Source organism: Arenibacterium sp. CAU 1754 (assembly GCF_054482635.1).
On the sequence record NZ_JBTLRG010000006.1, the window covers coordinates 57672 to 115342 of the forward strand.

A 57671-nucleotide genomic window follows, 5' to 3' on the forward strand; every position below is an offset into this window, starting at 1 on the left:
CAGGATGATCAGGATCATGCAGAACAAAAGAAAGGCAATGGGCCGGTCGATGAAATCAAGCGGTTCCTTCACCCGGTTCATCGACGCGCGAAGTTTCACCTCCATGATATTGCCCAGCACCATGCCCAGAATGATCGGAACGATCGGCAGGTTCAGCCGCTTGAGCACATATCCCAGCAACCCGAAGACTGCGGCGATCCCGCAATCCACCGCCGAGTTTCGGATCGAATAGACGCCGACAAAGCTGAGAAGCAGGATGCACATTCCCAGAAACCGGTTCGGAATGCGTGTCAGATGAACAAGCCACCCGGTCGAAACCAGCAGAAAGATCACGACCAGCACGTTCAAAACCAGAAGCGCAAGGTACAGCGCAACGACGAAATCCATCTGGAACTGGAACAGTCCCGGGCCCGGCACGACGTTGTGGACATAAAAGACCGACAGCATCATCGCGGTCAGCGCCTCGCCGGGGATGCCCAAGGCCAGAAGCGGGATCATCGCAGCGGCGGGCACAGCGTTGTTCGCGGTTTCCGACGCGATCAGCCCCTCCGAGGAGCCGTGCCCGAACGCCTCGGGCGTCTTGGAAAGCCGGCGGGCGGACGTGTAGGACATGAATTGCGCGGTGAATTCTCCGACGCCGGGGACCATACCCATCACGACACCGAAGGACGCCGAAATCGCAGCGATGCGCGGGTGGCGAAGAAGTTCGCGAAAGCCTTGGAACAGGGACCCGCGCGATTTGGTTAGGCGGACCTTTTCGTCGTCCATCGTCAGCAGCATCAACGCCTGGCTCAGCGCAAAGAGACCGAGGACGACGACGATCAGATCAATGCCGCCGGCAAGCCACGACTGCTCAAACGTATAGCGGCGGGTGTACTTCACCGGCTCAAGCCCGACGGTATTGAGGAATATGCCGAACCCGGCAAGTGCGGCAGCGATCAGCATCTGGCCCCGGTGCGCCACGACTACAAGCAGAATGCCCAGCCCCGCCGCAAGAAAGATTTCGCGCGACCCGAACATCGGTGCCACTTTGGCCAGAACGGGCGACAGAAGGATCAGGCAAATAACCGAAAAGATGCCGCCAAAGAAACTGGCCGAATAGGCAAGCGACAGCGCCCGGCGCCCTTCCCCGCGCAGGGTCATCGGAAACCCGTCATAGGTGGTCAGCGCATTGACCGCTGTGCCGGGTGTGTTGATCAGGATCGCCGGGATCGCGCCGCCGTACATGGACGAGCCGTATATCCCCAGCAGCACGGTCAGCCCCACGATCGGGTCCATCGAGAATGTCGCGGGCAGGAGGATCGCGATTGCGACGGCGGGCCCGACGCCCGGGATCGCCCCGATGGCAACGCCGCCGACCGACCCAACAAGAAGCGCCAAGGCGACATCCCAGCGGGCGAGAGCCTCGATGGCTGCGGCTAGCACCTCCATCACAGGTACAGGATAAAGAAGCTGCGCAGACCGTCCGGCAGCAGCTCATAAAGCGCGGCGCCGGGGATCTTGACGCCAAGAAAGCCCTTGAAGAGGACCACGGTCGCGACTGCAAAGGCCAACGCCGCCAACTGATAGAATTTTTCCCGGTAGCCAAGCCGCCATGTCAGCGCGCAGGCGAAGGCGATGCTCATCGGAAGAAAGCCGATGATCGGCACGGCAAAGACGTAGACCATGAACCAGACGACGTATTCCAGCGGTTGCGCCCATCGCCGCACCTCGGCCCAATCCTGACGGTTGGGCCGTCGGCGGCGCATCAGCCAGGCATGAAGGGCAAGAGACGTCAGCATGGTGATCAGCGCGACGCCCGGCCAAAACCGCGGTTGTGCGGCAAAGGATTTGGCGTCTTCGACCCAGACGGTCTGTTGCGTGATCAGCGACAGCAGCAAAACGACGGTGCCCAGAGCGGCGAAGACGAAAACCGTCTGACCCACGCTGCGCGTTTTAATCTGAGTGTCGTGATCGTTGTTCAAGGATGCCACCAGCGCAGAATTGGGAGGGGCCGTGCGGCCCCTCCGGAGATGTTATTCAAGCAGACCGTTGATCGTGCCCAGTGTCGCCTTGTCGGCGTCGATTACCTTGGCGCTTTCATCCGCGTTCAACCAGTAGACAAGGGCCCCGGTCTCGGCGGCGACCTTCTGGGCGCGCTCGCTCATCACGGTTTTCTCTGCGACGGCTGCGATCTTGGCGCGCACGTCCGCAGGCGTGTCCTTGGTGACGAACAGACCGTTCCACAGCGAAATGTTCAGGGACGGAGCAACCTCGCCAATCGCGGGGGTGTCTGGCACTTTCGCGATGCGTTCGCCGGTGACGGACACAAGCACATTCACCTGATCGAGACAGGGCAGGATCAGCTGCAGCGTCGTGTTGATGACATCCGCGTCGCCCGAGGCCAGCGTGTTGCAGTCAAGCGCATCAAAGGCTGCGTCCGACGCCCATTCGAACCCCATGTTCTTGGCCAGCGCCTTGGTCACCTGCGTTGGCGTCAGCACATCGCCGAAGTGGCCAAGAACCACGTCGTTCTCTTTGGCATAGGAGGCGAGTTCCTCCATAGTGCCATAAGGCGCTTTGCCCGATGCAGCGATCACAAACGGGTAGGTGAGGAAAATGCCGACCGGATCGAACTTTTCAGGTGCCAGTTCCGGAATGTCGATCTCATGACCGATCAGCGCAACGGCCGGCACAAACGATCCGATCGTATAACCGTCCGCCGGGGCCGTGGCGACCTCGATCGCGCCGGGGAAGGGTCCGCCGCCGCCGCCGGGCTTGTTCACCACAGCCGCCGCAACGCCGTATTCGGCCTGGAAATCCTCGGCGATCATCCGGGTCAGAACATCCTCAAGATCGCCCGGAGGCCAGGGAACGATGAAGCTGACAGGTTTCTCGGGGTATTCCGCAAGGGCGGGCCCGGCGAGCGCAAGCGCAAATGTCGTGGCGGTGGCTTTCAGGATGGATTTCATGGTGGTCTCCCAGGTTGATGCTTTTTGTTATGGCTTCGTTTTTCTTTACCCGATGATTGACAGATGAATATCGCCTGTCAATAATTATGATGCCGGTGGTTCATATAGTGAACCATAAGATGGGAGACACCATGGACCTCGCCAAGCTTGCTTCACTGCGGCACGCCTCCGTTCCGGCAGCGCAGCATTTGATAGACGGTGCGCAATGTGCCGCTTCGGACGGCGCAACGCTGAATGTGATTTCGCCCATCGACGGAACGCGGATCACCACCATGGCGGCGGGAACGCCCGACGATGCCAACGCCGCGATCAGCGCCGCACGCAGGGCCTTCGACGATGGCCGCTGGAGCGGTCTTGCGCCGAAGGAGCGAAAGGCGGTCCTGCTGAAATGGGCCGACCTGATTGAGGCGCATGCTTTGGAAATCGCTGTGCTGGGTGTGCGTGAAAACGGCACCGAAATCGGAATGGCCTTGAAGGCCGAGCCCCTGTCTGCGGCTGCGACGATCCGCTATTACAGCGAGGCCATCGACAAGCTGAACGGCGAAATCGCCCCGACCGACCCCGGTATCCTGGGGCTGGTGCACCGTGCCCCCGCCGGTGTCGTCGGCGCCATTATTCCTTGGAACTTCCCTTTGATGATCGGCGCCTGGAAGCTGGGGCCGGCGCTGGCAGCGGGTTGTTCGGTCGTGCTGAAACCTGCGGAAACGGCATCGCTCTCACTGTTGCGCATCGGCGCCCTGGCACTGGAAGCGGGGTTGCCACCGGGCGTTCTCAACATCGTCACGGGGGAGGGCGCCGTCGTCGGAGCAACCATCGCCGAATCCATGGACGTTGATGTTCTGGTCTTCACCGGGTCTGGCGCCACGGGTCGGCGCCTGCTGGAGGCATCGGCGCGTTCAAACCTCAAACGTGTCTATCTGGAACTGGGGGGCAAGTCGCCCAACATCGTTTTCGCCGATGCCCCCGATCTGGACGAGGCCGCGAAAGTTTCGGCGGCAGGCATCTTTCGCAATTCCGGGCAAGTGTGCGTCGCAGGGTCTCGGCTGCTCATGGAACGGTCGGTGCATGACGCCTTTGTCGAAAAGCTGGCCGATCATGCGCGTGCGATGACGGTTGGTGATCCGCTGGATCCCGCCACGTCGGCCGGTGCGGTCAACTCGCTGCGTCAACTCGAACAGAACCTTGCATTCGTTGACGAGGCCCACGCGCAGGGGCGCGCCATCGTCACCGGCGGCACGCGTATTCTGGAAGAGACCGGCGGGTATTACATGGCGCCAACGATTGTCACAGGCGTGCACCCGGACGACCGGTTGGCGCAGCAAGAGGTGTTCGGACCCGTCCTGGCGGTGACGCCTTTCGATACCGAAGACGAAGCAGTCGCGCTTGCAAACGGGACCGACTATGGGCTCGCCGCTGCCGTATGGACCGCGAACTTGTCGCGCGCGCACCGTATGGTGCGCCGGATCAGGGCGGGTATTGTCCATGTGAACACCTATGGCGGCGCCGATCTGACCGTTCCTCTTGGCGGTGTCGGCCAATCGGGCAACGGGCATGACAAATCACTGCACGCCTTCGACAAATATCTCGACCTGAAAACAGCATGGATCAAGCTTTAGGGGGCTGCATCGTGACCGACCGAACGATCCTGATCGTGGGGACCTACGACACCAAGGACGAAGAACTGACCTACATGGCCCAGGTGATCCGGCAGCAAGGCGGACATGTCCTGACCATGGATGTGAGCGTTCTTGGCGACCCGTCCCAACCCACCGACGTTTCCAAGCATGACGTGGCCGCGGCGGGCGGTCATACCATCCAGGAGGCGATTGACGGAGAGGATGAAAATCTTGCCATGCAGATCATGGCAAAGGGGGCCTCGGCTCTGGCCGGTCGACTTTTTGGCGAGGGAAAGTTCGACGGGGCAATTGTCCTTGGTGGCACGATGGGCACGGATCTGGCACTGGACGTCTGTACGGCGCTGCCCTTGGGTGTGCCCAAGTACATCGTGTCCACAGTTTCCTTTTCGCCGCTGATCCCGCCCGAGCGGTTGCCCGCGGATATCCAGATGATCCTCTGGGCGGGGGGGCTTTATGGTTTGAATTCGGTGTGCAAGTCATCGCTCAGCCAGGCGGCAGGCGCCGTTCTGGGCGCGGCCCGCGCGGTGGAACCACCAAGACGGGACCGGCCGCTGATCGGGATGACCTCTTTCGGCAAAACGGTCCTGCGCTACATGGTCCCGCTCAAACCCGCGCTTGAGGCGCGGGGCTTCGAGGTCGCGGTCTTTCACGCGACCGGCATGGGTGGGCGCGCCTTTGAGAGCCTCGCCGCCGAAGGCGCCTTCGCGGCTGTGATGGACTTTGCCCCGCAGGAGGTCGGCAATCACCTCATGGGGTCTTCGATCAGCGCGGGCGGCGACCGGATGACACATGCCGGTCACGCAGGCATTCCGCAGATCGTTGCGCCGGGTTGTTATGATCTTGTTGATTTTGTCGGCTGGCAGGACGCCCCGGCAAAACTCGTCGGGCAAGAGGTGCACGCACACAACCGCCTTTTGTCATCGGTGATGATGACCGCGGATCAGCGCCGCGAGATGGCCCGCGAGATTTGCACCAAGCTGGCAACTGCGACAGGACCGGTGACGTTTCTTCTGCCGCTGCAAGGCTGCAATGAATGGGACCGGGAAGGCGGACCGCTGAGCGATCCCGAGGGCCTTGCCGCTTTTGTCGACGAAATGCGGGCCCGATGCCCGGCGAATGTCTCCTTGGTGGAACTGGACGCTCACATCAACGATTCGACGTTTTCGGACGCCGCGCTTAAAGTCGTGGATGCCTGGCTGGCCGAGGGCGTGATCAAAAGCGGCCCGATCTGAGCGCCGGGGACGGCAGTTTCGCTGTCATGACCTCCCGGTTTCGGCCGCGATGTCGATCACGACGATTCCGGTTTTTTGGCCGGTCTCGACATAGCGATAGGCCTGTTCGATGTCTTCGAGCGGGTAGTGCCGATCAATCACCGCGCGCAATTTCCCTGCCTGAATAAGGTCTTTCAGCGAGCGGACAAGACCTTGGTTCTGTTCGGGGAAAGGTATGTTCACCCGATTTCGACCGGTCACATTGGACCAGAAGGCCAGCAACAGGTTTTGCCAGTACGGTCCCAGATCGGTGCTCGCATATCTGGCCGTTGGTTTCATAAGTTTACGACACTGAAAGAACGTGGTCTTTCCGACAGCATCCAGCACGCCGTCAAACCGGTCCGTCAGTTGCGTGAAATCTTCCTGGGTATAGTCCACGATTTGATCCGCTCCAAGCGCACGTGCAAGGTCGAGATGCCGGGTTCCGACGACTGCGGTCACGGTGAAGCCGGACGCTGTGGCAAGCTGAACCGCCGCGGTTCCAACCGCCCCCGAGGCCCCATAGATCAGCAATTTATCGCCCGGGTTCAGGTCAAGCCATTTGAGGCAGGTCTGCGCATACCAGGCCCCTTCGCACAAAACGACCTCGTGAAAGGAAACACCGTCCGGCATGGTCGCGATCTGTCCGGTTTCGGCCACGCAGAGAAACCCGGCATGGGCGCCATAGGTCTCAGGTGACATCCCGAACACACGGTCGCCCGGTTCAAAGCGGGTCACATTCGGGCCAACCGCGTCGACCACCCCGGCGAAATCCATTCCCAGAATGGTGGTCTTTGGCGTCATGAGACCGGCCGACAGACGGATGAAAAACGGATGCGGCTCGCGCATGCCGCAATCGGTTCTTGAGACCGTGGTCGCGCGAACCTGAACCAGGACCTCGTCCGGCTTGGGGGTCGGTTTGGGCACATCGCGTATCCCAACGACGTCCGGTGGTCCGTATCTCTCGCTTAGCGCTGCCTTCATGGGCCTGTCCTTTGCGGGTCAGTCCGGCCAAACCGCCCAACTCTGCGTGGCCAGATGGTGCTGATCTGGATTTACCTTGCATTTCTAATGACACCGGTCTGTCCGCATGATGATTTCGATCAATGACAATCCGCCTTTTGTTGATCCACCATTCCGGCATGAAAGCGATTGTGTTCACCGAATATGGATCACCGGACAACTTGGAACTGAGGGATGTGGCCAAACCTGTACCTGGCCGGAACGACGTTCTGATCCGCGTCCATGCCTCCTCGGTCAATTCGTGGGACTGGGAGTTTCTGAATGGCGTGCCGTTCATCAACCGAATGTTGTTGGGATTGTTTCGACCAAAACAGGACCGGCGCATTCTGGGTGGCGATGTCGCGGGAACCGTTGAAAAGGTCGGCGCAGATGTGACCCGTTTCAAACCCGGAGACGCGGTATTTGGCGACCTGTGGGACAGGTTCGGGGGCTTTGCCGAATATGCCTGCGCGCCTGAAATCGCGCTGGAACGAAAACCCGGAAATATAAGTTTTGAGCAGGCGGCCTGCGTGCCTCAGGCGGGTGTTCTGGCGCTTCAGGGCGTTCTGAAGGCGGGTCAGCTTGGCCCCGGTCAGAAGGTTCTGATCAACGGCGCGGGCGGAGGTGTCGGGACCTTTGCGATCCAGCTGGCAAAACAAGCGGGGGCGAACGTGACGGCCGTGGACGCCGCGCACAAGCTTGACACCATGCGCGCCGTCGGGGCCGATGCCGTCCTTGATTATCGCTCTACCGATTTCACCAAAACCGGTGCGCGATATGACCTGATCATCGACTGTCAGTGCAGACGCTCGATGGTGAATATTCTTCGGGCGCTAGAACTGCGGGGCACCTACGCCTTTATCGGCGGGTCCATTCCGCGTGTGTACCAGATGTGGATGTTTGGCCTGTGGCTGAAGATCACGGGTCAAAGCCGGACATTGTGTCTGGTTGCCGAAGGCCCGAACAAGGGATTGGCACAGTTGCGGGACCTGATCGAAGCGGGAAAACTGGTGCCGGTGATCGACCGCACCTACGCGCTCAGCGATGTGCCCGAAGCGATGCGGTATTTTGGGCAGGGTCAGCACAAGGGCAAAATCGCAATCACCGTGGCCGGTGAAATGGCGCCAGATGGCTAGCGTTCCGCCGCAAGGCGCGCCATCCAACGTTCATTGCGCGCTGACATCGACCGGGAGCGGGTGGGATCGCCGGGATAGACCAGCGTTAAGGAGGGACCGCGGTTGGCGGCTTAGGGTTAGCGAATTCGTGCTATTGGTGTAATCTGGGCGTGGCCGCATTGGCGGCGGGGGCCTGGGGCTATTGCCGGTTCCCAATCTGAATATTGCAATAAGATTTCAAGGGGCAATCCGATGCCCGTGGTAAGACCGATACTTTGTCAATTTCTGCCTGATCCCCGTGCGGTTCGGCGGATCATCTGCGGCCTGTTCCTGGCGGTGTTTTTTCCGGCTGTCGCGCTGGCACAGACACTAACCGTCGAGATGTCGCGCGGCCCGCTGGAAGACGAGCGTCTGCGCGAGGCGGTCATGCTCTCGACCGACTGGATGCAGGCAGCCAAGCGCACCGGACTTGACGTTCGCAGTGTCATTCTTCGTCACGTGAACGAAACTGAGAACAGGCGGGAAACGCCGCAGGACATAAGGCGGGCCAAGTTCCTGCTGCGTGAAATGGGCAGTGTATCCGGGCAGACCCCATTGGTCGTTCTTTTTGATCCCGAACGGACAGAAAAGCTGGCCCAGCTTGCTGCGGAAAACCTGCGATCTCTGGGGTTGACGGTGCGACTGGTTGGGCAACCCGAGGGCGCCCGCGCGAACATCGAAAAGATGATGCGGTCGCGCACCGATATCTCCAGCCGCGAGCCGGGGCTTATCATGCTCACATGGAACTTTGCCCAGATCCTCAGGCCTGTGCGGCCCGCCCCTGAAATTGTGCGGCCAGAGCGTCCGAGACCCGAAGTCGTGGTTCCGACAAAGCTTTCGGATCTGATCGTGTCGGAATTCCAGGTTGAATATGATCCGGGGGCCAGGGTTTTGACGGCGCGGGCGTTGGTCAGAAATATCGGACCGGCTGAGACCAAATCGCGCTTTGCCGTATCCTTTCCCGAAAGCACTGGCGTGATTGGTGACCGGATGGGCCGCTACGCGGCTGGGCCATTGGCGCCCGGTGGGGCGCAATGGGTGGAAACCCGGTTTCGCGTTGATGATGCAATGCTGGGACGCACGGTGCGCCTGCGCTCGGTTGCCGATGTGTCATCCGCCATCCGCGAGACCAACGAACGCAACAATCAGAGCGTCGAGCGAGCCGTGTTCCTGGAACGGCCGGCACCGCCACCGCCAGATTTGGTCATTGCGGGGCTGCAGCCCTCCTATGACCCTCTGACGCGCCGCCTGACGATTCAGGTTTTCGTACAGAACGTGGGCAAGTCACAGGCCGGGCCGTCGCGGGTCCGGATTGTCGAATTGCAAAGGCTTTTTGGCCTGCCGGAGGTCACACTCCCTGCCATCGCACCGGGGCGTAGCGCGGGTGGCGTGGCCGAGGTCATCGTGCCCGAAACCGCATTGGGCCAGGTGGCACGGCTTCAGGCCACGGTCAACGCGGATAGAAACCTGCCCGAGGTGAATTTCGATAACAACAGCTTTGGCCCGGTCCGCGTGGCGCTGGTGCCGCCGCCCGAGCCGGACCGCCCTGATCTGACGATTTCCGAGTTGAAGGCGAGGTTCGATCCGGCATCAGGCAGGATCGCGGTGAGTTTTGCCGTCCGCAACCAGGGACGCGGAAAATCCGGGCCGTTCGAGGTGGGTATTTTTGACCAAACCGGGTTCGTCAAGACGACCACGCAGAGCTTTGCAGGCTTGGCGCCCGGGCAGACGGAAAGCCGCTCCTTGAGCATACCGGTGCAGGCCGTGACCACGCCCCGCACGATCGTGTTACAGGCCGAGGCCGATCCGGAGGCCCGCGTGAGGGAAAGCGAAGAGGGCAACAATCTGTCACCCCGACAAGCCGTGCAACTGGTGCCGCCGCCCGAGCCGGACCGCCCCGATCTGACGATTTCCGAGTTGAAGGCGAGGTTCGATCCGGCATCAGGCAGGATCGAGGTGAGTTTTGCCGTCCGCAACCAGGGACGCGGAAAATCCGGGCCGTTCGAGGTGGGTATTTTTGACCAAACCGGGTTCGTCAAGACGACCACGCAGAGCTTTGCAGGCTTGGCGCCCGGGCAGACGGAAAGCCGCTCCTTGAGCATACCGGTGCAGGCCGTGACCACGCCTCGCACGGTCGTGTTACAGGCCGAGGCTGATCCGGAGGCCCGCGTGAGGGAAAGCGAAGAGGGTAACAACCTATCGCCCCGGCAAACCGTGCAACTGGTGCCGCCGCCCGAGCCTGAGCCGCCGGAAAAACCGGATCTGCGGATCATCCGATTGTTTGCGGAACATGACGCGGCGCGGAACCATGTCGTGCTCCGGGGCGTGGTGGTGAATGACGGGCCGGTTCGGTCAAATGCGACGCGCGTCAGGTTTTCAGAACGGCGCAACCAGATGCCCGACGTGGACATGAGGCTTGAAGCCTTGGCGCCGGGGCAGCGGATCATCGTGCATTCCGAAACCCCGGTGGCGCCGTCGCCCGAGGACCGCGTGATGGAATTCGTGGCGCGGGTCGATGTCGATGCACGCGTGGAAGAAAGCCGCGAAGACAACAATGAAAGCCCGCTGGCGACCCTGCGCATTCCGGGAACCGCTTCTGTGTTGCCCGATCTTGCGATCACGTCGCTTGTGGCCAGTCATGCGCGGATGGGTGCACCGCTGGAAGTGACGGCCGAGATCGTGAACATGGGCAAGACCGCCAGCAGAGCGACCGAGGTGGCGCTGGGTTTTGGCGCGGTTGCACCTGTCGTGGAACCGCTGCCGGCCCTGCGCCCCGGCGAAGTCTACAAGCTGCGGATGGAGTTACCCGTGCCGGCGGCGCTGTTCGGCAAGACGGTCGAGGTGTCTCTTGCGGCCGATCCTGCCGGACAGATCGCCGAATTCACAACGGCGAACAACCAGCGCAAAAGGCAAGTTGCGTTACGCGCATCGCTTTGGCCCTGGGTTGCGGTTGCCGGGGTGGGGGGAGCGGCGCTGCTTTTACTTGTCCGCCTGATTTTTCGGAGCGCGCGCGGGGCGCCGGAACCGCAACCCAAGGTCCTGCCTCATCTCGTTCGCCTGCGGCCGCGCCCTGATGCCGGACGACAATTTGCCGATCCCGAGCCGGGCACCCCCGGGATCGAATACGAATTCTCACTCCGCCCGATACGCGATTCCGGCAGCGTGACGGTAGAGCCCCTGGCAGACGCGGGAGAACCAGACACATGACCGAGACCACAATAAACGATCCGGCCGCGGCAGAGATGCAGACCCTGGCCGACATGTACGCCGCCGACAGTGCCGAGTTTTCCGCACTCGACCTGGCCCAATCGTCGAAAGATGCGATGGAGCAGGATGTGGAGCAAGCGGGCACCGGCATGATCGAGGCGTTTACCTTCGCCGCCGCGCTCGCGGTTTTGTACGAGGCACTGGACGTCGCGCTTTTGGACATCCTGAAATCCGGCTGGCAAACCATGGGTGAGTTGCAGGCCTATCGTGACCCGGAGAAACACCCGCCTGAGGAAAAAAGCTGGGTCAAGATGGGGCGGCACAAGATCACGTCAGAGCATGCACCCAAGGTTGAGATGATTTTCAACGGCAAACGCGTGGGGCAGTTGGAGTTTGACGCCAAACTGACCCTGATCGTGACCGACGCAAAACTGCAGGTGCAGGGCGGGCGCATCTGGGAGGTGACCGGCCCTGTGTTCGAGGGCGAGGCATCGCTGTCCTACAAGGGCTTTGTCCTGATCAAGAAAAAGGTCGCGAAGTTCACGTTTCCCAGTGGCGTCACGTTTGAAGAGGGCGTGCCAATCCTGCCCATGCCGGTCGCGGTCGGTTGAACGCGCGATATTGCTGGCGCAACCCTTCCTGCTGTCAACGGCCGGTCCGTTCTCAGTGATTGTCGGGTTGCTTGCTGCGCGCTTCTGCGACCAGGCACTCAAGACCGGGTGAGGTCAGGCTTTGCAGAAATGCTTCGAGATCGGCCATGTCCGTTTCGCTCAGGCCAAGCGGGCGAATACGGGGATCCTGGCCGGGATGGTTTGGCCCGCCTGCGTTGTAGAACGTGATGACATCGCGGAGTGTGTGCAGCGCGCCATCATGCATGTAGGGTCGGGTCAGGGCCACGTTTCGCAAGGACGGCGTGCGGAATTTCCAGCGGTCGGCAGGGTCTTCCGTAACTTCGTAGCGGCCCAGATCGGCCTCGCGCTTCTGCCCGACAGAAGCCACCTTGGCAAAGTCGACATCATGGAACACACCCGGAGCGAGTTGGATCCGAGTGGTGGCGGGCGGCGTCTGGCGCGCCTGTTCGCGGCTCCGGCCATAGCCGGTATCGTGAAAGTCGAGATCGGTGAACAGCGCGGATTGATCGCCAATCAGATGACAGGAGGCGCAGTCCCCTCGACCGGAAAAAATTTCATATCCGCGTTTCTGGGCATCTGTCAAAGCGTCCTGCTGGCCGCCGAAATGCCAGCGGTCAAATGCAGAGCCACCCAAGGTGGTTGAGCGCTGATAGGCGGCAAGCGCCATGCCCACCCTGTCAAGCGACGCAGGGGCGCCAAAGGCGGCCTCGAACAGCGGGCGATAGTCGGGCAGATCTTTCAAATGCGCGATCACCCGACCGGCCGACGGGTTGGCCATTTCGTTGCGCGCCACCAGCGGGCCGATGAACTGCGTTTCAAGCGCCACATCGCGCCCGTCATGAAAGAGAGGGGTCAAAAAGCCGATGTTCACGATGGTGGGCGCGTTGCGCTTGACGCTGCGGCCTTCGACGCCTACGGCGGTTTGCAGTTCCCTGTTGGCAAAGGCCTGTTCGGGCACGTGGCACATGGCGCAGGACATGGTGTGGTTGATCGAAAGGCGCCGATCGAAGAAGAGTTTGCGCCCCAGTTCGATCTTTTCGGCGGTTGGCGGATTGTCGGCCGGGTGCGGGATCGCCGGCAGGCCAAGCTGGGGTGTTACGCTTCGCTTCAGGGCATGGGCGGCCCAATCGCCGCCTTGGTCTGGGCAGGTGGCCGGGTCGATCGGGGCGGGGACATCGGTATAGGATGACTGGGCGGCAAGGCCCGAGGGAAAGGCGAGCATTGCACCGGTCAAGGCGAACGTGGTGATAAGGGCCAAGCGCCGCACTCAGATCTTTCCTTCTTCCATCAAAAGCGTTTCGACATCGGTCATCAAAAGTCGTGGGTCGATCAGACCAAGGCCATAGATGTTCCGGATCTGGCCCTCGCGGTCGACGAGGTACATGCGCAATAGATGGTTGATCTGTTCCTGATCGGGCGAGCGGTCAACCACCTGGCCATAGCCGTCAAGAATGGGTTTCAGGGCCTCTTGGCCTGTGGTCGTCAGAACGTGCCACTCAAGTTTTTTACTGGCCGAAGCATCGCTGGTGATCGGATAGGCGAATGCGTCTATGGCTTCGACCGTGTCGCGCTCGGGATCAAAGCTGATGGTGACCAACTGAACCTCATCGCGCAGGCCGGGCAGTTTGATCGACGTGTCGTGAATGTCAAACAGCGTCGCCATTGCCAGGGGACACCCGTTGATGTCGCCACAGTTCAGATAGACGAAACTGACCAGCGAAATCTTGTCCTTGGTGATCTGGGACAGGGTTGTCGCATTGCCATGCCTGTCGAGCACCTGGCCATCCGTCGCCGCCTTGATGCGATGCAGGGCATAGCTGCCCGGGGCAGGCGGGTCGAACTGGAACTCTTCGCTGCTTTTGAACACCGATGCGATTGGCGGGCGGTCGCCGGACAAGTCCGCCGCGCCGCCGACCCAGAGGGCCAGCCCGCCAGCGCCGGCGATGGCCAGCGCGATGACAAGGGACGCCGTTTTCAAGGGCATGTCAGGGGCCTCGCTGAATGCCCGTGCCGCGGGGCAGGACGGGCAGGGATGGGCCCCGGGGCGGGGAAATGACCGGCCCCGGAGCAGGGAACATCAGCTATAGAGCGCGGCACTTCCAAAGCGCATGATATGCGCGCGACCCAGTTGCAATGCGTTGAAATCGATGGCGAAGTCATCGACCAACTCGTTGCCGTCCCATTTGTAGGCCTTGAGATACTGGGCGTTGTCATCCCCTTTCTTGTCCCAGTTGGCCAGAAGCGAACTGGTAAAATAGACGCGCTCACCATCCCAGCTTTGGCTGACCATGTTGACCTGCCGGTCGATGACCTTTTCGTAGATCTGCGACGGGTTGTGCGGGTCAGAAACATCGAAAAGCCGCGTTTTGCCGTCCATGAAGCTGTTGATCCACAGCGTCTGGTCGTCGGCCGCAATCGAAATGTCGACAGGCAGGGGAATATCCGCCGGGTTGCCGATATCGGCCACTGACTTGGCCTGCCATTCGCCTGCGTCATCCTCGTATATCAGCCACAATTGCGAGGTCAGCGCGGTGGTCGAAAATGCATAATTTGCATTCGCCCCCCATGGGAAACGGATTTCCAAGGGTGCGCCCGGCACGTTGAACACCTTTTTCGGCTGTCGGGTATGAAGATCCCACTGCACCATTGTGCCGCCAAAGCGTTTCATCGCTTCGCCGTCCTGCAACATCTGGCCGAAATCCATCATATAGTTCGACCAGCCGGTAAAGGACGAGGTCAGCATGACGTTTTTGCGGATCAGTGCGCGCACGTCATAGCCATAGCCATCCGCCACGGCGCCATCCACGGCGACGGCCCCCTGCATGTCGTCGGCTGTGGGCATCCAGTAGGTCGCTATGTGATCGCCGTCGTCATTGTATTCGACAAGCGCCGTGCGCCCGCCGTGATCGTCATCATTGGACAGCCCGGTGATCATCATCCGCCCCGGCAGGGCAAAGAAGGTGTGGGGACCAACGCAACCGCCAGAATCCTTGACGAATGTGTCGATGGTCTTGTGCAGACTGGGGGTCGACGGGTCGGAATGCACGTCAAATATGAAGATCCGGCTTGTATCGAGCCCGCCGGCCCAGAAATGGCGCCGGTCCGAACTGAACCCGCCATGGTGCGCCTCGTTTCGGCCTCCGACCGAGACCGAGTTGATCACCTCGCCGCGGGTGGCCGAGCCAGGGCGCACGTCGATGGTGACAAGCTTGTCCTGTTCGTCGCCCATGCCTTCGACGCCCAGCGTCCAGACATAGACATATTCCTCATGGCCCGTGATCTTGGGCATGTAAGGCGATTGGCAGGTTTCGTCGGCAAATGCCCTGAATGGCAGTCCCATCGCCATGGCCCCTGCGGCGAGCCCTCCAAATTCTCTTCTGTTCATAATTCTTCCTCCCTTATGTGTTGATCTATGCGTTAGGCGTTGCCCTTCCCTGGTGGCTTTCATCGTGTGTTTTGTTGGCTAATTCGGCTTCGATATCCGAGCAGGGTTAATGGCCGCCGCGATACCGCTTCGGGCCTTTTCCCAAGGTGCGTAAATTTGTTCACAGGTATCACGCGGGCCGGAATCTCGGCCCATCGCTCGGGGTCGTCGGATCAGGCGTTCCTGCATGAGTTTCTCATAATCTCGACAGGGCCAAGCGTATCCTGAGAACTCGATTCGAAGCAAATAGTGCGTGCCTGACACCGGATTGCGGTTGTTACGCGTCCTGCGATACGGCTGGCGCGTCCGGTTCAGAATGGGATCGCCACGCATAGAAAAGCGGGGCGAGCGCAAGGACAAAGCCGCCGATTGTGACGGTAATCAAGCTCATACCGGTCCAAAGTCCGGTTGGCGCAGCGATCAGGAAACCAGCCACGAACAGCATCAGGCGCAGGACCGCGCTGAACGGGCCGCCGACCAGTGGGCCGACAAAGCTGACATAGCCCTGCAAAGCGGCCGAGATAAACCAGATGCCGATCAGGGCACAGGCCAGCACAAGGATGACCTCGGAGGGGGCGCCCTGGCCGATCAGTGCAGGATTAAGGACGAAAAAGAACGGAACCACATAGATGACCCCACCCAGTCTCATCGCCTCGAACCCGGTCCGGAATGCGCTTGCGCCGGCCATGGACGCCGCGGCAAAGGCGCCAAGCGCGACAGGTGGCGTGATAAAGCTGACCATGCCCCAGTAGAGGATGAACAGGTGCACGGCGAGTTCGTTGAGCCCGGCCTGCACCAGCGCCGGTGCCAGAACGACCGCAAGGAAGATATAGCAGGCCGTCACCGTCATCCCCATGCCAAAGATAAAGGACGTCAGCGCGCCCATCAGCAGCAGCATCGGAACCGAGTTGCCGGCCATATGCACCAGTTCGTTGGCAAGCGGGCCGGTCAGCCCGGTAGCCTGAAACGCGCCGACGATCATGCCGATCCCCAACAGCACGGCGACAAGTTCCGAAAGGGTGCGCCCGACCGAGACGATGATGTTCAGCACCCCGTCCCAGGACACCCGGTCGCGCGGGCTGAACTGGTTGACGACCAGCAGCAGCACAACGGCATAGAAGGGCGCCGTGGTTTCCCACCGGTAGGCGACCATCAGGAAAATCAGTAGCGCGAAGACCGCGATATAAAGCCAACCCTCTTTGAGCGTTTCAAGCGCGCGGGGCCGATCTGCCGGGGCCAGCCCCTTGAGTCCGCGACGCGCAGAATAGGCGTCGATCTGCACGAACAGACCGAAAAAGTAGAGAAGCGACGGGATGGCCGCGGCCAGCATGATTTCGACATAGGGTCGGCTGAGCCAGGATGCGATCACAAACGCAGTGGCCCCCATGATCGGCGGCATGAGGACACCGCCGGTGGATGCGCAGGCTTCGGTCGCGGCGGCGTAGCGGGCGGAAAACCCGGTTTTCTTCATGGCAGGGATCGAAACTGCGCCGGTCGTAAGCACGTTTGAAATGACCGAGCCCGACATAGACCCCATGAAACCCGACGCGAAGATCGAGACCTTGGCCGCCCCGCCACGATAGCCGCCGACAAGCGCCAGCGCGAGGTTGTTGAAGAACTTGCCGCCGCCGGTGAATTGCAGGATCGCCCCGAACAGGATGAACCCGATCACCAGGTTCCCGAATGCGCGCATCGGGATGCCGAACGACGCCTCGGATGAGATCATGAAATAGGGAACGACATCACGAAACGGCTGCGTGAACCCGCTCAGCGGGTCGGGAACATGCTCGGCAAATGTCGGGTAGAGCGAAAACACAAGAACGATCACGAACAGAACTGTCCCACCCGCGCGCCGTGTGCCCTCAAGAATCAGCGCATAAAGGGCAAAGGACATCCAGACCGCGTTTTCCGGCGCGGCATATTCCCATCCGGAATCAAGGCTTTGATCGGCGGTGAAAACAAAGAAACCTGCGACGACGACCGTCGCTGCCGCCAGGACCCAGTCATACCACGGCACCTTGGGCGAGGCTGGACCGTAGGCCCGGAAGGTGATGAACGTCAGGCTGAGAAACAGACCGGCCAGAACATAGAGATACATGCCCTCAAGCATGGAATAGCCACCGATCCGCAGGTTGAAGAGCTGATTGATCGCCACGCCGATGGCCGCGGTCGTGCAGAAAATGATGACCCAGCGCGCGAACCCGTGAAAGACCAATCTTTCCGCCGCGCGTTCGGTTTCGATCGCCGCGCTTGCGCGGCTGTGTTCAGTGTTCTGGGTCATGTGGGGTCAGGCCAAAGCGTCCGGTGAGGGAAAGAAAAAAGAAGGGCGGGCCAGCAAGCCCGCCCCGGTTTCAGGACACGTTATCAGAAGACGACAGCGAAACCGCCGGCGGCCAAGGCTTCGCGGCGCTTTGCGTCCCACGCCTCTTCCCAGTTGTCCGGCGCTTCGGCCTTCAGCTCTTCCCAGGCCTTCATCAACGCAGCCTGCCGCGCGACAAGGTTGTCGTTGTGAGCCTGCGCTTCGTCGGTCCAGACGCCGAGTTCTTTGTAATACCGGATCGCGCCTTCGTGGTAGGGTGCCACCCACTGGAAGTTCTGCTTGTCCAGTGCCCAGCCGTTGATGCCCGGCGCTTCGCCCTTGAACTCGTCAAAGTACACGTCCATCGCCTTGGTCATGTTATAGGTCAGATCGGCGTCCTGTGCTGCATAGGTCATGAGAACGGGATAGGCATAGCCAGCCGTCGGCGTGCCGTCCGTCCCGTCGATTGTCGCGCCGACCGTCGCATTCATAGGGGAGAAGAACGGAGCAATCGCCTGCATCCGCTTAAGCCCCTCGGTGTTGCCCGGATCAATCGGCGGCCAGTAAACGCCGCGCGGGCTCGATTCCGCCTCGTAGGCGCGGCCCGAATTGGTCGAGGCAAAAGCCGCATCGACGCTGCCATCGATCATGCCGGCCCAGGAATCCCCGAAGCCGCCAAACTCGACCCGCTCGACATCGTCCCAGGTCAGCCCGCCATAGGCCAGATAAGCCGCGTTATTGACGTTGAGCGCTGGCGCGCCTTTGACCCAGGCCACGCGCATGCCCTTCAGATCGGCATAGGTGAACCCTTCGCAACCGGGCTTTCCGGCCTTTTCACAGGCCTCGGCCGCCACTGCCAGCGACAGTCCAACGGCACCACCATTGTTGGCCGCAAGGATCCGGACCGGCTGCGGGCCCCAGTTTTCCGCGCCGAACTGAAAGACGCCTTCCTGGGCCATGAAGGATCCACCGACCCCGTTTGCCGAGAACTGCACCTTGCCCTGACGCAGCGGCTCGGTTCGTGCGATGTCGTTCTTGCCGGGCAGTACCCGCAGGTTCACGCCGGTTGTTTCCTGAAGCGCCGCACCAATGGCGATGGACTGGTTGTACCCGGCAGACCCGGTTCCGTAAGCGGTCCATGTCAACTGTTTGGGCAGATTGACGTCTTGCGCCAAAACCGGTGATGAGAACACGGCCAAAGCCGCGGCCAATGAGGCAATACGCATGAAAGTTCCTCCCATAATTCTGCGTAGCGGAATATAATTTCGTATTTTTGTTTTTCGGATTGTTTGCGCGGTGGGATCGAATGTCAACCGCAGCAATCATCGAAACGGTATCACGTTTTTTGCGTGTCGCGTCGCCCGAACTGAACCGCCCCCAGAAAGTCACTCGCGGATCAGATTACGGACGACAGATCGCTCTGACCGGTCTGGGCCATCGCGATGCTCAGTTCCTGGCTCAGAACCTCCCAGAGTCGGTTTAACCCTTCCTCTCCGGCGGCGGCGATCGCAAATTGCAGGACGCGGCCGATGAAAACGAAATCCGCACCAAGTGTCAAAACCTTCAAAACGTCCTCGCCCGATCTTACGCCACTATCGTAAAACAATGGAAAATCAGGGCCAACCGCGTCGCGGATGGTTTGCAGCGCATGAACCGGGGCCGGGGCGCTTTCCAGTTGTCTGGCCCCGTGGCTTGAAACCTGGATCGCGTCGACGCCGGATTTCTGCAATTCCACGGCATCTTGCGCGTCAAGAACGCCTTTGACGACCAGATTGCCTTTCCAGAGGTCCCGCAGGCGCCGCAGCGTCTGCCAGTCGGCCCTGGCGCGGCTTTCGGTGCGGTCAAACGCATACCCGTCCATCTGGAAATTCGCCATTTCCGGCCGGCCCTTTACCAGAGTGGCAAGGGACCATCGCGGATGCAGGGCAAAATCAACGAATTGCCGCGGACCGATCCGGAATGGCATGGTGAAGCCGTGGCGCAGTTCGCGCGGGCGGCGCCCGACCTCGGGAACGTCGACCGTCAGAACAAGTGTTTCATATCCGGCTGCATGTGCGCGTTCGGCGAGCTTGGAAGATCCCTCACCGTCGCCGCTGAAGTAAAGCTGGAACCAGGCGTTGCCCTCCGCCACAGCGATCAATTTCTCCATCGGTGTCGAGGCGACGGTGGACACCCCCAGCGGCACCTTGTGCCGCGCCGCGAGCCGCGCCAGCATCAGGTCGGCCCCCGGGCCGGACAGGTTGCACATGCCCATCGGGGCGATGCCGAACGGGCGCCGGGCCAAACGGCCAAACACCTGCGTTTCCAGCGATCGCCGGCTGACATCCCGCAGGATGCGCGGGCGCAGACAGATCGCGTCCAGCGCCGCCCGGGTCCTGTCGGCCCCGGAACCACCTCCGGCCGCGCCGTCAATATAGTCGAATACCATCCACGGCAGCCGCCGTCGGGCCAGACGCCGCGCATCTTCGGCTGAATGAATATGAGCGGCGCGGCCCATGGGTCAGGCTTGGACGGCTTTCATGAACCGGTCGCGGATCACCACCGGGTCCATCGTGATCACCGGCATCTTGGCATTGCCGCTTTCGCATTTGCTGACGATGATCGTCATCTTTTTCGCGTCCAGCGCCTCTTGCAATACATGACCGGTATCTTTGGCCGGGCATTCAATCACGCGGTCGCAACCGCACGCCTCGGCCACCTTGGCCAGCGATGTCTTCTGCCCGGCATAGGTAGGCTGATCGCCGGTTGAACCATACGATCCGTTGTCGATGATCAGCAGGATGTAATTGTCCGCCACGTTGTTGGCGATTGTCGGCAGCGTCCCAAGGTTGGTCAGGATCGACCCGTCACCGTCGATCACGATCACCGGTTTGGGCTGCGCCAGCGCCAGGCCCAGGCCGATGGAGGATGCAAGCCCCATCGTGCCCAGCATGTAAAAGTTGGTCGGTTGGTCGTCGATCGCATGCAGTTCCTGGCTGGGAATGCCAATGTTGCAGACCACCAGCTGATCCCGCAGGAGCGGGGCGATTTCCTTGAGAATTTCTGAACGGATCATTGGTCGCCATAGCCTCCCCAGAAGTTGGCATCGGTAAGGATCGCCACAGGTTTGTTGCACATGAATGTGTATTTCAGGATCAGGTCGAGCTCTTCGACATCCGATTTCTTGTGAAAGTGGTAGGTCGGAATGTTCATTTGAGCGAGCAGCGCCTTGGTATGCACCGCCATTTCGACCTGGCAGGCCACCGGTTCGCGCAGTTCACCGCGATAGCTGATCAGCATCGGCAGGGGCATGCGGTAATACTGGATCAGCGTGGCCAGCGTGTTGATCGTCACGCCGATGGCGGTGTTCTGCATGATGATGGCCGGGCGTTTTCCCCCCATCCAGGCGCCGGCGCACAGGCCCATGCCTTCGTCTTCCTTGTTGGACGGAATGTGAAAAATGTCGTCGCGCCGGTCGATTTCCTCGATCACCCCGGCCAGCTGTTTGCACGGCACCGTGGTGACAAATGAAATGTCGTTGGCGACCAGATCATCCGCGATCTTTTTGTCGATGTTCATCTGGTTGGGTGTTCCTTTGACTTGTCTGCCGGGCAGACGGTTATTGGTTTCGGTTCAGGTTTAGCCGCGCTGGACATGCACGGAACATCCGGCATGGCGGACAACCCGACCGGCGGTCGAGCCGAGCAGGTAATCGCGCAGGCCCGGTTTGTGCGAGCCGATGACGATACAATCGACATCGTTGTCCGCCGCGTAGTCGATGATCGTGCGGGCGGTATGCCCCTTTAAAACGACCGCTTCGATACCTTCAAAGCCGTCGAGCTTTTCCGCGAGCCGGCGCCCCGCCGCGTTGAAACCCGATTTCACGGTGTCCGCATCGAGATAGGCGCTGACCGATCCCTGCGGCGCCTCATAGACATGTAGCGCCACGATTTCGCCGCCCGGCTCCAAAAGCGCGCGGGCAATGCCGAGCATCTTGGGCGAGATGTCGTGATCAAGCGCCATCGGAACGAGAATTTTCTTGTACACTGCGTCCTCCATTGTTGTTGCCTCCCTCATGCCCACGGATCGAGCACGATTTTCGGGGCGGCGATCTGTCCGCTGCGCAGGCCGGAAAACGCCTGTGCCCCGTCTTTCAGCGACCGGGTTTCGATCCAGTCCAGCGGGCCAAGGCGGCCATCGAAAATGGCCTGTGCGGTGTCGCGGAAATCCTGCGCGGTGTAGGTGTAGGTGCCGATAAAGGTGATCTCCTGCAGCGTCATCCTGCGGATATCGAGACCGCCGGTGTCTTCGCCCAGACCAATATGCACGATCACGCCTCCCGGCCTTGCCATGGCCGACGCGGTCGCGCGGGTGGCCGCATAACCGACCGCATCGACCACCAGCGCATATTGGCCCTGCACGGTCTCGACGGCGGTTTGCCCGCAGACATCGTTCAGATAGGCGCGGCGAGGGGCGTTCGGCTCGACGATTTTGATATCGTCCACGCCCATGGCCCTGAGCGCGAGCGCGGCGGCAAGCCCGATCGCGCCGCCCCCCAGTACCAGCGCGTCCGGCTTTTCCGAAGGGCTGAGAGCGCCGAGCCCCAGGCGCACGGCATGCCAGCTGACGGCAAGGGGTTCCGCCAGCGCGGCCTTGGTCAACCGAACTGCATCCGGCACGGTGACCAGATTGGTTTCGGGCATCGCGACGTACTGAGCAAAGGCGCCCTCGCGCGGCGGCATCGAAATGATCTGGCGCGCGGCGCACAGGTTTTCGCGCCCGGACGTGCAGGCCGGACAGGAGCCACAAGTGACCAGAGGGTTCACCGTTACCCGTTCGCCGTCGCGCGCGCCCCCGATGATGGTGCCCGCCGCTTCGTGCCCAAGGATCAGGGGGGCAGGGCGGCGCGCATCATGGCCCAGATAGGCGTGCATGTCGGACCCGCAAATGCCCACCGCCTGCACGCGGATCAGCTGTTCGCCGGGCTTGGGCACCGGATCGGGAACGTCGCGGTACCCAAGGGTTTCGGGGGCATCATAAACCAGCGCTTTCATTTGGCTGTGAACCCTCCGTCAACCATCAGGACCTGCCCGGTTACATAGGCCGAGGCCTCAGAGCACAAGAACAGCAACGGTCCGTCGATATCTTCCAACTGGCCGTTGCGCCCGATGCAGGTCTGTTCGGCATTGCGCGCGGCCCGGGCCGGGTCTGAAAACACGGCCGCGGTCAGGTCCGTCGGGAAAAACCCCGGTCCTATGGCGTTGGCGGTGATGCCATGGGGCGACCACGCTTCGGCCATGGCGCGGGTCAGCTGGCCAACGCCGGCCTTGGACGCGCCATAGGCGATGCCGCTGGGAAAGGCGCGCGTGGTTTGCAGCGAGGCGAAATTGACGATCCGGCCCCAGCCTTTGGCCTTCATCGCAGGGACAAGGGCCTGACTGAGGAAAAATGGCGCAGAGAGATTGAGAGCCAGCGTCACATCCCATCCCTCGGCTGTCACATCATCCGCGGCTTGTCGTGTGTTGATGCCCGCGGCATGGACAACGATATCGGGCGCTCCGAACGGGGCCGCGATGGCCTCGGCCAATCCGGCGAGGGATGCGCGGTCGGCCACATCCGCCGCAACCCAGGCCGCGCCCGGTCCGGTTTCGGCCTGCCATTGCTCAAGCGCGCTGCGTCGGCGCGCCACGCCGACAACCTGCGCCCCGGCGGCGGCCAGCGCGCTTGCTGCGCGCTGCCCCAGGCCCGCGCTCGCCCCGGTCACACAGGCCACACGGCCGGAAAGGTCGAAAAGGGCGCGCGGGTCAGCCATTGGCGGTCAGGTCAAACTCTTCGTCCGGGAAATACTTGGCCAGGCGCACATCCGCTGCGCGGGCGTGACCCTCCATGCCTTCCAGGCGGGCAATCCGTGCGGTGGCTTCGGCCACGGGCTTGGCGCCGTCGCGGGTGGCCCGCTGCCACGTCACGATCTTCATGTATTTGTGCACGCTCAGCCCGCCGGTATAGCTGGCCGCGCCAGAGGTGGGCAGAACGTGGTTGGTACCCGCCGCCTTGTCGCCATAGGACACGGTGGTTTCTTCGCCAAGAAACAGCGACCCGTAGCAGGTCAGCCTCTCAAGCCACCATTCAAGGTCTTCGGCCTGAACGGTCAGGTGCTCGGGCGCGTATGCGTCCGAGGTCGCCGCCATTTCCTCGCGATCAGCGCACAGGATCACCTCGGCATAATCGCGCCACGCGGCGCTTGCGTTTTCGCGGTTCACATCTGGCAGATCGTCGATGTAGCCGGGGACCAGTTCCATCACCTTTTGCGCCAGCGCACGGTTGTCGGTGACCAGCCAGACGGGCGAGTTGTAACCATGCTCGGCCTGGCTGACGAGATCGGTCGCCACAATATGCGCATCTGCGGTGCCGTCGGCCAGGATCAGGCTGTCGGTCGGCCCGGCGATCATGTCGATCCCGACACGGCCGAACAGGATGCGCTTGGCCTCGGCCACGAACTGGTTGCCGGGGCCAACAAGGATATTGGCCTTGGGCAGGCCGAACAGGCCAAAGGTCATCGCGGCCACGCCCTGAACGCCGCCCATGGCCATGATCTTGTCCGCGCCGCAGATATGCGCGGCATAGACGATTGCAGGCGCCACGCCGACACCGGGGTGCGGCGGCGAACAGGCGGTGATGTGCTTGCAGCCCGCGACCTTGGCGGTGGTCACGGTCATGATGGCGCTGGCGATATGGCTGTAGCGGCCGCCGGGCACGTAACAGCCCGCAGCATCCACAGGGATCGCTTTTTGCCCGGCGATCAGGCCCGGAACGATTTCCAGTTCCACATCGCAGACGGTCGCCTTTTGGGTTTGCGCAAAACGGCGCACATTGTCATGCGCAAACTGGATATCCTTTTTCAGCTTTTCGGGCACCAGCGCACTGGCCGCGGCAATCTCCTCGTCCGACAGGATGATGCCGCCCTCGTATTTGTCGAACTTTTTGGCATAGTCGAGCGCCGCCCGATCACCGCCCGCTTCGATATCGGTCAGAATGGACTTTACCGTTTCGTGGACGTCGGACGCCCCTGACTTGGACGTCAGTGTTGCTTTCTTGAGGTATTCTCGCGCCATGATGATCAGGTCCTATTTATAAACATCGGGAAGAAGGGTCGTCGAAATCGCAGGGACAAAGGCGATCAGCAGCACGACCAACAGCATGAAGAAAACGAAAGGTACGGCCCGGCCGGCGATCTTGAGGATCGATTCCCCGGTGATGCCGGACACGACGAACAGGTTCAGCCCCAAAGGCGGGGTGATGAACCCGACACCCAGTGCGGTGATCATCATTATGCAGAACTGAATTTCGTTCATGCCGATATTGTCGGCCAGCGGTTTCAGGATCGGTGCCAGGATCACGATATTGGGCGTGGTTTCCATCACACAGCCCGCCGCGATCAGGATGCCGATCATCAGCAGGATCAGCATGTTCGGATCGTCGGTCAGCGATGTGACAGCGCCGACAAATCCCTGCGGCACACCCATGATCGCCAGTGCCTGTGCCAGCGGCAGCGAAAAGGCGATAATCGGCAGGATGACGCCATTCACCTTGGCCGAGCTGACCAGCATGGCCGGGAAATCGGCCAGTTTCAGCGTGCCGAGCACGAACCCGATGATAATGGTGACGATGACCGCCGTGGCCCCCGCCTCGGTCGGGGTCAGCCGGCCCGAGAAGATACCATAGAAGATGATCCCCGGCACGATGAACGCGTACCAGCCCGACGCCAGCGCCTTGCCCAGATTGGCGGCCCATTCGGAAAAGGAGATCATGCCGCCGCCCTCGTAGGCGTAAATGCGGTTCATCACGATGTTTGTGATCAGGATGGATGTCAGGATGGCAAGCCCGGGGATGAGCGCGGCCAGGAAGAGCGTCGAGGCGGATATGCCCAGCACAAGGCCGATGATGATATAGGCGATCGATGGCGGGATCAGGATGCCGGTACAGGCGCCCGCGGCAACCAGCGCGCAGGCGTAGGGGCGCGGATAGCCGCTTTCGACCAGCCGGTCGATCGTCATCCGACCCACGGCGGCGGCCCCTGCGGCGTCCGACCCCGAGATGGCCGAGAACATGCCGCAAACCAGCACCGTCGCCGATCCGAACCCGCCCTTGGCCCAGCAGGTCAGTGCCTCGGCCACATCAAGGAATTTGCGGCTGAGCCCGGTCCGCACCAGCACGTCACCCGTAAGGATAAACAGTGGCACGGCGGTAAGGGCGAAAGCGTCAATCCCGTCGAACAGGCTTTCCCCGACCAGCGACAGCGGCAGATCGCCCGACAACACCAGCATGGAAATGGCGGCCACGCCGATCGCGGCCCAAATTGGGACCGCCAGTGCCGTGAGGACGACAAAAGCGATTACCGGCAGATAGAAATCCCATCCGAGTTCGACAGTCTGATTGAGTTGGTTCCAAAGCATTGTCTATCTCTCAATCAAACAGCTTATCGCCTTCGAAAACGGGTGTTCCGTCTCGCAAGCTGCGCAGATCGCGCCAGAAAGATTGCAAAAGCCGCCAGATCATCAGGGCAAAGCCCGCCGGCACTGCCATGAGAAACCACACCATCGAAACGCGCAGTCCGTGACTGACCGAGCCGAACTTGGCCGAGACCATGACGGTTTCGAATGACCAGTAGAGGGCGACCAGTGCGACGCCGAACATTACCAGATCGCCGAAAATATAGATCAACGCTTTCAGACGGGGAGCCATGTAATGAAGGATCACGTCGATACGGATGTGCGCGCGTTCCTTGACCGCCGCGGCGGCGCCGATCCAGGCCAGGTAGATAAAGGAATACCGCACGATCTCTTCGCCCCAGATCGAGGAATAGGCGAAAACCTCGCGTCGCAGCACCTCTACCGCCATGGTGACGACCAGCATCACGTAAAAGAAGAGAAGCGCCCAGCGTTCGGCATTTCGGTCAATTCGGCGTAGGAGTTCCATCGCATTTCCCGTCATCGGGCGGAGTCCGCCTTTGCGTATTCCCCAATCGGGTCACGCAGTTTCAAGAAAGTGGGGCGGGGATGCGGGCGCCGTTGTGGGCGCCCGCATCGCTGTGTCACGCGTCGTGAACGTAGTATTTGCCCTGCGTGCCGGCGGCTTCTTCCAGCTTGGCAAATGCGTCCATTGACCCGGCGAGTTCGGTCTTGAACTCGTCCCATTCGGGACGCTGAAAGCCCCCCGCTGCTTTCCATTCCGCCAGCTGGTCGTCGCTCAGTGAATGGAATTCGACGCCCGACTTGGCCAGTTCCGACATCGCATAGGCGCGGGCCGACGGCACCTTGGACAGGTTCATATGCGCGGTCATTTCCGACCCCCACATCACACCGTCCTGCACATCCGCCGGCAGGCCGTTGAACCATTCGAGATTGCAGGAATAGACTTGGCTGTCCGGCACCGCCTGGGTAAAGGTGACATGGCTCAGAATATCCTTGAACCCAAAGACATAGAGCGCGCCGACCGACGGGTCGAGCGCATCGGCAACGCCCTGTTTGATCGCCGAGGGTGTTTCGCCCCAGGCCACTGGCGTCGGGTTCGCGCCGACCATCCGGTAATACTGCTGCAGCATCTTTGAGCCGGGCACGCGGAATTTGACGCCCGACAGATCGCCAGGCGACAGAACCGCCCCGGCCCCGCCTTTGCGGACCGCCACGACTCGCGGGTCGATGTTCACATAGAACAGCGCCTTGAACCCGGCGCTTTCGACCTTGGGGTGAACCTCGGACTTCCAGAAATCCGACGTCACCAGGTTGGTGAAACGCTGGTTGGAGCCACACAGATACGGCATGTTGATCAGGTCGACGACCGAGGCAAACGGGGCAAAGTTCGACAGTGAATGCTGTGCCGCCTGGATGGTGCCGCCCTGAACCTTCTGAACAAGCGCCCCACCGGCGCCCAGTTGCCCGCCCGGCGCAAGTTTCACGTAAACCTTGCCATTGGTGGCGTTCTGGATGTTTTCCTTGAGATCAAGCTGCATGATCGGATAGCTGCGCGAGGCGCCCAGCACATAGGCCGTGGCCACCGTCATGACATGATCCGCTGCTGCTTCGCGTTCTTTTTCTTCTTTGGCGGTCTGCGCCGCGGCTTCGGTCGACCACAGTGTTCCTGCGGCCCCTGCGACCAGCGCCGCCGTAAACCCGCCGCTTGTGGCAAGCTTCAGGAAATTCCGGCGCTCGGCCGATTCCAGTTCAGTTTCCTCGCGTTTCAAATCGTGTCCTCCCTATGGACGTTCAGCCGCCAGATTTTCTTTTGTGGTCAGCCTCTTTTTTAAGAATTGCCACGACGAACAATGCCGAGGCGGCAAACAGAACCAGCATCTCCCCCACGTCACCCAGAATGGCGTTTCCCGCGAAAGCCCCCAGTGCGACATTTGCCGCGAACAGCGCAAAGGCCACGACGGACGCAATCAGAAACATGGGAAAACTCCTGGTGGAATCGGTTCAAATATCAATGTAAGCGCTTACATTAAGTTGATGCAAGCGTTTACATCCCATCGCGAAATCCGCATATTTGAGTCAAAGCACTCAAAGGCCACCTAAACGTCTTATTGGATTGCCAATTTCGATGATCACTCCGCAAACCGTGCCAACTCTGAATGACGTCGCAAAAGCGGCCGGTGTGTCCACGGCCACGGTTTCGCGCTGCCTGAATTCCCCGGACCGGGTCGTCGACAGCACGCGTGAAAAGGTGTTGGAGGCGGTCAGGCGGCTTGGCTACTCTCCGAATTTTGGCGCCCGCGCCATGGCATCCAAACGGACCAATACGATCGGCGCCATCATTCCAACGATGGAAAACGCGATCTTCGCACGTGGACTGCAGGCGTTTCAGGAGGAACTGCGCCTGAATGGTTATACGCTTCTTGTGGCCAGCTCGTCCTACCGGGCCGATATCGAGGAAGAGCAGATCCGGTCATTGGTTGCGCGTGGCGCTGACGGGCTGCTCTTGATCGGGCACGACCGGGACACTGCGATCAATCGCTTTCTGGAAACCCAGGGTGTGCCTGCGCTGGTGGCGTGGACCCATGACAGCACGGCGGTTTTGCCGTCGATTGGATTTGACAATCGGCAGTCCATGCGCGCGCTCGCCGAGAAGGTCATTGAGATGGGTCATCGCCGCATCGCCGTCATTACCGCCGCAGTGACAAGCAACGACCGCGCAAGGCAGCGTTTGGAGGGGGTGCGTGACGCGCTTGCGGCATCCGGGTTGGACGCGGATGCTCTGCAGGTTGTCGAGACAACCTATGGTATCGACACCGGGGCGCAGGCCTTTGATCAACTTATGTCGTCGAAAACACCACCGACCGCCATTATCTGCGGCAACGACGTTCTTGCCGTTGGTGCCATGAAACAGGCCCGCGCACTTGGCCTGAGTGTGCCCGAGGATGTTTCCGTCACCGGGTTCGACGACATCGAAATCGCACGGATTGTTGAGCCTGCCCTGACGACCGTTCACGTGCCGCATCGCAACATGGGCAGTGGCGCGGCGCGCATGCTGATTGACATGGTCGAAGGAAAAAGCGCGGGTACGACGGTGAAGCTCGACGCGACCGTGAAGGTGAGAGGCTCTTTGGGGGCGCCACCCGATCAGAGCTGATGTCTCTGACACCGCAATGAGCGTTGATACAAATCAACACATCTAAATGTCTTTTCATCTAAACATCAGGAAATTGAGATATCCGGCTTATCGCCTGAGACTGGAAGGCCATGCGGCTTTGCACAGTTCACTCGCGACGATTTGCACAAAGGTTTGAAAGGAAGAGCACATGGAACCAGAAGGACCGCCGCGGTCACTGGATATTCCCAGCCAGGTTCAGACACCTGCCTTTGTGTTCGACGAACTGACGCTAATGGCGGATGCAGAAACAGCGCGTCAGGCACTGGCGGAATCCGGCGCGCATTTGCTTTTCGCCATGAAGGCCTGTGCCTTTGGGCATGTGCTGAAACAGCTTTCCGACAGTGTTGACGGGTTTCACGCCAGTTCATTGTTCGAGGCGAAACTTGCGCGAGAAACTCTTGGGTGGCGCGGCCTGATCCATGTGACGACACCTGCAATCACCTCGGACGAGATTGATGAGCTTTGCGCTGTGTCCGATATGATCAGCCTCAATTCCCTGACCCAGTGGGATCGTTTCAGGGCTCATGGAGATGAAAATGTGCAATTGGGCCTGAGGGTCAATCCCGATCTCTCCATGATCCAGGATGAACGCTATGATCCCTGTCGCAGGCATTCAAAACTGGGCGCACCAATCCGGGACGTGCGCGAGGTGATGCTGAACGATCCCGGCAGGTTGGAAGGCCTGAAAGGGCTGCTGGTCCACAGCAATTCGGAGTCTGACGATTTTGGCGAAGTGCTGGCGACCGTTAGGCATCTCGATCGTCTGTTGGCACCACTTCTGGAACAAGCTGAATGGATCAATCTCGGCGGCGGCTACATGTTTCGGAACGGCAATGATTATTCAGCCCTGAACGAAGCGGTTTTGCTACTGAGAAACAAATACAATCTCAGGGTCTACATGGAGCCGGGCACCTCGATCGTCAAAGGCGCGGGACGGCTGGTCGCCTCGGTTCTGGATATATTTCCAAGCGAGGGAAAATCGGTCGCTATCCTTGACGCCAGTGTGAATCACACGCCCGAAGTGTTCGAATTCCAGTTCGAGGCTGATGTCGAAGGCGAAACCGCGCGGGGAGGTCACAGCTATATTCTGGGCGGCGCCACCTGCCTTGCCGGAGACATTTTCGGTGAATTCAGATTTCCTGGCCCGCTGGTGCCGGGCTCTCGGGTGGTGCTGAAGAACGCTGGCGCATACACGATGGTGAAAGCCCACATGTTTAACGGCGTTAACCTTCCCTCGGTTTATTGGCAGGCGGCCGATGGCACGTGTGATTTGGTGAAATCTTATGATTTCGACAACTTCAAATCACGATGCGGAATTCGAACCGATGAAAATTCACGAAGCTGAACTTGAAATTTGCGCGATCTTCCGCACGCCTGATTCACTTGAAGCAGCAGCCCGCCGTATTGCCTATGCTCTCGGACAAATGCGTGGGCTTGCCAACGCTTGCCGCGCTTAAGCAAGGCATACCTGTCATCGCCGTGCGCGAAAATGGTAACATCCTTGAAAATGATCTGACACAGCTACCTTGGGCACCCGGCCAGTTTTACCAGGTTCAAAATTACTGGGAAGCCGCAGGCGTATTGGCCGCGATGAAACAAGGGCTTGATCCTTGTTCTGCGCGCCAGCCTTTCGGGGGAACGAAATGGGACATCAATTCGGTTGGAGATGCAGCAAAAGAAAGCGAAAGGCTTGCAGAGTGACCGGTTCCGAGCGTTATCGGCGCATTACATTGCCTGTGATGTCGGCGCGCTCCTTCAGGCTGGGCTGAGAGCGTGCTCTGGCCTCCCAACGATGAACGCCAGCTACTGGGGCGGTTCTATTTGTCCGGCGTTCTTGGTTACGCTTTTTCGATCATTCTCCCTTTTCAGTTTGCCTATCTCTATCTGATGATGGAGCAACCCGAATGGGCGGTCGCTCCAATCCTCGTTTCAAGCGCGGTTGCCCTTGCCATGGAAATCCCGACGGGCATTCTTTCTGATCGCTGGAGCAGGAAGAAATCCACGATCGGCGGCTATGCCATGAGCGCCGTTTCGTGGATGTTCATCCCTTTCGCTGTATCGCTCAAAGGAGAGGCGCAGCTTGCAGCGGTGTGCATTTGTTTCGCGTTCGACGGGCTGGGGGCTGCGTTGGTCTCGGGCGCACAAGAGGCATGGGCCGTCGACAATGTAAGCTACAAGAACCGCAAAGATCTGATAGATGAGTATTTCACGCGGTCCTATTCGTTCGATTCACTTGGCAGCATTATCGCGGGCGGTTTTGCCACTCTCATCGTGGTTTCAACAACAGTTGATCGCCCCATGCTTGACCTGTTCTGGTATGTCACTGCCGCAGGCCAGATCGCTGCATTGGGCGTGATGGCGAGCGTTCCCGAATGGCGGGAACGGTCGGCAGATGAACGGCCGGGCCTGGCTTTCAAGGCGATATTTCAGCAACTGCGCAAAATCGCCCGGATGCGACCGTTCCTTTTGTTCTCAATGGTGCTGGTCGTGGCGTCGTTCGCGGATTCGATCACTGAAGATGCTTTTGTGATCTCGATGTTATCCAAGGGCCTTGATGCACGTATGCTTGCCCCGCTGGGCATCGTCGAAGATATCATAGGCCTTGCCATCCCGCTTTTCGCGGTCACACTGGTGCGCAGGGTGGGGGTGCAGGCGTATCTTTCGACGTTCCTCATAGTTCCGGCCTTCGCCGTGGCGATCCTGTTCTTTGATCCCAGCCTTTGGGCCGTCGTCGCATTGTGCCTCGTGCTGGATATCTGTGCCGTCCTCTGGGATCCCGTGGCCGAGGCATATTTTCACAAAATCATCGGATCCGGGCAGCGCGCAACCCTCAGTTCGGCCGTCAATCAAATCGGCGGGCTGGCCGAGTTGGCCGGCATCGGCATTTTCGCCGTGTTGCTGGTTCAGCACAGTGAGGCGTTGAAAGACGCGGCACCCGACCTTCTCGATGCCTTCTCGGGGCAGGCCCAGCCGCTGCGCGAGGTGCCTTCCGGAATATTGGGCCTTTCAGTGCCCGATCTTGCGATTGTCGGTTTCGTATTTGCCGGATTGCTGGCCATTCCGTTTCTGCGGGCCTCGATACAGCGTGCCTCTCGTGACGCGGTCGATACCGAAAGGGCCCATCCCAAACTCCGGCTGTGGACGCGACGTCGATAAGGCTGATCGTGTTTGTCTGACCAAGAGAAAACGTTACGAACCGCTCGTTGTGATTTCTTCTGAATGTCGCCGGACGGGATAGCGCAGTCCGATCGATCCATGAAACAAAACTGCCTGCCGCCAGCGCCGATTTATGGTGATTTGTTAAGTGAGGGTTTGTGGCTAAGGGAACCCACAGCCAGTGGTAATCTGTCTTAGGGTAAAGCGGTATTCAGGGAGTCGTGCCCTGTGTGTGATCAGGGAACAGAAGGGACACGATTCGGGGAGGAAAGGGCAATTTCCGGCCCGATTGACAATTTGCCGCAACGCTCAAGCAGCCTTAAGTCGGGCCTGTATGTATACATTTGCATACTGTTAGCGCCAACTCCGAGGCGGGCCCAAAAGGCTACCTAAAGGTAAATATTACAGAATCTCGTAAATTGAAAAAATATTTACAAACACCTTCTGGATTGCGAAAAAAATTTACACAAAATATCATTCATTCCAACAGAAAAGCCAGATTCTTTACAATTCAGGGTATGTCTCTATCAACAGGCGTCGTCCGTTCTCGATTGCAGGGGCGAATTAGGCGCAGACCGAGGAGGATACCCATGACACAGCAAGATCTGCCGAGTCCGACCAATCCGTCAGGCGCCACTGTCCCGCCCAGAAAACCCCATGTCACTGCGCGCGACTACGCGCAGATGTATCAGGCATCTGTTGATGATGCTGACGCCTTTTGGGGGAAAGAGGGTAAGCGGGTCGACTGGATCAAACCCTTCGCAAAGGTCAAGAACACATCCTTTGAACCCGGCAATATCGACATCCGCTGGTTCGAGGATGGCACGCTGAACGTCTCTGCCAATTGCATCGACCGTCACCTTGAGGCGCGCGGCGACCAGACCGCGATAATCTGGGAGCCGGACGATCCGAACAAGGAAGCCGCACAGTACATCACCTACAGGGATTTGCATCGCTCAGTGAGCAAGATGGCCAACGTCCTCAAGGAACTGGGCGTGGAAAAAGGCGACCGGGTCGTGATCTACCTGCCGATGATCCCCGAGGCCGCCTATGCCATGCTGGCCTGTGCGCGGATCGGGGCCATCCACTCTATCGTTTTCGCCGGTTTCTCCCCGGACGCCCTGGGGGCGCGGATCAACGGCTGCGACGCAAAGGTCGTCATCACCGCGGATCACGCCCCCAGAGGCGGACGAGAGACACCGTTGAAATCCAACACGGACACGGCCTTGCTGCATTGCAGGGACAATGTGAAATGTCTGGTGGTCAAGCGCACCGGTGGTCAGACCACCTGGACCGAAAGGGATTATGACTGCACCGCGATGATGGCCGAGGCTTCGGCCGATTGTGCGCCGCAGGAAATGAGCGCCGAAGACCCGCTGTTCATCCTCTACACCTCCGGGTCAACAGGTCAGCCCAAGGGCGTGGTGCACACATCCGGAGGCTATCTGGTCTATGCCTCGATGACCCATGAGATCGTGTTCGATTACCACGAAGGCGATGTGTTCTGGTGCACCGCCGATGTCGGCTGGGTGACCGGGCATAGCTATATCGTCTATGGCCCGCTCGCCAATGGCGCGACCACCATCATGTTCGAGGGCGTGCCGACCTATCCGGATACGGGCCGGTTCTGGGAGGTTTGCGCCAAGCACAAGGTCAATCAATTCTACACCGCCCCCACCGCCATTCGCGCCTTGATGGGCGCGGGCAAAGAGTGGGTGGAAAAGCACGATTTGTCCGACCTGCGTCTGCTGGGATCGGTCGGTGAGCCGATCAATCCCGAGGCATGGAACTGGTACAACGAGGTCGTCGGCAAGGGAAAATGCCCCATCGTGGATACCTTCTGGCAGACCGAAACGGGGGGTCACATGCTGACACCGCTGCCCGGTGCCTCGACACTCAAGCCCGGCGCCGCACAGCAACCTTTCTTTGGCGTGCAACCTGTTGTGCTGGATCCGCAGAGCGGTGAGATTATCGAAGGCAACGGCGTCGAAGGTGTGCTGTGCATGAAGGACAGCTGGCCAGGCCAGATGCGCACCGTCTGGGGCGATCACGAACGCTTTGAGAAGACTTACTTCGGTGACTACAAGGGCTATTATTTCTCGGGCGACGGATGCCGCCGGGATGAGGATGGAGACTACTGGATCACGGGCCGTGTGGATGACGTGATCAACGTTTCGGGTCACCGGATGGGCACCGCTGAAGTGGAAAGTGCACTGGTCGCGCATGCCAAGGTCGCCGAGGCAGCCGTGGTCGGGTATCCGCATGACGTCAAAGGCCAGGGCATCTATGCCTACGTCACCCTGATGAACGGCCAAGAGCCGTCCGACGCGTTGCGCAAAGAGCTTGAAACGTGGGTCCGGACCGAAATCGGCCCGATTGCCAAGCCGGATCTGATCCAGTGGGCGCCGGGTCTGCCAAAGACCCGTTCGGGCAAGATCATGCGGCGCATCCTGCGCAAGATTGCCGAAGATGATTTTGGGGCCCTTGGCGATACATCGACGCTTGCCGATCCCTCGGTTGTCGACGACCTTATTGCCAACCGCATGAATCGGCAGGACGCATGATGGACGGTACGATGACACCCACCGCGGCAGCTGTTCTGATCCTGCTTGGCCCTCCCGGGGCAGGCAAGGGAACGCAGGCGCGGATGCTGGAGGAAGTCCACGGTCTTGTTCAGCTATCAACAGGTGATCTGCTGCGCGCGGCTGTCGGCGCGGGCACACCGGCCGGCAAGAAGGCCAAGGCCGTGATGGAAGCTGGTGATCTGGTCAGTGATGACATCGTCATTGCCATTCTGCGCGACCGCCTGGCCGAGTCTGACTGCGCCCGGGGTGTGATCCTGGACGGGTTTCCGCGCACGGCCGTTCAGGCCGAGGCGCTGGATGCGCTGCTGGCCGATACCGGGCAGCGCATCAATGCCGCTATCAGCCTTGAGGTGGAAGACGCCGCGATGGTGGACCGCATTTCGGGCCGCTTTACATGCGGCGGCTGTGGTGAGGGTTATCACGACACTTTCAAACCAACTGCCAGTGCAGGCACCTGCGATCACTGCGCAAGCACCGACATGAAACGGCGCGCGGATGACAACGCCGAGACGGTGGCGCAGCGGCTTGAGGCTTATCACGCCCAGACCGCGCCCCTGATTGCGTACTACCGGAACAAAGGGGCGCTTTCCCGCGTCCCCGCAATGGGGGCGATCGACGAGATTGCCGCCACACTGAACAGCGTTGTGTCAAAGGCCACTGCATAACGCCCTAAAAGGTCGAGACCCTGTGCGGGTCTCGGACTAACTCATGGAGGAGGGACCAAACATGTCTCAACAAGACGAAACCAACAACGCCTATTGGAGTGCCAATGTGCGTCTTATCCTGATCAGCCTCGTTATCTGGGCGCTGGTCTCTTTCGGGTTCGGGATCATCCTGCGCCCGCTTTTGTCCGGCATCGCTGTGGGCGGCACAGACCTTGGGTTCTGGTTCGCGCAGCAAGGGTCGATCATCGTCTTTCTGGCGCTGATTTTCTTTTACGCCTGGCGGATGAACAAGCTCGACCGTGAACACGGCGTGGACGAGGAATAATAGAAATGGATCAGTTTACACTTAACCTGCTGTTCGTGGGCGCGTCTTTTGCGCTCTACATCGGCATCGCGATCTGGGCCCGCGCTGGGTCCACGTCCGAATTCTATGCCGCTGGTCGCGGCGTACATCCCGTGACCAACGGCATGGCCACGGCGGCGGACTGGATGTCCGCGGCCTCGTTCATCTCGATGGCCGGCCTCATCGCCTTTACCGGCTATGACAACTCGTCCTTCCTGATGGGGTGGACAGGCGGCTACGTGCTTCTTGCCCTTCTGCTGGCGCCTTACCTGCGCAAGTTCGGCAAGTTCACCGTGTCCGAGTTCATCGGCGACCGGTTCTATTCCAAGACCGCGCGCATGGTGGCCGTGATCTGCCTGCTGGTGGCCTCCATCACCTATGTGATCGGTCAGATGCAGGGTGTGGGCATTGCTTTTGGGCGCTTCCTTGAAATCGACGCGACACTCGGTCTGCTGATCGGCGCCTGTGTGGTCTTCGCCTACGCCGTTTTCGGTGGCATGAAGGGCGTGACCTATACCCAAGTGGCGCAGTACTGCGTGCTGATCACCGCCTACACGATCCCGGCGATCTTCATCTCGCTGCAACTGACAGGCAACCCGATCCCGGCTTTGGGTCTTTTCGGCGAGCATACAGCGTCTGGTGAGCCGCTTTTGGCAAAGCTTGACCAGATCGTGCGCGACCTTGGTTTTGCCGAGTACACGGCGGCCCACGGCTCGACCATCAACATGGTGCTCTTTACCCTGTCGCTGATGATCGGTACGGCGGGTCTGCCCCACGTGATCATGCGCTTCTTTACCGTGCCCAAGGTGTCTGACGCCCGCTGGTCCGCCGGTTGGACGCTTATTTTCATCGCGCTGCTCTATCTCACCGCGCCTGCGGTCGGTGCCATGGCGCGACTGAATATCTCTGAACTGATGTGGCCCAATGGCACGGATGGTGCAGCGGTAAGCGTTGAGCAGATCGAAAACGATCCCGAGTACGCCTGGATGGCGACATGGCAGAAAACCGGTCTTCTTGGATGGGAAGACAAGAACGGCGATGGCATGATCCAGTACTACAACGATGCCAATGCCGACTTGCAGGCCAAGGCCGCAGCCAACGGTTGGCAGGGCAATGAGCTCACCAACTTCAACCGCGACATCCTCGTGCTGGCCAACCCCGAAATCGCGAGCCTTCCGGGCTGGGTGATCGGTCTGGTAGCTGCGGGTGGCCTTGCGGCGGCCCTGTCGACGGCGGCGGGTCTGTTGCTGGCGATCTCTTCGGCGGTGTCGCACGATCTGCTCAAGGGTCAGCTGACCCCGAACATGTCGGAAAAGTCCGAGCTGATGGCGGCGCGCATCTCGATGGCGGCGGCGATTGTGGTTGCGGTTCTGCTGGGTCTCAACCCGCCGGGATTTGCGGCGCAGACCGTGGCTCTGGCCTTTGGTCTGGCGGCGGCCTCGATCTTCCCTGCGCTGATGATGGGCATCTTCTCGACCCGCATCAACAACGTAGGCGCGGTTGCAGGTATGCTGGCCGGTCTGGTGGTCACGCTGCTCTATATCTTCCTGCACAAGGGGTGGTTCTTTATTCCTGACACCAACTCCTTCACCGATGCCAATCCGTTGCTGGGTCCGATCAAGTCGACCTCCTTCGGTGCGGTCGGTGCATTGGTCAACTTCGTGGTGGCCTATGTGGTCACTGGCATGACCAAGGAAACCCCGCAGGAGATCAAGGACCTCGTGCAGAGCGTGCGCATCCCTCGTGGTGCCGCTGGCGCTGTCGAAGGTCACTAAGATACACAAGGCACCGCCGCATGATGTGCGGCGGTGCTTTGATTTAAGATTCAGTCCTGTCCGCGCCATTGTGGGCGGGACACCTCATTAAAAGGCCCGAAATATGCCCCTTCCGGTCCCTTTGACCCAGTTTCTCGCATCCGTGCATCCTTATGATAGCCTGACGGACGCCGAACTTTCGGCGCTGGCCGAGGTTTGTGAAGCCCAGGATTTTTCCGACGGGGACACGGTTTTTACCGTCGGGGATGAGGCAACAAGCCTTTACATCATCGCAAAGGGCGAAGTGGAGATCACCGACGAGACCGGCGTTCAACTGTCGATCCTCGGTCCGCGCAACTCCTTTGGCGAACGCGCTTTGCTGCGCGAGGAAAAGGCCAGCCGATCAGCCCGCGTATCGGCAAATGCCAGCTTGATCGTAATGCCCGGGGCGACGCTCTTTGCCTTGATCAAGGCGCAGCCGACGGTCGCCAGGTTCTTTGATCGCCGCCGCCCGCCGCGGTCGGACCGCAAAGACCTTGCAACGATGCCGGTCGAACAACTGATGACCCGTGATCCCGTCACCTGCACGCCCGATACGCCCATTCGTGAGGCGGCGGCACAGATGCACGCGGCACATATTTCTTCCATCTGCCTGACGGACGAGGGTGGTTTTCGGGGTATCGTGACCGTGCGCGACATGAACGGTCGCGTTGTGGCGGCCGGCGTCGATCCCGCTGGTCCGGTCTCGGACATCATGACAGCCGATCCGCTGACCCTGGGCCCCAGGGCACTGGTGACAGATGTGCTGCACCTGATGATGGAGCGCGGCATCGGCCATATTCCGATTGTGCAAGGCGACGCGCTTCTTGGCATCGTCACGCAAACCGATCTGACGCGCGCGCAGGCGTTGTCCTCGGCCGATCTTGTGGGCCGGGTGGCAAAGGCGAACGATGCCACCGCGATGGCCCGCGTGACGGCGGAAATTCCCCAGCTTCTGGTGCAACTGGTCGAGGCCGGAAACCGGCACGAGGTCATCACGCGGCTGATCACCGACATCGCGGATACGGCCACCCGCCGGCTTTTGGCGCTGGCCGAGCATGAACTTGGCGCACCGCCGGTGCCCTACCTCTGGCTGGCCTGCGGCTCGCAAGGCCGGCAGGAGCAGACAGGGGTATCCGATCAGGATAATTGTCTGATCCTGGCGGATCAGGTGTCTGAGGCGGACATGCCTTACTTTGCCGCCCTCGCCAAATACGTGAGCGACGGGCTTGACACCTGCGGCTATTTCTTTTGCCCTGGCGATATGATGGCGACCAATCCGCGCTGGTGTCAGCCTCTCTTGGTGTGGCGGTCTTACTTTGATGGCTGGATCGCGAAACCGAACCCCGAGGCACAGATGCTGGCTTCGGTCATGTTCGATCTGCGCCCAATTGGTGGCGATATGCGCCTGTTCGAGGACCTTCAGGACAGCACCGTTGAGCAGGCCTCGAAGAACTCGATCTTCACGGCGCACATGATTTCAAACTCCCTGAAACACCAGCCACCGTTGGGGTTGCTGCGCGGGTTGGCCACGATCCGGTCAGGCGAGCATCGCAACCAGCTTGATCTCAAGCACAATGGCGTGGTCCCGGTCGTCGATCTGGGGCGCATCTACATGCTGCAGGGGCGGCTGAAGCCAGTGAACACCCGCGCGCGGCTGGAGGCGGCAATAGACGCGGGGGCCGTGTCGAAAACTGGTGGGGCAGACCTGCTTGACGCCTATGATCTGATCGCGGACACCCGTCTGGAACATCAGGCGGCGCAGGTCAAATCCGGTGAGAAACCGGGAAATTATCTTGACCCGTCGCAGCTCTCGGATTTTGAACGCAGCCATCTGCGGGATGCCTTTGTGGTGGTCAAGACGATGCAATCGGCTGTGGGTTCAGGCAAAGGTGCGTTAGGGTAGGGCATGTTTATCGAACTCATTGCCACCATTTTTGCCGGGATCGCCTGTGCGGGCGTTGCCATGCTGCTGAATTTCACGACGGGCCGCCGCCTGCCCAAATGGGTGATGCCCGTCGCGGCGGGCGCGGGTATGATCGGCATGACCATCTCGAACGAATACACTTGGTTCGCGCGAACGGCTGAGCGTCTTCCCGAGGGGGTTGAGATCGCGACAACCGTACAAGAGCAAAGCTGGCTGCGCCCATGGACCCAAATCTGGCCCTACACCAAACGCTTTGCAGCAGTAGACACCGCCACTGCACGCACCAACGCGAACCTGCCCGATCAACGGATGGCGGATATCTATTTCTTTGGCCGCTGGTCGCCAGTCAATCAGGCACCGATGCTTTTTGACTGCGCGTCCGGGCGCTCCGCTCTTTTGATCGACGGGGCCGAGTTCGCGGATGATGGCAGTGTGGCCAATGCCGACTGGCAGAGAATGCCAGAGGCGGATCCGATCTTGAAACTGGTGTGCGAGACCTGAAATGTTCACCCGCCTGTCCCTGCGCTTTCGCATCTTCCTGTTTTTCTGCCTTCTGGCGGCAGGGGGCGCAGCGCTGGCGGCGGCGGCACTGGCCTTTGGCTGGTCACGCGCCGAGGAGGCTCTGCCAACCGCGCCATTCATCACGGCATTCGTCGCATTCGCCTTTCTCAACACGGGACTAGCAGTGGGAATTTGGCTGCTGTTTGACGAACATGTCGCAAAGCCCATCAACAAGCTGTCAACGGACCTGCGCCTGCGCGCCCACTCCGGGGTCGACGGTCCCGTCGATACCGAGGTCGCACGCTATCTCGGTGATCTTGCGCCTGCTGTCAGCGCCCTGTCCACCACGGTCACCTCGTCAATGATGGACACGGCAGCCGAAGTCGCCAAGGAAACAGAGCGTCTCAAGGTGCAACGCGAACGGCTGACGGCGTTGCTGACCGAGATTCCGATTGCAACAATCCTCCTCAACCCGGCACAGGAAATCGTTCTTTATGACGCTCAGGCGGCCGACGTTCTCTCGCACATCGCGCCACCCCGTTTGAAAGCGCCGCTTGCCGACTACTTTGACCTCGCGTCTTTCTCCGAGGCGATGGATCAGCTTTCTGAAACTGACGTGGAAGTGTCATTCAAACTGAAGGAACTGAATGGCGAGAAAAGCTTTGACGCCAGGCTGAAGGCGCTGGGCGATGACGGTCACATCATCTTTATCGACCCGCAAACCGTCAAAAGCCATTCTATCGAGGCCCGCGTCGAGGCCCGTCCGCTGATCTTCGATTTTGATCTGATGAATACCGCAGAAGCAAAGGAGATCAGCGATACGGCATTACGGGATCTTTGCTTTGTTCCGTTCGATACCGAGACAACAGGCCTGTCTGTCGAGAAAGACTCAATCGTTCAACTCGGCGCCGTCCGCGTGTTGAACGTCCGGATGATCAAGGGCGAGTTTATTAATAGCTTCGTGAACCCGGGTCGGCCAATCCCATCCGCATCCACCGCCATCCACGGCGTGTCCGATGCCGATGTTGCTGAAGCCCCCGATATTGCGACGGTCGGCCGTGCCTTTCATCACTTTGCCCGCGATGCCGTTCTGGTCGCGCATAATGCCCCGTTCGATATTGGACTTTTACGCAAGTTCGAGCCTGAAATCGGTGTCGAGTGGAACCACCCGGTTCTTGATACGGTCCTCATGTCTGCTGTCATCTTTGGCACCACCGAACAGCATTCTCTGGATGCCCTTTGCGAACGCCTGTCGATCTCGATACCTGCGCACCTGCGCCACACGGCATTTGGCGATGCCAAAGCAACCGGAGAAGCCCTGGTGAAGCTGTTGCCACTGTTGGAGGGCAAGGGCGTTCACACATTCGGCCAATTGATCGAGGAAACCCGAAAACACGGTCGTTTGCTCCGCGATCTGAACACCTAGCGACTGTTCCGCACGATTTTTACGTTTGAGAATTTATTGAAACGCACGTTGTCGGGGGCAATCCTGCCGTGTGTTTGCCGTTCCCTGACATTCGAACGCTGAATCAAGCCGGGATTTGTTGCCTGCTGCTCTTCGACTAAAACGAGATCAGAGATGTCGAAACGGAAAACCCATTTGTCCGGGTTCTAGGCAGGCTAAATCCTTCGGCGTATCCCTCACCGGTTGTGCCGGGGGTAACAGGTGCCGCGAGGGTTTGTGATCTGAAAAAGAAAACAGTTTTCAATCAGCCGAGAAAGCGCTGAACCCCGCGTTCACCAAATCGCTAATGTAGCTTCGCGCTTGCGCCGGATCGATTGCGACAATGCTGGGACGACAGGCAAGAGAAACCAAACCATGTACCGAAGCCCATAACTGCAGAAAGAATTGACGGTGTTGTTCCGATTTGGGGTTCGCATCCCCGGCTCTGATCAACATTTCCAAGAGGCCAAGCTGGAAGTCCTGGACTTTCTTCTCGAGCGGGAAATTCGATTTGTACTCAAACAGCAGCCACCACCGTTGAGGCTCGGCAACTGCAAAATCAAAATACGCTTCGCCCAAAGCGACAATTCTTGATCGTTTGCCATCCGCGGGCAGTTCAACCGCGCTGTGCAAAACCTCTGAGAGCATCGCCGCAGATTCTGCGATGACGGCACGTACAACCCCGTCGAGATCGCCAAAGGCATTGTAGAGCGACCCGACAGACACATCGATCTCTCCAGCAAGACGCCGTGCGCTGAGAGCCTCGATCCCTTCTTCGAAGATGATGCTCTCAGCAACTGGTATTGCCCGTTCACGGATATCTGCGAGGTTTTTCTCGCGCCTTGAAAGGCGTTTTTCTTTGATCATGCGCCTGTAATTGAGACAACTTTGGGCGCATGTCAAATCTTAGAAGCCAACAACCTGGCCCGGGGTTATCCGATAGATTCTCGACGCCAGTTTGTTCGCGCTCATAAAGCGTGAGATGGAGCCGAATGTTGCTGTCGCGACCTTGGGGCCATGGTCTTGGGTGGTCAACGCTTTTGAGGAAGCAGAAGCCAGGACCCGCTTCATGCCACCAAGTTGAATTTCTTGAGGCTGGAAATAGGCCGCGATGTTTGCTTTGATCTGGGGCTTGCTCCTGGTGCCATAAATGCTTGCCATGATCACATCAAGTGTGTGCTCGGTGCAGTTCTGAAACTGGCTGGTGTTCGGATTGGAAAGCACCGAATAGCGCGGATTATGCAAGGTAGAATAAGTCGGGCTGGCGATCACCTTCAGCAGCTTTTTCTGCAACCTTGCATCGGGGATTATGACGCCCACATCCAGTCTGTGCGCGCCTGCCATGAAATCTGCGGGCGTGTCCTGAACCAGATTGCTCTGGGATTTATCGTTGGACAGTTGGTACAGGTTATAGACTTGATACCCGCGTCCGGTGCTGCCGTCCGCGCGCTTGATGTTTGAGAAGACCCAAAAACTGACGTGGGTGTACCGAACACCGCGAGGAAGCACGGAGGGGTCGCGCCCCATCCGGGCAACGATTGCAACATTGGCGCCTCGCGCGGCAAGGTCTTTCTGGACGCGGTTGGCGAATGCAGCAACATCAGCATGCGGCAGTTTGGAATTGCCAGCTTCGCTGCTGCCCGCCGTCGCGAAAGACGGCAGTATGGTTAAAAAAGTTACGAATATGAGAGAAAGCAAACGTGTCATAATAAATTCCTTAATCGATCAACGAAGGACCGGAGGGCCATTCGGCGTCACGGTGGGGGCCGCGACTGGTTCCTCTGTCCCCGCACGGTAAAGGTCGGTTCCAAGGTCAACGACACCGTTGCCGACCTCTTCGAGCGCAGCGCCGGAAATTGCGATGGTCGATCCGAGCACCATAATGGGGACCGAAGTGACTGTTGCGATGCCGCTGGCGACGGCTGCCGAGCCGTGGCTGACGGCCTGGCCGCTGTGGTTGGCAGCTTGTGCCGAGTGTCGATCGCTTGGCCCTGCAAAGGACGGGGCGGCAGCGAGGGTGAGTATCAGTGCGGAAAGCGTTGAACGAATGATCATTGGGAGTCTCTCTATTTATGAACAATGTTCACAACTCCTATCGGGCAATATTACCCCCGTCAATAAAATTGTGAACTGCGTTCACGAAAATCGGAAACTTTGCAAACAAGCCGGCACATTCCGCTTGGGCACCGTTTCCGCTGTCAGCCCCTTTGCGCACGCCCGGTCGGGCGCGTCCCGCCGTACCCGTGCGGCAATGCCTTTTCCGCCGCGTCGGGAACACGGTATTCGGATGCAAGCGCTTGTTTTGACGGGGCCCATTTCCCAGTGGCTTCCCGGGGATGTACCGGCGTCATAAAAAGTCTGGCCTTAGTTTGAACATTTGTTCAATCTGATCGCCGACGAGGGGGGAACAGAATGAATGATGCGCGCGCGCGGCTCGCCCTGATTGGGGCGGGGCCGATGGGTTTAGCGACCGCAAAGTTGCTGATCGAACAGGGGATCGAATTCCAGGGGTTCGAATTGAACTCCGGCGTCGGCGGCTTGTGGGATTTCGATGGCCCGCGGTCGACCATGTATGAAACCGCGCATCTCATCTCGTCCAAGACGATGACCGAATTCACGGATTTCCCGATGCACGAAGAGGTGGCCGAATACCCGTCCCACCGGGAGATGAAGCGGTATTTTGAGGAGTTCGCCCAGAAGTTCGACCTTGCCCGGCACTACCGGTTTGGCGCCGAAGTCCTGTCCTGCACGCCATTGGGCGGACCGGGTGACGGCTGGCGTGTCACTTGGCGCGACGGGGAGGGCGAACACGACGACGAGTTTTCCGGCCTGCTCATCGCGAACGGGACGCTCAGCACGCCAAACATGCCTGAATTCAGGGGCGAGTTCAGCGGAGAGTTGATCCACTCGTCGCAGTACCGGCACGCCAGCCAGTTCGATGGCAAGCGGGTGCTCATCATCGGCGCGGGCAACTCGGGCTGCGACATCGCGGTGGATGCGATCCATCACGGGGTCTCCTGCGATCTCTCCATGCGGCGCGGGTATTACTTTGTGCCGAAGTATGTCTTTGGAAAACCCGCCGACACGATCGGCGGAGCGATCAAACTGCCCATGGCGATCAAGCGGATCGTGGATGGTACGATCCTGAAATGGTTTGTGGGCAATCCGCAGAAATATGGTTTTCCAAAGCCGGACTACAGGCTCTACGAAAGCCATCCTATCGTGAACTCGCTGGTGCTTTACCACGCCGGGCACGGAGACCTCAAAGTCCGCGCCGATATCGACCGGTTTGACGGCAACACCGTGCATTTCAAGGACGGCAGCAGCGCGGATTACGACATGATCCTTGCCGCCACGGGGTACAAGCTGGACTACCCGTTCATCGACAACGCGCACCTCAACTGGCAGGGAGACGCGCCGCACCTTTACCTCAACTGCATGCACCCGGAACGCGATGATCTCTTTGTGCTGGGCATGGTCGAGGCCTCGGGGCTTGGCTGGCAGGGGCGCCACGAACAGGCCGAGATGGTCGTGCGCTACATCAAGGGGCTGAGGGCCGGAACGAGCGAGGCGCGCGCCTTGCAGTCGACCAAGGCGCAGGGCTTTGAGCGGGCGACGGGCGGCATGACCTATATCGACCTGCCGCGCATGGCCTATTACGTGGACAAGGCAACCTACCGCAAAGCAGTGACACAGTGGATCGGCAAGCTGGCAGGTGACCCGTCATGATCGACGAGGCCGTGGTCGATTTCTCCGCCGGCGCGCTGACCTTGCTCAACGTCATTCTCGCCGTGGTCATGTTTTCGATTGCCATCGATCTGAAACCGCAGGATTTCAGAGTCCTGGCGAAAGCCCCCAAGCCGTTGATCATCGGCCTGCTGTCGCAATTCCTGTTGCTGCCCGTCCTGACCTATCTGCTTGTCGTTGTGACACAACCGCGGGCCTCGGTCGCGCTTGGGCTTATCTTGGTGGCCGCCTGCCCCGGCGGCAACATTTCCAACTTCATCACGCACCGTGCAGGCGGAAACGCGGCGCTCTCGGTATCGATGACTGCCCTTGCCACAGTCGGGGCCATCGTGCTGACACCGCTCAACATCGCCTTCTGGGGCAACCTTTACGAACCCTCCGCCAGGATATTGCGCGCCACGGCCATCGACCCGGTCAGTATCGCGATTACGGTTGGTCTGATGTTGATCCTGCCGCTTGTTCTGGGCGTAACCCTGAACACCAGACGCCCCAGCGTAACGGCAAAGTTGCGCGGGCCGTTGCAATGGGTGTCCATGGCGATTTTCGTGGGCTTTGTCGTTCTGGCGCTTTCGGCCAACTGGGACCTGTTTCTTGCCTTTGCGGGCAGCATTGCGGGGCTGGTGATCGTGCACAACGCACTTGGTTTGACCGGGGGCTACGCATTGGCAACCCTTGCGCGGCTGTCCCCCTTTGACCGCAGGGCCGTGACGATCGAGACGGGCATCCAGAACTCGGGACTCGGCCTTGTCCTGATCTTCGGCTTCTTCGGGGGGCTGGGCGGCATGGCAATCGTCGCCGCGTTCTGGGGCATCTGGCACGCCATTTCCGGGCTGGCCCTGGCAAGCATCATGGGCCGCACCGAGGCCGCGCGATGACACGTATCCTCATCACCGGCGGCGCGGGCATGGTCGGGCGCGCCCTGTCCGAGGCCTTGCCGGCCGACGACACCGTGGTCACGGACCTCGCCCGGTCGGACCGGCCTGGGCATCTGCACTTTCGGCGCATGGATGTGACGGGTACCGATCCCGACACCGTCATCGGCGAAAAACAGCCCGAGGTCGTCGTCCATCTCGCCTCGATCGTGACCCCGCCGCCCGGCATGACCCGAGAGCAGGCTTTTGCGGTGGACGTCACCGGCACGCACAATGTGCTGAAGGCTTGCGTGGCGCATGGGGTCAGGCGCCTTGTCGTCACCAGCTCCGGTGCCGCCTACGGCTATCACGCCGACAACCCCGTGCCGCTGACCGAGGACGCGCCCTGCCGTGGCAACCCGGAATTCGCCTATGCTGATCACAAGCGGCAGGTCGAGGAAATGCTGGCGGCGGCACGGCGGGACCACCCGGATCTCGAGCAGGTCGTCTTGCGCGTCGGGACGGTCCTCGGAGCTGGAACCGACAACCAGATTACTGCCCTTTTCCGCCGCAAGCGGCTGCTTGCGATAAAGAACTGCGACAGCCCGTTCGTTTTCATCTGGACCCGCGACCTTGCCCGCATTGTCCAACGTGCTGCGACCGACGGCCCGACGGGTATTTACAACGTGGCCGGAGATGGGTGGCTGTCTGTCGATGACCTTGCCAAAGAAATGTCCAAGCCTGTGCTGCGCCTCCCTGCATGGGGATTGAAGGCGGCGCTGGCGGTGGCGCGACCGCTTGGGCTGTCACGATACGGGCCGGAACAGGTCCGGTTTCTGCAATACCGCCCCGTGCTGGCGAATGACCGGCTCAAGGGCGTGTTCGGCTATACACCTGAATTGACCTCGGCCGAGGTGTTCGATCTGTGGCGGCGCGAGGCCGGGCTATGAAGACGGCTGTCATATCCGGCGGAAACGGTGGGTTGGGCCGGGCGCTGGCCACAGAGTTGCAGGGCGCGGGCTGGCACTGCGTGCTGATGGACGTCAATATTGCGGGGCTGGTGGCGTCGGACAACTGCACGCCCGTGGCCGTGGACCTGACGGATGGCGAGGCCTTGGACAGGGCGGCATCGCAGATCATCGCCGCGCGGCCCTCGATCGACATGGTGATCTACAATGCGGGCGTTTCGCAGATCGGCCCGTTCGCAGAGGCCGACGACGCAGGCCATCGAAGGGTCTTCGAGATCAACTATTTCGCGGCGGTCGCCATGGCGCGGGCCTTTCTTCACCCCATTCGCGAAAGCGGCGGCACGCATCTGGCCATCTCTTCGGTTGCCGGTTTCGCGCCGCTGCATGGCCGGACCGCCTATGCCGCGTCGAAACACGCGTTGCAGGGCTTTTTTTCCTCCCTCCGTTCCGAGGAAGCGCCCTTTGCCGTGCGCTGCGTGATCGCGGCGCCTAGCTTTGTCGCCACGAATATCGGCAACGCCGAACGTACCGAGGACGGTATCCAGCGTCCCGGGTCCGCGACGGATGGGGTCGACTACATGACACCAGAAGCGGGGGCCAAGGTGATCCTGCGCGGCGTTGAGAAAGGGCAGGATTTCATTCCGGTGGGCCGCGTGGCGCGGCTCGCGTCCCTGATAATGCGCGCCTCGCCCGGCTTGTACCAACGCTTGATGCGGCGCAACATCCGGGCGGAGAAATCGGAAAAGTAGCCACATCTCGACCGAAGGCCTGTTTACATGTGCGGAGGGCGCGACGGAGACCTTACGAACACCTGCACATCGTCGACGCGACACGCAATAGTGACGACCTTGGGGCTTTGGGACCTGCCCGGCCTTTTCAGAACCCGAGCTCTAGACGATCAACAAGATACGGAAGACGCGCTTGCGCGTCGGCGACCCGCGCTTTGTCGAGGTCCGCAAACAGAAGTTCGGGATCGCCGCTGGCGCGCGCGAGTTCGACCCCATCTGGCGCGGCGATGACGCTTTCGCCCAGAAACGTCATTCCTCGCTCTGTGCCGGCGCTGTTGGCATAGGCCAGGAACACCCCGTTCTCATAAGCACGTGTAGGGATCATCGTCCGCGCGACCCAGGCCCATTCAGCCCCCAGGGCGGTCGGAACCAGCGCCAACTCAGCGCCTTGCGCTGCCGCATGCCGCACCGTTTCCGGAAATTCAGCATCATAGCAGATCAGTGTCGCAATCTTCAGGCCGCGGTATTCAAAAACCTGGCACCCACGCCCTGGCGTAAAATGACCGCGCTCGAACCCCGGCGGAATAGCGAGCTTTCGCTGATGGCATAACACGGCACCCTGCGGAGAAACGCACAAAGCCGCGTTGAAAAGCCGCCCGCCGTCGCGTTCCGCGAAACCGTAGTGGATTGCGACGCCGAACTCCCTTGCTATCCCAACCACCGCCTCAAAAGTCTGACCATCGGCAGGCTCGGCGCGGTTCTCGACAGCGTCGCCGATATGATAGCCGCAGGCGAAAAGTTCGGGCAGCAATACGAGATCGGCTTTTTGTCGGGCTATGCCGGGTAAAACCTCGCTCAGCCACGCCAGCCGTTCGACAGGTGTTTCCAAATGCGCGGGCGCTTGAGCAACGCAGAGACGGAACATTCCGGTGGCCTATCTCTCAGTCACGAGCAACTGGCGCGGATACTCGGTCAGGTAGTCACACCCCGTCTCTGTCACGACGATACTGTCGCCGATGCGACCTGCCGTCACGCCGTCGATCGAGATGCCACCGTCAACGGCGAATGTCATGCCCGGTTCCAGAATCGTGGTGTCCCCCGCCTTCAGTTCCGGGGCCTCGAGGTAGGCCACTCCAATTGACCGGCCTGTGCGGTAGCCCGTCTCGTATCCTCTCTCTGCATAGACCGCGTTCGCTGCCGCCGCGACCTCCTGCGCCTGAACACCGGGTCGAATGGCCGCGATGGCCGCTTGCTGCGCATCGATGGCCGCCTGCTGAACCTGTGCGGCCTCGTCAGTGACCGCGCCAATATGGAACATGCGGTCAAAACCCAGCTTGTATTGCTGGAACTGGGCCATGTTGCAAAAACAGAAATAGACCGGATCGAACCGTTCGTAGGCTTTTACGGACGCACGACGGTGGACCATCGACGCATCGCGACCACTTTGCAGGATCTGCAGATTGTGGATCATCGGCGATACGAACCGTTCCCACCCCTTGTCCGTCAGAAATCCGGCCGCGGCGCGGGTCCCCGCATTGATCACCGCAAGCGCGCTTTCGTATTCCCGGGCGCCTTCTTCGAGGGAGTCGTGCGCAGCCTTCATCATCGCGCCTGCGATGGCGCCCGCCTGTTTCATCACGCTGATTTCCAGCGGCGATTTGATCATGCGCATGGCGCCAAGGACTGGACCGATGTCCTTTTGCTCTGCTTGCGGGAACCGCTCATCAAGGAAATTGCGGACGATTGCCGGAACCTCGCTGCGTTCGATCCAAAGCTCCCGCACGGCGTCCGGCAGTGCTTCGGCGAGCGCCCGCCCCCAGCTTCGTTGCCCGGCGTCCTCCCATGTGCGCACGTCTTCGACCCAAGTCATTTCGGCGACCATCTCGCTTTCCATCAGGGGCGTGATGACAATCGGCGGAGCGTCCGCAGGGACGACAAGCATCGTTGGGCGGCCGAATTCGATCCCAAGATAGCCCCAGAACCCCGCGAGATAGGCAATGGAGCTTTCTGACGTGAACACCGCGTGGCTAATCCCAAGATCGTTAAGGTGGGATTGCAGCGTCTGGGTGCGGAACTGCGCTTCGGCGATCGTCGTCATGTGGCATCCTTTGGCTGCAAGGCATCAAGCCCATTCAACATAACCGACCAAGGTCTTTGTTAAAGCTTGATTTCCGACCAAGGAAGACCATTCGCGGCAGGTTCAAGCAGTGTTTTTGTGCTCAATCTGTAACGGCACATGAGCATTGAAAAATAGGATTCCGACCAGACAAACAGAGGCAAACTCGACCCCAAGCCCAACTCGGCAGGACTGACGGACACTATCGAGCACTTACCAAGTCGTAGAGGTTTTCATTGATTTTATGTCGTGTTTGGCCCACATAGGCGCGTTCGCACTGGCTGCGTACGAAACATACAACACATGCCATGACGCCAATCTGCCGAGGCAGACCCCATCGGCTTTCATGCCCCAAAGGCCCCAGTGAGGCCATGACAATTGACCGGAGCCCATGGCAGATAAACCAACCTCACCTGACGCCGCAACATTGGTAATTGACCCTTTTCCCGTCAGGCTGGTCAAGCGTACGGCGTTGGTTCTGCTGGGGCCTTTCTACTTTCTTTTCATCGCGTTTGTGCCGCTGTTATGCGCCAAACGGCGAGGGTTTGGCGGCTGGTACTGGCGACTTGTCAAACGGGCGTGCTCGCGGCTCTTGAGGTTGCTGAGCATTCGGGTGGAGATTTCGAATGCAGACAAGCGGACCCTGAGCGAGGACACGGGCAGCATCATCGTGATCAACCACCGCAGCCATCTGGACGGGTTCGCGTTGATGGATGTTGTGCCCGACCAGAAATGGATAACCTTCGCCGCGAAAAAAGAGCTTTGCGATGCCCCGTTGCTGCGCACGGGGTTCAAGGGAGCGGGTCTGGTCGAGATTGACCGAAAAAGCGGCAAGGTGGCGATGGCGACGCTCAGCGAGGCGGTGCGAAATATGCCTGAACGACGGTCCGTGGTGCTGTTCCCCGAAGGGACAAGAGCGAAAACGCAAACTCTGGGTGAGTTCAAGGCAGGGGCGGTGGTGGTGGCGCGTGAGACCGGCCGGACCATCCGCCCGATTGTCATTCACGATTCCGACCTCCTGCTTTCCAGGGGCAGGTTTGTTCCCAAAAGTGGCACCATCCGGATCGAAGTCCTGGCGCCATTTACGCCCGATCCAAACGCATCGGTAGCTGACGATGTCGCGCGTCTGCGGGCGTCCATGATGATGGTTCTTGGCGGCGCGTGAAGCGCGTTTGACAGTCGAAGGAGGGCTGTGAGCGGCCCAAGGCAAACGTCCGTCGCCCTGTTCTGATGCAGCGGTGGGACCCGTCGAGCCTGACTTGCGCTGGACGAGTGAAAGTTGGCCTCAGCTGAATCCACACAGTGTTTACCGACCGACCATCGAAAGGAAACCTAAGTATCTGCAAGGTAATATTTTCGACACTCAACCTCCCGCCCGCGGACAACCCGTTTGCCCTCCAGGGGTCCGCGCGTCTCGGTCACCACGGTGCGTTGGTGTTCCGGCCCGCCGGACCGACCGAAATAGATAACGACCCAATCGTCTGTCCGGCCAAGTTCGTGCGCCAGAGCCGTGTTTGAAAAGAGCGTGGCGAAGGACCAATCGTCACGATCCAGATGCATGATCGGCAGCCAGGCCTCTCCGGTCGGATTGAAACGCCGTGGGGCAATGCGCTGCAGATTGCCCTCTCGCGCCCTCTGACGATAGAGCCCATCGACTTCCAGCAAGAGGTCAACCGGGGGTTCTTCGTGATCGTCTGGCCCGCGTCGGCGCCGCCGCGCAAGCATGGATGCGAGCGAGGCGCGGATCGACGCTGCCCGCCTTGGGCCAATACCGGGAACTGTTTCCAAGCGGCCATCATGCGCCGCGATTTCCAGCGCCTCGAACGTATCGACATGCAACGCGTCGTGGATGGCCCGCGCGGTGCGGGCGCCGACGCCCGGCACCGCCTGAAACAGGTTCTCAGGCTCGGTTTCTCCGCGCAATCTTTCAAGTTGGATCCAGCGCCCCGTCGCGCTCATTTCATCGATCGCGCGGGCCAGGCGTTCTCCGATGTTGGGGAGCGCGACCAATCCTTTGAAGCCCTCCCGCTCCAGGATCGCCGCCGGTTCTTCGTCAAGTTGCCGGATCGTATCGGCCGCCAACCTGTAGGCGCGCACGCGAAAATGTTCGGCCCCCTGTGTTTCCAACAGATCGGCGGCTTCAACAAGGCGGTCGGCGATCTGTTCCTGCGAAAGAAGCCCATCTGTCATCTCTTATCCTTTCGTCATTCGCACGTCGGGACGTGCGGGTCTTGTGTCTCTCTCCCACAGTAGTCCCGGGCAGCGCATTATCTGAAAACAAACCTTTCCACATTTCTGCCGACAAGAATTGCCCAAACTGCCTGGGCGGTCTTTGAGGCGCATCAAACCGGGGCACGCGCCATAATGATTTTGTTACTTCCACCGGGTCTTGATCTCGGTCAATGCCGGCGGCGCAGGGGGAAAGTACCATTTTCAATGGCTTTGTTTCGCGGCGTCCCGCAGGGTGCTGCAGAGTTGGAGCGTTACTTTGTCGTTTCGGGGGAGTAAGAGATGCCGGTCAAGAACGCTGCAAAACCGCTTAGTGTCAGCTACGAACACGGGGTGTCAGACACCCCTTTGATGGGCCTGACGGTCGGGAACCTGCTTAAGCGCACGGCCGCAGCATTTCCCGATAACGACGCGCTGATTGTTCCCTATCAGGATGTGCGCTGGAGCTACAGCGAACTGGACAGACAGGCCGATCGACTTGCGGCCGGTCTGATCGCGCTTGGGCTTACGCCGGGGGAACGCATTGGTGTCTGGGCGCCGAACATGGCCGAATGGGTGGTGTTGCAGTTTGCCACTGCCAGGGCCGGTCTGATCCTGGTCAACATCAACCCCGCTTACCGACTGTCCGAGCTTGAATTCGCGCTCCGGCAGGTCGAGGTCTGCGCGCTTGTCTTTGTTCCGAATTTCAAGAGCAGCGACTACGTGGCGATGCTTTCGGACCTGATGCCCGAGATGGTCGGCTCGACACCGGGCAGTCTGAAATCCAAGACCCTGCCCAGCCTGCGCTGGCTCGTCTCCCTTGGCGACGATCCGGTGCCCGGCGCGTTGCGTTATGCGGATGTCATGGACAAGTCCGACGAGCCATCGCACGAAAGGCTGGCGGAACTGGCAAACGTGCTGCAATTTGACGACCCGATCAATATCCAGTTCACTTCAGGTACGACCGGGCGACCCAAGGCCGCCACGCTGACGCACCACAATATCGTCAACAACGCCTATTTCACTGGCCTGCAGATGCGCCTGACCGATGCTGACCGCATGTGCATTCCGGTTCCGATGTACCACTGCTTTGGCATGGTTTTGGGGACGCTTTGTTGTGTGGCGCATGGGGCGGCGATGGTTTTTGCCTCGGCCGGGTTCGATGCCACGGCTGCCATGGACGTGACCGAAACCGAACGCTGCAGCGTGTTTCACGGGGTGCCCACCATGTTCATCGCCGCGCTGGATTCCCCGGGATTTGCCGGGCGCGATTTATCCTGTCTGCGCACCGGGATCATCGCCGGCGCCCCCTGTCCGGCGGAGTTGATGAAACGCATCATGAGCGAAATGCACATGTCGCAGATCACCATCGCCTATGGCATGACCGAAACCGGGCCGGTCAGCACCCAGACATCCGTCGATGACCCGGTGCACAGGCGTGTCGAGACCGTCGGCCGGGTGCTGCCGCATACCGAGATCAAGATCGTCGACGCAGAGGGCCGGATCACCCCGCGCGGCACCCCGGGCGAATTGCTGACACGCGGATATTGTGTGATGCCGAAATACTGGAACGATCCTGACAAGACGGCCAAGGCCATCGACGAGACGCGCTGGATCGCCAGTGGCGATATCGCGGTTGTCGATGAAGAGGGCTACTTCCAGATCGTCGGGCGCAGCAAGGACATGCTGATCCGCGGGGGCGAAAATATCTTTCCGCGCGAAATCGAGGATTTCCTGTATACCCATCCCGCCATTGAACAGGTCGAAGTGATCGGGGCGCCCGACGAAAAATACGGCGAAGAGGTGTGTGCGTGGATCAAACTGCGCGCGGGCAAGACAGCTACGGCAGACGAGATCCGCGATTTTTGCAAGGGTCAGATCGCGCATTTCAAGATCCCGCGCTACGTCAAGTTCGTCGATGAGTTTCCAATGACGATCACCGGCAAGGTGCAGAAATTCGTGATGCGGGACATGATGGCAAAGGAACTGGCGGGGGATGCAGAAAATGGCTGAACCGCTGGTCTTTCTCGATGCCGTGGGCGGGCCTGTGCGTGATCTGCCCGACTTCGCCCGTGACGGCGAGACCCTGAAGGCGCTTTATGCCGCCATGGTGCGGACCCGCAGTTTCGATGCCAAGGCGATTGCCTTGCAACGTACCGGGCGGTTGGGCACCTACGCCTCGAGCCTCGGCCAGGAGGCCATCAGCGTGGGCGTCGCCAGTGCGATGCAGGACGCGGACGTGTTCGTCCCCTCGTTCCGGGAACATGGCGGGCAGCTGTGGCGCGGCGTGACATTGCAGGAGCTGTTCCTCTACTGGGGTGGCGATGAGCGAGGCAACGACTTTGCCGGACCACGACAGGATTTCCCGGTTTGCGTCCCTGTCGCCTCGCAATACCCTCACGCTGCAGGGGTGGCGCTTGCTATGCAGCAGAAGGGCGAGCGCGGTGTGGCGGTCGCGGTTGGCGGCGACGGGTCAACCTCCAAGGGTGATTTCTACGAAGCGTTGAACGTGGTGGGGGCCTGGAACCTGCCTGCCGTGTTCGTGATCAACAACAATGCATGGGCGATTTCCGTGCCGCGCAGCGAACAGACCCAGGCCCGGAGACTGTCAGACAAGGCGATCGCCGCCGGGCTGCCAGGCGAACAGGTCGACGGCAACGACGTAATCGCGGTGCGCGAGGCAACCGAACGCGCCCTGTCCCGCGCCCGGGCAGGGGAGGGGGGCACCCTGATCGAATGCCTCAGCTATCGTCTGGGCGATCATACCACGGCCGACGATGCCAGCCGCTATCGTGACGAGGCCGAGGTCAGCCCGCATTGGAAGAATGAGCCGCTGGTCCGGCTCCGAACCCATCTGGTCGAGGTGCATGGCTGGAGCAAGGAGAACGAGGAAGCGTTGTTGCGGTCCTGTGGCGACGAGGTCGACGCAGCCGCCGACGCATATCTTGCAACTGGTCCCGAACCGGCCCGCGCCATGGTCAGGCATCTCTACGCCACGCCGCCTTCGGACCTCATGGCTCTTGCTGAGGAGCTCTGCGATGACTGACATGACGATGATCGAGGCGATCCGGACGGCGCTGGCACGCGCCCTTCAGGACGATCCCGATGTCATCCTGTTTGGCGAAGACATCGGGATCGACGGCGGTGTGTTCCGTGCTACCGATGGATTGAGCCAGCGCTTTGGCGCGTCGCGGGTGCGGGATACGCCGCTGAGTGAAACGGTGATCGCCGGCATGGCCGTGGGGGCCGCGGCACACGGGCTGAAACCGGTGGCCGAGATTCAGTTCATGGGGTTCCTCTATTCGGCGATCGACCAGTTGGCCAACCACGCCTCGCGCCTGCGCAACCGAACCCGGGGCAGACTGACCTGCCCGATGGTCCTGCGTGCCCCTTTTGGTGGCGGCATCAAGGCGCCCGAGCATCACTCCGAGAGCGTGGAGGCGATGCTGGCCCATATTCCGGGGCTGCGCGTGGTGATTCCCAGCACACCGGCGCGGGCCTATGGCCTGCTTCTGGCTGCGATCCGGGATCCGGATCCGGTCGTGTTCCTGGAACCCAAGCGGCTTTACCGGGCGAGCTCGGAACCGGTTACCGATGACGGCACCGCGTTGCGCTTGGGCGAAGCGGTCCGCCTGCGCGAAGGCCGCGATGTGACGCTGGTCAGTTGGGGGGCGATGCTGACCGAAACCCGCGCGGCGGCGGATAGGCTTGCGGCTGAAGGGATCGAGGCCGAAGTGATCGACCTGTCCTCGCTCAAACCTATCGACCGGGCAACGATCCGCGCTTCGGTTGAAAAGACCGGCCGCTGCGTGATCGTTCATGAGGCGCCGCTGACCGCCGGGCTAGGTGCCGAGATCGCTGCCGATCTTGCCGAACATAGCCTGACCAGCCTGCTGGCGCCGGTGCGCCGGGTCACCGGGTATGATACGGTGATGCCTTATCCCCGGCTTGAAGGCCACTACCTGCCCTCGACAGAACGCATCCTGCGGTCCGTCCATGACGTGATGGAGTTCGCATGACGATTTTCACACTTCCCGATCTTGGCGAGGGCCTGCAGGATGCCGAAATCGTTGCCTGGCATGTGTCAGAAGGCGACCATGTGGTCGCCGACCAGCCGCTTGTCTCGGTGGAAACCGACAAGGCCGTCGTCGAAATCCCGGCGCCGCATTCCGGTACCATCGCTCGGCTGATCGCAGCCGAAGGTGACATCGTCAAGATCGGGGCGGCCCTTGTCGATATCGAGACCGGTAAACCGCAGGATACCGGCGCGATTGTCGGTCAGCTTAAGGAAACCATCGAACCGGCCCCGCCGGCAGAGTCCCGGCCCATCCCCAGTGCTGCGGGCAAGGCAACACCTGCGGTCCGCCGCCTTGCGGATGAGAAGGGCATCGATCTGGCCACCCTGACCGGGACCGGCCCGGGCGGTGCGATCCTGACACGCGACGTCGAGGCGGCCGCGTCCGGGATTGCCGGAGAAGAGCTACGCGGTGTCAGGCGGGCGATGGCCCGGGCAATGGCAAAATCGCATGCCGTTGTCGTGCCTGCGACGGTCACCGACACCGCCGATATTTCGGCCTGGTCGGACGCCGAACAACCAACGCCCCGTCTGATCGGCGCAATGGTCGCCGCCAGTGGCAGGGAACCGGCCCTGAACGCCTGGTTCGACGGCCACCGGCGGCAGGTACATGACCATGTCGACCTCGCCTTGGCCGTGGACACGGCAGATGGGCTGTTCACGCCGGTCTTGCGCGGCGTGCAGGACGCTGTTGACATCGAGGCGCTGATAGACCGTGCCACAGGTTCTGTTCGCGACCGGTCGATTGCTCCCGAGGACATGCAGAACGCGACAATCAGCCTGTCGAATTTCGGCCCGATTGGCGGCGTGTTCGCCGCATTGGTCGTTTCGCCGCCGCAAGTCGCGATCCTGGGGGCAGGACGGGTTTCCGAACAATGCGGTGTCGTGGATGGCCGCCCCGTGATTTGTCGCGTTCTGCCGCTTTCGCTGACCTTTGACCACAGGGTTGTGACCGGCGGCGAAGCGGCGCGGTTCCTGGTCGCGCTACGCGAAGAATTGGAACGACCGGGCGGCAAAGAGGAAGGCGAAGCATGACAACGATATTCGATATGATCGATGAATTCGGACCGGAAAAAGTAGTGTATGTCAGCAATGCCGCCGTGGGTTTGAAGGCCATCGTGGTGATCGACAACGCGGCCGTCGGACCTTCGGTAGGCGGAGTGCGCATGGCGCCGGACGTCACGCTGGAAGAGTGCGCACGTCTGGCCCGCGCGATGACCCGCAAAAACGCTGCTGCGGGCCTGCCACATGGTGGCGGGAAATCGGTCATTTTTGCCGATCCAGCGATGCCGTTGCCCGAAAAAGAACGCCTGATCCGCGCATTCGCCCAAGCCATTGAGCAGTTGGCCGACTACATTCCCGGTCCCGACATGGGCACGAACG

The 57671-nt window shown here is 60.4% G+C and carries 52 protein-coding genes (2 of these 52 cut by a window edge); 26 read left to right on the plus strand and 26 right to left on the minus strand.

Annotated elements, in window-relative coordinates; genetic code table 11:
* The 3 genes in view from ACXYMO_RS18350 to ACXYMO_RS18360 are tightly spaced (at most 51 nt apart) and all read right to left on the minus strand, a layout consistent with a single transcriptional unit that may run on beyond the window.
* On the minus strand, nt 1–1431 hold the 5' portion of the coding sequence (locus ACXYMO_RS18350; protein ID WP_458880203.1) for a tripartite tricarboxylate transporter permease. It extends 174 nt beyond the left edge of the window; 1431 of the gene's 1605 nt are visible here — the first part of the coding sequence; it begins with the start codon at nt 1429–1431; its stop codon lies off the left edge, out of view.
* Nucleotides 1431–1964, minus strand: coding sequence for a tripartite tricarboxylate transporter TctB family protein (locus tag ACXYMO_RS18355; RefSeq protein WP_458880204.1), 534 nt, complete (start codon nt 1962–1964; stop codon nt 1431–1433). The genes ACXYMO_RS18350 and ACXYMO_RS18355 overlap by 1 nt, the downstream gene beginning before the upstream one ends.
* A 51-nt stretch (nt 1965–2015) precedes the next feature.
* Nucleotides 2016–2951, minus strand: coding sequence for a tripartite tricarboxylate transporter substrate-binding protein (locus tag ACXYMO_RS18360; protein WP_458880205.1), 936 nt, complete (start codon nt 2949–2951; stop codon nt 2016–2018).
* Between the two features lie 131 nt (nt 2952–3082).
* On the opposite strand from ACXYMO_RS18360, the gene ACXYMO_RS18365 reads away from it, so the two are divergent.
* A complete protein-coding gene (locus tag ACXYMO_RS18365) occupies nt 3083–4567 on the plus strand; it encodes an aldehyde dehydrogenase (RefSeq protein ID WP_458880206.1) in 1485 nt (494 codons plus the stop codon).
* The gene (locus ACXYMO_RS18370) at nt 4552–5820 is read left to right on the plus strand and encodes a Tm-1-like ATP-binding domain-containing protein (RefSeq protein WP_458880207.1); all 1269 of its coding nucleotides are present in this window, start codon (nt 4552–4554) and stop codon (nt 5818–5820) included. Before ACXYMO_RS18365 ends, ACXYMO_RS18370 begins: the two co-directional genes overlap by 16 nt.
* A 24-nt stretch (nt 5821–5844) precedes the next feature.
* Here the strand turns inward: ACXYMO_RS18370 and ACXYMO_RS18375 are convergent, their stop codons facing one another.
* A complete protein-coding gene (locus tag ACXYMO_RS18375) occupies nt 5845–6822 on the minus strand; it encodes an NAD(P)-dependent alcohol dehydrogenase (RefSeq protein ID WP_458880208.1) in 978 nt (325 codons plus the stop codon).
* 122 nt (nt 6823–6944) lie between these two features.
* Between ACXYMO_RS18375 and ACXYMO_RS18380 the strand changes: the two genes are divergently transcribed.
* From ACXYMO_RS18380 to ACXYMO_RS18390, 3 genes are all read left to right on the plus strand, one after another.
* A complete protein-coding gene (locus tag ACXYMO_RS18380; RefSeq protein ID WP_458880209.1) occupies nt 6945–7976 on the plus strand; it encodes an NAD(P)-dependent alcohol dehydrogenase in 1032 nt (343 codons plus the stop codon).
* Nucleotides 7977–8213: 237 nt separating this feature from the next.
* The gene (locus ACXYMO_RS18385) at nt 8214–11201 is read left to right on the plus strand and encodes a CARDB domain-containing protein (protein ID WP_458880210.1); all 2988 of its coding nucleotides are present in this window, start codon (nt 8214–8216) and stop codon (nt 11199–11201) included.
* Nucleotides 11198–11812, plus strand: coding sequence for a hypothetical protein (locus ACXYMO_RS18390; protein ID WP_458880211.1), 615 nt, complete (start codon nt 11198–11200; stop codon nt 11810–11812). Before ACXYMO_RS18385 ends, ACXYMO_RS18390 begins: the two co-directional genes overlap by 4 nt.
* Before the next feature lie 52 nt (nt 11813–11864).
* On the opposite strand, the gene ACXYMO_RS18395 is transcribed toward ACXYMO_RS18390, so the two are convergent.
* From ACXYMO_RS18395 to ACXYMO_RS18470, 16 genes are all read right to left on the minus strand, one after another.
* Nucleotides 11865–13100 (minus strand): cytochrome-c peroxidase, encoded by a 1236-nt coding sequence (locus ACXYMO_RS18395; protein ID WP_458880212.1) that lies wholly within the window; start codon nt 13098–13100, stop codon nt 11865–11867.
* Nucleotides 13101–13817 (minus strand): SCO family protein, encoded by a 717-nt coding sequence (locus ACXYMO_RS18400; RefSeq protein WP_458880213.1) that lies wholly within the window; start codon nt 13815–13817, stop codon nt 13101–13103.
* A gap of 93 nt (nt 13818–13910) precedes the next feature.
* Nucleotides 13911–15218, minus strand: coding sequence for a methanethiol oxidase (gene mtoX, locus ACXYMO_RS18405; RefSeq protein WP_458880214.1), 1308 nt, complete (start codon nt 15216–15218; stop codon nt 13911–13913).
* 316 nt (nt 15219–15534) lie between these two features.
* Complete coding sequence (locus tag ACXYMO_RS18410) at nt 15535–17538, minus strand: TRAP transporter permease (protein WP_458880215.1); 2004 nt, start codon at nt 17536–17538, stop codon at nt 15535–15537.
* 83 nt (nt 17539–17621) lie between these two features.
* Complete coding sequence (locus ACXYMO_RS18415; RefSeq protein WP_458880216.1) at nt 17622–18782, minus strand: TAXI family TRAP transporter solute-binding subunit; 1161 nt, start codon at nt 18780–18782, stop codon at nt 17622–17624.
* 170 nt (nt 18783–18952) lie between these two features.
* Complete coding sequence (locus ACXYMO_RS18420; RefSeq protein ID WP_458880217.1) at nt 18953–20053, minus strand: alpha-hydroxy acid oxidase; 1101 nt, start codon at nt 20051–20053, stop codon at nt 18953–18955.
* 3 nt (nt 20054–20056) lie between these two features.
* Complete coding sequence (gene comE / locus ACXYMO_RS18425) at nt 20057–20611, minus strand: sulfopyruvate decarboxylase subunit beta (protein ID WP_458880218.1); 555 nt, start codon at nt 20609–20611, stop codon at nt 20057–20059.
* The gene (gene comD / locus ACXYMO_RS18430) at nt 20608–21114 is read right to left on the minus strand and encodes a sulfopyruvate decarboxylase subunit alpha (RefSeq protein WP_458880219.1); all 507 of its coding nucleotides are present in this window, start codon (nt 21112–21114) and stop codon (nt 20608–20610) included. Before comD ends, comE begins: the two co-directional genes overlap by 4 nt.
* A gap of 60 nt (nt 21115–21174) precedes the next feature.
* Complete coding sequence (locus ACXYMO_RS18435; protein WP_458880256.1) at nt 21175–21582, minus strand: universal stress protein; 408 nt, start codon at nt 21580–21582, stop codon at nt 21175–21177.
* A gap of 26 nt (nt 21583–21608) precedes the next feature.
* Nucleotides 21609–22589, minus strand: a complete 981-nt coding sequence (locus ACXYMO_RS18440; protein WP_458880220.1) for a zinc-dependent alcohol dehydrogenase — start codon at nt 22587–22589, stop codon at nt 21609–21611.
* Nucleotides 22586–23347 carry an SDR family NAD(P)-dependent oxidoreductase gene (locus ACXYMO_RS18445; protein WP_458880221.1) on the minus strand — a complete coding sequence of 254 codons (762 nt, stop codon included), beginning with the start codon at nt 23345–23347 and terminating at the stop codon, nt 22586–22588. The genes ACXYMO_RS18440 and ACXYMO_RS18445 overlap by 4 nt, the downstream gene beginning before the upstream one ends.
* The gene (gene hisD, locus ACXYMO_RS18450; RefSeq protein WP_458880222.1) at nt 23340–24647 is read right to left on the minus strand and encodes a histidinol dehydrogenase; all 1308 of its coding nucleotides are present in this window, start codon (nt 24645–24647) and stop codon (nt 23340–23342) included. The genes ACXYMO_RS18445 and hisD overlap by 8 nt, the downstream gene beginning before the upstream one ends.
* 12 nt (nt 24648–24659) lie before the next feature.
* Nucleotides 24660–25988, minus strand: coding sequence for a TRAP transporter large permease (locus ACXYMO_RS18455; protein ID WP_458880223.1), 1329 nt, complete (start codon nt 25986–25988; stop codon nt 24660–24662).
* A 10-nt stretch (nt 25989–25998) separates the two neighbouring features.
* Entirely contained in the window at nt 25999–26511 is a 513-nt protein-coding gene (locus ACXYMO_RS18460; RefSeq protein ID WP_458880224.1) for a TRAP transporter small permease, read from the minus strand.
* Nucleotides 26512–26626: 115 nt separating this feature from the next.
* The gene (locus ACXYMO_RS18465; RefSeq protein ID WP_458880225.1) at nt 26627–27775 is read right to left on the minus strand and encodes a TRAP transporter substrate-binding protein; all 1149 of its coding nucleotides are present in this window, start codon (nt 27773–27775) and stop codon (nt 26627–26629) included.
* Nucleotides 27776–27797: 22 nt separating this feature from the next.
* Entirely contained in the window at nt 27798–27983 is a 186-nt protein-coding gene (locus tag ACXYMO_RS18470) for a hypothetical protein (RefSeq protein ID WP_458880226.1), read from the minus strand.
* A gap of 148 nt (nt 27984–28131) precedes the next feature.
* Here ACXYMO_RS18470 and ACXYMO_RS18475 point away from each other — a divergent pair, with 148 nt between their 5' ends.
* The 11 genes from ACXYMO_RS18475 to ACXYMO_RS18525 all read left to right on the plus strand — a co-directional run bounded on the left by ACXYMO_RS18475 (nt 28132) and on the right by ACXYMO_RS18525 (nt 41577).
* Nucleotides 28132–29160, plus strand: a complete 1029-nt coding sequence (locus ACXYMO_RS18475; protein ID WP_458880227.1) for a LacI family DNA-binding transcriptional regulator — start codon at nt 28132–28134, stop codon at nt 29158–29160.
* A 232-nt stretch (nt 29161–29392) separates the two neighbouring features.
* Nucleotides 29393–30526: a type III PLP-dependent enzyme domain-containing protein gene (locus tag ACXYMO_RS18480; RefSeq protein WP_458880228.1), complete on the plus strand. Its 1134-nt coding sequence runs from the start codon at nt 29393–29395 to the stop codon at nt 30524–30526.
* A gap of 38 nt (nt 30527–30564) precedes the next feature.
* Nucleotides 30565–30882 carry a DUF3326 domain-containing protein gene (locus ACXYMO_RS18485; RefSeq protein ID WP_458880229.1) on the plus strand — a complete coding sequence of 106 codons (318 nt, stop codon included), beginning with the start codon at nt 30565–30567 and terminating at the stop codon, nt 30880–30882.
* 72 nt (nt 30883–30954) lie between these two features.
* Complete coding sequence (locus ACXYMO_RS18490; protein ID WP_458880230.1) at nt 30955–32337, plus strand: MFS transporter; 1383 nt, start codon at nt 30955–30957, stop codon at nt 32335–32337.
* A 590-nt stretch (nt 32338–32927) separates the two neighbouring features.
* On the plus strand, nt 32928–34901 hold the full coding sequence (gene acs / locus ACXYMO_RS18495; RefSeq protein ID WP_458880231.1) for an acetate--CoA ligase: 1974 nt from the start codon (nt 32928–32930) through the stop codon (nt 34899–34901).
* Nucleotides 34901–35587: an adenylate kinase gene (locus ACXYMO_RS18500; protein ID WP_458880232.1), complete on the plus strand. Its 687-nt coding sequence runs from the start codon at nt 34901–34903 to the stop codon at nt 35585–35587. The genes acs and ACXYMO_RS18500 overlap by 1 nt, the downstream gene beginning before the upstream one ends.
* A 61-nt stretch (nt 35588–35648) precedes the next feature.
* On the plus strand, nt 35649–35912 hold the full coding sequence (locus ACXYMO_RS18505) for a DUF4212 domain-containing protein (RefSeq protein WP_458880233.1): 264 nt from the start codon (nt 35649–35651) through the stop codon (nt 35910–35912).
* Nucleotides 35913–35917: 5 nt separating this feature from the next.
* Nucleotides 35918–37705, plus strand: a complete 1788-nt coding sequence (locus ACXYMO_RS18510) for a sodium:solute symporter family protein (RefSeq protein ID WP_458880234.1) — start codon at nt 35918–35920, stop codon at nt 37703–37705.
* A 103-nt stretch (nt 37706–37808) separates the two neighbouring features.
* Complete coding sequence (locus ACXYMO_RS18515; protein WP_458880235.1) at nt 37809–39629, plus strand: DUF294 nucleotidyltransferase-like domain-containing protein; 1821 nt, start codon at nt 37809–37811, stop codon at nt 39627–39629.
* Nucleotides 39630–39632: 3 nt separating this feature from the next.
* Entirely contained in the window at nt 39633–40151 is a 519-nt protein-coding gene (locus ACXYMO_RS18520) for a hypothetical protein (RefSeq protein ID WP_458880236.1), read from the plus strand.
* A 1-nt stretch (nt 40152) separates the two neighbouring features.
* Nucleotides 40153–41577 (plus strand): 3'-5' exonuclease, encoded by a 1425-nt coding sequence (locus tag ACXYMO_RS18525; protein ID WP_458880237.1) that lies wholly within the window; start codon nt 40153–40155, stop codon nt 41575–41577.
* Between the two features lie 279 nt (nt 41578–41856).
* Here the strand turns inward: ACXYMO_RS18525 and ACXYMO_RS18530 are convergent, their stop codons facing one another.
* From ACXYMO_RS18530 to ACXYMO_RS18540, 3 genes are read right to left on the minus strand one after another with little or no spacing between them, the layout of a single operon-like run.
* Nucleotides 41857–42462 carry a TetR/AcrR family transcriptional regulator gene (locus tag ACXYMO_RS18530; protein ID WP_458880238.1) on the minus strand — a complete coding sequence of 202 codons (606 nt, stop codon included), beginning with the start codon at nt 42460–42462 and terminating at the stop codon, nt 41857–41859.
* A gap of 39 nt (nt 42463–42501) precedes the next feature.
* A complete protein-coding gene (locus tag ACXYMO_RS18535) occupies nt 42502–43302 on the minus strand; it encodes a DUF2145 domain-containing protein (RefSeq protein WP_458880239.1) in 801 nt (266 codons plus the stop codon).
* Between the two features lie 18 nt (nt 43303–43320).
* Nucleotides 43321–43650 (minus strand): hypothetical protein, encoded by a 330-nt coding sequence (locus tag ACXYMO_RS18540; RefSeq protein ID WP_458880240.1) that lies wholly within the window; start codon nt 43648–43650, stop codon nt 43321–43323.
* A 357-nt stretch (nt 43651–44007) separates the two neighbouring features.
* Here ACXYMO_RS18540 and ACXYMO_RS18545 point away from each other — a divergent pair, with 357 nt between their 5' ends.
* Genes ACXYMO_RS18545 through ACXYMO_RS18560 form a run of 4 tightly spaced genes read left to right on the plus strand, consistent with a single transcriptional unit; the run spans nt 44008 to nt 47910 of the window.
* Nucleotides 44008–45324, plus strand: coding sequence for a flavin-containing monooxygenase (locus ACXYMO_RS18545; protein ID WP_458880241.1), 1317 nt, complete (start codon nt 44008–44010; stop codon nt 45322–45324).
* Nucleotides 45321–46217: a bile acid:sodium symporter family protein gene (locus ACXYMO_RS18550; protein WP_458880242.1), complete on the plus strand. Its 897-nt coding sequence runs from the start codon at nt 45321–45323 to the stop codon at nt 46215–46217. Before ACXYMO_RS18545 ends, ACXYMO_RS18550 begins: the two co-directional genes overlap by 4 nt.
* Nucleotides 46214–47143 carry an SDR family oxidoreductase gene (locus ACXYMO_RS18555; protein ID WP_458880243.1) on the plus strand — a complete coding sequence of 310 codons (930 nt, stop codon included), beginning with the start codon at nt 46214–46216 and terminating at the stop codon, nt 47141–47143. The genes ACXYMO_RS18550 and ACXYMO_RS18555 overlap by 4 nt, the downstream gene beginning before the upstream one ends.
* The gene (locus tag ACXYMO_RS18560) at nt 47140–47910 is read left to right on the plus strand and encodes an SDR family NAD(P)-dependent oxidoreductase (RefSeq protein WP_458880244.1); all 771 of its coding nucleotides are present in this window, start codon (nt 47140–47142) and stop codon (nt 47908–47910) included. The genes ACXYMO_RS18555 and ACXYMO_RS18560 overlap by 4 nt, the downstream gene beginning before the upstream one ends.
* A gap of 127 nt (nt 47911–48037) precedes the next feature.
* Here the strand turns inward: ACXYMO_RS18560 and ACXYMO_RS18565 are convergent, their stop codons facing one another.
* Nucleotides 48038–48814 (minus strand): carbon-nitrogen hydrolase family protein, encoded by a 777-nt coding sequence (locus ACXYMO_RS18565; RefSeq protein ID WP_458880245.1) that lies wholly within the window; start codon nt 48812–48814, stop codon nt 48038–48040.
* A gap of 9 nt (nt 48815–48823) precedes the next feature.
* On the minus strand, nt 48824–49987 hold the full coding sequence (locus ACXYMO_RS18570) for a M24 family metallopeptidase (RefSeq protein WP_458880246.1): 1164 nt from the start codon (nt 49985–49987) through the stop codon (nt 48824–48826).
* Between the two features lie 409 nt (nt 49988–50396).
* On the opposite strand from ACXYMO_RS18570, the gene ACXYMO_RS18575 reads away from it, so the two are divergent.
* On the plus strand, nt 50397–51170 hold the full coding sequence (locus ACXYMO_RS18575) for a lysophospholipid acyltransferase family protein (RefSeq protein WP_458880247.1): 774 nt from the start codon (nt 50397–50399) through the stop codon (nt 51168–51170).
* A gap of 167 nt (nt 51171–51337) precedes the next feature.
* Here ACXYMO_RS18575 and ACXYMO_RS18580 read toward each other — a convergent pair whose 3' ends face one another.
* On the minus strand, nt 51338–52195 hold the full coding sequence (locus ACXYMO_RS18580; RefSeq protein ID WP_458880248.1) for a helix-hairpin-helix domain-containing protein: 858 nt from the start codon (nt 52193–52195) through the stop codon (nt 51338–51340).
* Between the two features lie 321 nt (nt 52196–52516).
* Here ACXYMO_RS18580 and ACXYMO_RS18585 point away from each other — a divergent pair, with 321 nt between their 5' ends.
* The 5 genes in view from ACXYMO_RS18585 to ACXYMO_RS18605 are tightly spaced (each overlapping or abutting the next) and all read left to right on the plus strand, a layout consistent with a single transcriptional unit that may run on beyond the window.
* A complete protein-coding gene (locus ACXYMO_RS18585) occupies nt 52517–54226 on the plus strand; it encodes an AMP-binding protein (protein WP_458880249.1) in 1710 nt (569 codons plus the stop codon).
* Nucleotides 54219–55259 (plus strand): pyruvate dehydrogenase (acetyl-transferring) E1 component subunit alpha, encoded by a 1041-nt coding sequence (gene pdhA, locus ACXYMO_RS18590; protein WP_458880250.1) that lies wholly within the window; start codon nt 54219–54221, stop codon nt 55257–55259. The genes ACXYMO_RS18585 and pdhA overlap by 8 nt, the downstream gene beginning before the upstream one ends.
* A complete protein-coding gene (locus tag ACXYMO_RS18595) occupies nt 55252–56232 on the plus strand; it encodes an alpha-ketoacid dehydrogenase subunit beta (protein WP_458880251.1) in 981 nt (326 codons plus the stop codon). Before pdhA ends, ACXYMO_RS18595 begins: the two co-directional genes overlap by 8 nt.
* Nucleotides 56229–57323, plus strand: a complete 1095-nt coding sequence (locus tag ACXYMO_RS18600) for a dihydrolipoamide acetyltransferase family protein (protein WP_458880252.1) — start codon at nt 56229–56231, stop codon at nt 57321–57323. Before ACXYMO_RS18595 ends, ACXYMO_RS18600 begins: the two co-directional genes overlap by 4 nt.
* Nucleotides 57320–57671, plus strand: partial view of a Glu/Leu/Phe/Val family dehydrogenase gene (locus ACXYMO_RS18605; protein ID WP_458880253.1) — the 5' portion only. It continues 755 nt past the right edge of the window; only the first 352 of its 1107 coding nucleotides appear in the window; it begins with the start codon at nt 57320–57322; its stop codon lies off the right edge, out of view. The genes ACXYMO_RS18600 and ACXYMO_RS18605 overlap by 4 nt, the downstream gene beginning before the upstream one ends.

Bases quoted from the DNA above. Each gene is read 5' to 3' on its own strand.
- ACXYMO_RS18360 (WP_458880205.1), bottom strand. From the start codon at position 2,951: ATGAAATCCATCCTGAAAGCCACCGCCACGACATTTGCGCTTGCGCTC.
- ACXYMO_RS18365 (WP_458880206.1), top strand. From the start codon at position 3,083: ATGGACCTCGCCAAGCTTGCTTCACTGCGGCACGCCTCCGTTCCGGCA.
- ACXYMO_RS18370 (WP_458880207.1), top strand. From the start codon at position 4,552: ATGGATCAAGCTTTAGGGGGCTGCATCGTGACCGACCGAACGATCCTG.
- ACXYMO_RS18375 (WP_458880208.1), bottom strand. From the start codon at position 6,822: ATGAAGGCAGCGCTAAGCGAGAGATACGGACCACCGGACGTCGTTGGG.
- ACXYMO_RS18380 (WP_458880209.1), top strand. From the start codon at position 6,945: ATGACAATCCGCCTTTTGTTGATCCACCATTCCGGCATGAAAGCGATT.
- ACXYMO_RS18390 (WP_458880211.1), top strand. From the start codon at position 11,198: ATGACCGAGACCACAATAAACGATCCGGCCGCGGCAGAGATGCAGACC.
- ACXYMO_RS18400 (WP_458880213.1), bottom strand. From the start codon at position 13,817: ATGCCCTTGAAAACGGCGTCCCTTGTCATCGCGCTGGCCATCGCCGGC.
- mtoX (WP_458880214.1), bottom strand. From the start codon at position 15,218: ATGAACAGAAGAGAATTTGGAGGGCTCGCCGCAGGGGCCATGGCGATG.
- ACXYMO_RS18410 (WP_458880215.1), bottom strand. From the start codon at position 17,538: ATGACCCAGAACACTGAACACAGCCGCGCAAGCGCGGCGATCGAAACC.
- ACXYMO_RS18415 (WP_458880216.1), bottom strand. From the start codon at position 18,782: ATGCGTATTGCCTCATTGGCCGCGGCTTTGGCCGTGTTCTCATCACCG.
- ACXYMO_RS18420 (WP_458880217.1), bottom strand. From the start codon at position 20,053: ATGGGCCGCGCCGCTCATATTCATTCAGCCGAAGATGCGCGGCGTCTG.
- comE (WP_458880218.1), bottom strand. From the start codon at position 20,611: ATGATCCGTTCAGAAATTCTCAAGGAAATCGCCCCGCTCCTGCGGGAT.
- comD (WP_458880219.1), bottom strand. From the start codon at position 21,114: ATGAACATCGACAAAAAGATCGCGGATGATCTGGTCGCCAACGACATT.
- ACXYMO_RS18440 (WP_458880220.1), bottom strand. From the start codon at position 22,589: ATGAAAGCGCTGGTTTATGATGCCCCCGAAACCCTTGGGTACCGCGAC.
- ACXYMO_RS18445 (WP_458880221.1), bottom strand. From the start codon at position 23,347: ATGGCTGACCCGCGCGCCCTTTTCGACCTTTCCGGCCGTGTGGCCTGT.
- hisD (WP_458880222.1), bottom strand. From the start codon at position 24,647: ATGGCGCGAGAATACCTCAAGAAAGCAACACTGACGTCCAAGTCAGGG.
- ACXYMO_RS18455 (WP_458880223.1), bottom strand. From the start codon at position 25,988: ATGCTTTGGAACCAACTCAATCAGACTGTCGAACTCGGATGGGATTTC.
- ACXYMO_RS18460 (WP_458880224.1), bottom strand. From the start codon at position 26,511: ATGGAACTCCTACGCCGAATTGACCGAAATGCCGAACGCTGGGCGCTT.
- ACXYMO_RS18470 (WP_458880226.1), bottom strand. From the start codon at position 27,983: ATGTTTCTGATTGCGTCCGTCGTGGCCTTTGCGCTGTTCGCGGCAAAT.
- ACXYMO_RS18475 (WP_458880227.1), top strand. From the start codon at position 28,132: ATGATCACTCCGCAAACCGTGCCAACTCTGAATGACGTCGCAAAAGCG.
- acs (WP_458880231.1), top strand. From the start codon at position 32,928: ATGACACAGCAAGATCTGCCGAGTCCGACCAATCCGTCAGGCGCCACT.
- ACXYMO_RS18500 (WP_458880232.1), top strand. From the start codon at position 34,901: ATGGACGGTACGATGACACCCACCGCGGCAGCTGTTCTGATCCTGCTT.
- ACXYMO_RS18505 (WP_458880233.1), top strand. From the start codon at position 35,649: ATGTCTCAACAAGACGAAACCAACAACGCCTATTGGAGTGCCAATGTG.
- ACXYMO_RS18510 (WP_458880234.1), top strand. From the start codon at position 35,918: ATGGATCAGTTTACACTTAACCTGCTGTTCGTGGGCGCGTCTTTTGCG.
- ACXYMO_RS18515 (WP_458880235.1), top strand. From the start codon at position 37,809: ATGCCCCTTCCGGTCCCTTTGACCCAGTTTCTCGCATCCGTGCATCCT.
- ACXYMO_RS18520 (WP_458880236.1), top strand. From the start codon at position 39,633: ATGTTTATCGAACTCATTGCCACCATTTTTGCCGGGATCGCCTGTGCG.
- ACXYMO_RS18525 (WP_458880237.1), top strand. From the start codon at position 40,153: ATGTTCACCCGCCTGTCCCTGCGCTTTCGCATCTTCCTGTTTTTCTGC.
- ACXYMO_RS18530 (WP_458880238.1), bottom strand. From the start codon at position 42,462: ATGATCAAAGAAAAACGCCTTTCAAGGCGCGAGAAAAACCTCGCAGAT.
- ACXYMO_RS18535 (WP_458880239.1), bottom strand. From the start codon at position 43,302: ATGACACGTTTGCTTTCTCTCATATTCGTAACTTTTTTAACCATACTG.
- ACXYMO_RS18540 (WP_458880240.1), bottom strand. From the start codon at position 43,650: ATGATCATTCGTTCAACGCTTTCCGCACTGATACTCACCCTCGCTGCC.
- ACXYMO_RS18545 (WP_458880241.1), top strand. From the start codon at position 44,008: ATGAATGATGCGCGCGCGCGGCTCGCCCTGATTGGGGCGGGGCCGATG.
- ACXYMO_RS18550 (WP_458880242.1), top strand. From the start codon at position 45,321: ATGATCGACGAGGCCGTGGTCGATTTCTCCGCCGGCGCGCTGACCTTG.
- ACXYMO_RS18555 (WP_458880243.1), top strand. From the start codon at position 46,214: ATGACACGTATCCTCATCACCGGCGGCGCGGGCATGGTCGGGCGCGCC.
- ACXYMO_RS18560 (WP_458880244.1), top strand. From the start codon at position 47,140: ATGAAGACGGCTGTCATATCCGGCGGAAACGGTGGGTTGGGCCGGGCG.
- ACXYMO_RS18565 (WP_458880245.1), bottom strand. From the start codon at position 48,814: ATGTTCCGTCTCTGCGTTGCTCAAGCGCCCGCGCATTTGGAAACACCT.
- ACXYMO_RS18570 (WP_458880246.1), bottom strand. From the start codon at position 49,987: ATGACGACGATCGCCGAAGCGCAGTTCCGCACCCAGACGCTGCAATCC.
- ACXYMO_RS18575 (WP_458880247.1), top strand. From the start codon at position 50,397: ATGGCAGATAAACCAACCTCACCTGACGCCGCAACATTGGTAATTGAC.
- ACXYMO_RS18580 (WP_458880248.1), bottom strand. From the start codon at position 52,195: ATGACAGATGGGCTTCTTTCGCAGGAACAGATCGCCGACCGCCTTGTT.
- ACXYMO_RS18585 (WP_458880249.1), top strand. From the start codon at position 52,517: ATGCCGGTCAAGAACGCTGCAAAACCGCTTAGTGTCAGCTACGAACAC.
- pdhA (WP_458880250.1), top strand. From the start codon at position 54,219: ATGGCTGAACCGCTGGTCTTTCTCGATGCCGTGGGCGGGCCTGTGCGT.
- ACXYMO_RS18595 (WP_458880251.1), top strand. From the start codon at position 55,252: ATGACTGACATGACGATGATCGAGGCGATCCGGACGGCGCTGGCACGC.
- ACXYMO_RS18600 (WP_458880252.1), top strand. From the start codon at position 56,229: ATGACGATTTTCACACTTCCCGATCTTGGCGAGGGCCTGCAGGATGCC.